Origin of the sequence: Leucobacter sp. BZR 635 (assembly GCF_048061935.2) — a bacterium.
GTDB lineage: Bacteria > Actinomycetota > Actinomycetes > Actinomycetales > Microbacteriaceae > Leucobacter.
On record NZ_JBLUNZ020000028.1, the window covers coordinates 1 to 56,395 of the forward strand.

The 56,395-nt window shown below is 66.7% G+C and carries 53 protein-coding genes, 1 tRNA gene and 1 pseudogene (1 of these 55 cut by a window edge); 19 read left to right on the forward strand and 36 right to left on the reverse strand.

Annotated elements, in window-relative coordinates; genetic code table 11:
- From ACI1US_RS05140 to ACI1US_RS05165, 6 genes and pseudogenes are all read right to left on the reverse strand, one after another.
- Positions 1-306, reverse strand: a pseudogene (locus ACI1US_RS05140) (hypothetical protein); the annotation flags it as partial.
- Positions 307-310: 4 nt separating this feature from the next.
- Positions 311-1,612, reverse strand: a complete 1,302-nt coding sequence (locus ACI1US_RS05145; RefSeq protein WP_461638702.1) for a hypothetical protein — start codon at positions 1,610-1,612, stop codon at positions 311-313.
- 157 nt (positions 1,613-1,769) lie between these two features.
- Positions 1,770-2,183, reverse strand: coding sequence for a hypothetical protein (locus tag ACI1US_RS05150; RefSeq protein ID WP_461638704.1), 414 nt, complete (start codon positions 2,181-2,183; stop codon positions 1,770-1,772).
- Between the two features lie 166 nt (positions 2,184-2,349).
- Positions 2,350-2,616: an HNH endonuclease gene (locus ACI1US_RS05155; RefSeq protein WP_461638706.1), complete on the reverse strand. Its 267-nt coding sequence runs from the start codon at positions 2,614-2,616 to the stop codon at positions 2,350-2,352.
- Positions 2,617-2,890: 274 nt separating this feature from the next.
- Entirely contained in the window at positions 2,891-3,238 is a 348-nt protein-coding gene (locus tag ACI1US_RS05160) for a hypothetical protein (RefSeq protein ID WP_461638708.1), read from the reverse strand.
- Between the two features lie 644 nt (positions 3,239-3,882).
- The gene (locus ACI1US_RS05165) at positions 3,883-4,155 is read right to left on the reverse strand and encodes a hypothetical protein (RefSeq protein ID WP_461638710.1); all 273 of its coding nucleotides are present in this window, start codon (positions 4,153-4,155) and stop codon (positions 3,883-3,885) included.
- Between the two features lie 842 nt (positions 4,156-4,997).
- On the opposite strand from ACI1US_RS05165, the gene ACI1US_RS05170 reads away from it, so the two are divergent.
- Together ACI1US_RS05170 and ACI1US_RS05175 are read left to right on the forward strand one after the other, a co-directional pair.
- On the forward strand, positions 4,998-5,186 hold the full coding sequence (locus tag ACI1US_RS05170) for a hypothetical protein (RefSeq protein WP_461638712.1): 189 nt from the start codon (positions 4,998-5,000) through the stop codon (positions 5,184-5,186).
- Entirely contained in the window at positions 5,183-5,395 is a 213-nt protein-coding gene (locus ACI1US_RS05175) for a DUF378 domain-containing protein (RefSeq protein ID WP_461638714.1), read from the forward strand. The genes ACI1US_RS05170 and ACI1US_RS05175 overlap by 4 nt, the downstream gene beginning before the upstream one ends.
- 192 nt (positions 5,396-5,587) lie before the next feature.
- Here ACI1US_RS05175 and ACI1US_RS05180 read toward each other — a convergent pair.
- From ACI1US_RS05180 to ACI1US_RS05205, 6 genes are all read right to left on the reverse strand, one after another.
- Positions 5,588-5,658: transfer RNA gene (locus tag ACI1US_RS05180), tRNA-Gln, on the reverse strand.
- A gap of 162 nt (positions 5,659-5,820) precedes the next feature.
- Entirely contained in the window at positions 5,821-6,030 is a 210-nt protein-coding gene (locus tag ACI1US_RS05185; RefSeq protein ID WP_461638716.1) for a hypothetical protein, read from the reverse strand.
- Positions 6,011-6,550: a hypothetical protein gene (locus tag ACI1US_RS05190; RefSeq protein WP_461638718.1), complete on the reverse strand. Its 540-nt coding sequence runs from the start codon at positions 6,548-6,550 to the stop codon at positions 6,011-6,013. The genes ACI1US_RS05185 and ACI1US_RS05190 overlap by 20 nt, the downstream gene beginning before the upstream one ends.
- A 130-nt stretch (positions 6,551-6,680) precedes the next feature.
- Positions 6,681-6,986, reverse strand: coding sequence for a hypothetical protein (locus tag ACI1US_RS05195; RefSeq protein WP_461638720.1), 306 nt, complete (start codon positions 6,984-6,986; stop codon positions 6,681-6,683).
- Positions 6,987-7,104: 118 nt separating this feature from the next.
- On the reverse strand, positions 7,105-7,578 hold the full coding sequence (locus ACI1US_RS05200) for an ImmA/IrrE family metallo-endopeptidase (RefSeq protein WP_461638722.1): 474 nt from the start codon (positions 7,576-7,578) through the stop codon (positions 7,105-7,107).
- Between the two features lie 501 nt (positions 7,579-8,079).
- Positions 8,080-8,343 carry a GlsB/YeaQ/YmgE family stress response membrane protein gene (locus tag ACI1US_RS05205; RefSeq protein ID WP_461638724.1) on the reverse strand — a complete coding sequence of 88 codons (264 nt, stop codon included), beginning with the start codon at positions 8,341-8,343 and terminating at the stop codon, positions 8,080-8,082.
- A gap of 196 nt (positions 8,344-8,539) precedes the next feature.
- Between ACI1US_RS05205 and ACI1US_RS05210 the strand changes: the two genes are divergently transcribed.
- Both ACI1US_RS05210 and ACI1US_RS05215 read left to right on the forward strand, forming a co-directional pair.
- A complete protein-coding gene (locus ACI1US_RS05210) occupies positions 8,540-9,091 on the forward strand; it encodes an HdeD family acid-resistance protein (RefSeq protein ID WP_461638726.1) in 552 nt (183 codons plus the stop codon).
- A gap of 13 nt (positions 9,092-9,104) precedes the next feature.
- Positions 9,105-9,734: a hypothetical protein gene (locus tag ACI1US_RS05215; RefSeq protein WP_461638728.1), complete on the forward strand. Its 630-nt coding sequence runs from the start codon at positions 9,105-9,107 to the stop codon at positions 9,732-9,734.
- 491 nt (positions 9,735-10,225) lie between these two features.
- On the opposite strand, the gene pstB is transcribed toward ACI1US_RS05215, so the two are convergent.
- The 9 genes from pstB to ACI1US_RS05260 all read right to left on the reverse strand — a co-directional run bounded on the left by pstB (position 10,226) and on the right by ACI1US_RS05260 (position 20,171).
- Entirely contained in the window at positions 10,226-11,005 is a 780-nt protein-coding gene (pstB, locus tag ACI1US_RS05220; RefSeq protein ID WP_416549885.1) for a phosphate ABC transporter ATP-binding protein PstB, read from the reverse strand.
- A 26-nt stretch (positions 11,006-11,031) separates the two neighbouring features.
- A complete protein-coding gene (pstA, locus tag ACI1US_RS05225; protein ID WP_416549884.1) occupies positions 11,032-11,916 on the reverse strand; it encodes a phosphate ABC transporter permease PstA in 885 nt (294 codons plus the stop codon).
- 2 nt (positions 11,917-11,918) lie between these two features.
- Positions 11,919-12,854, reverse strand: a complete 936-nt coding sequence (pstC, locus tag ACI1US_RS05230; RefSeq protein WP_416549883.1) for a phosphate ABC transporter permease subunit PstC — start codon at positions 12,852-12,854, stop codon at positions 11,919-11,921.
- Positions 12,855-12,953: 99 nt separating this feature from the next.
- Positions 12,954-14,054, reverse strand: a complete 1,101-nt coding sequence (pstS, locus tag ACI1US_RS05235) for a phosphate ABC transporter substrate-binding protein PstS (protein ID WP_416549886.1) — start codon at positions 14,052-14,054, stop codon at positions 12,954-12,956.
- Between the two features lie 306 nt (positions 14,055-14,360).
- Entirely contained in the window at positions 14,361-15,227 is an 867-nt protein-coding gene (locus ACI1US_RS05240; protein WP_416549882.1) for a diacylglycerol/lipid kinase family protein, read from the reverse strand.
- Positions 15,228-15,284: 57 nt separating this feature from the next.
- Positions 15,285-16,238, reverse strand: a complete 954-nt coding sequence (locus ACI1US_RS05245; RefSeq protein WP_416549881.1) for an NUDIX hydrolase — start codon at positions 16,236-16,238, stop codon at positions 15,285-15,287.
- 4 nt (positions 16,239-16,242) lie between these two features.
- The gene (locus ACI1US_RS05250; RefSeq protein ID WP_416549880.1) at positions 16,243-18,366 is read right to left on the reverse strand and encodes an RNA degradosome polyphosphate kinase; all 2,124 of its coding nucleotides are present in this window, start codon (positions 18,364-18,366) and stop codon (positions 16,243-16,245) included.
- Positions 18,367-18,370: 4 nt separating this feature from the next.
- Positions 18,371-19,333, reverse strand: a complete 963-nt coding sequence (gene mshD, locus ACI1US_RS05255) for a mycothiol synthase (RefSeq protein ID WP_461638732.1) — start codon at positions 19,331-19,333, stop codon at positions 18,371-18,373.
- 88 nt (positions 19,334-19,421) lie between these two features.
- Positions 19,422-20,171, reverse strand: a complete 750-nt coding sequence (locus tag ACI1US_RS05260; protein ID WP_461638734.1) for a winged helix-turn-helix domain-containing protein — start codon at positions 20,169-20,171, stop codon at positions 19,422-19,424.
- Between the two features lie 77 nt (positions 20,172-20,248).
- Here ACI1US_RS05260 and ACI1US_RS05265 point away from each other — a divergent pair, with 77 nt between their 5' ends.
- From ACI1US_RS05265 to ACI1US_RS05275, 3 genes are all read left to right on the forward strand, one after another.
- A complete protein-coding gene (locus tag ACI1US_RS05265) occupies positions 20,249-20,536 on the forward strand; it encodes a hypothetical protein (RefSeq protein WP_416549878.1) in 288 nt (95 codons plus the stop codon).
- Between the two features lie 154 nt (positions 20,537-20,690).
- Complete coding sequence (ygfZ, locus tag ACI1US_RS05270) at positions 20,691-21,803, forward strand: CAF17-like 4Fe-4S cluster assembly/insertion protein YgfZ (protein ID WP_416549877.1); 1,113 nt, start codon at positions 20,691-20,693, stop codon at positions 21,801-21,803.
- 63 nt (positions 21,804-21,866) lie between these two features.
- On the forward strand, positions 21,867-22,607 hold the full coding sequence (locus ACI1US_RS05275; protein ID WP_416549876.1) for a phosphoglyceromutase: 741 nt from the start codon (positions 21,867-21,869) through the stop codon (positions 22,605-22,607).
- A gap of 74 nt (positions 22,608-22,681) precedes the next feature.
- Here the strand turns inward: ACI1US_RS05275 and ACI1US_RS05280 are convergent, their stop codons facing one another.
- Positions 22,682-22,873, reverse strand: a complete 192-nt coding sequence (locus ACI1US_RS05280; RefSeq protein ID WP_416549875.1) for a DUF3073 domain-containing protein — start codon at positions 22,871-22,873, stop codon at positions 22,682-22,684.
- A gap of 128 nt (positions 22,874-23,001) precedes the next feature.
- Here ACI1US_RS05280 and ACI1US_RS05285 point away from each other — a divergent pair, with 128 nt between their 5' ends.
- Entirely contained in the window at positions 23,002-23,649 is a 648-nt protein-coding gene (locus ACI1US_RS05285; RefSeq protein ID WP_461638738.1) for a hypothetical protein, read from the forward strand.
- 202 nt (positions 23,650-23,851) lie between these two features.
- Here ACI1US_RS05285 and ACI1US_RS05290 read toward each other — a convergent pair whose 3' ends face one another.
- From ACI1US_RS05290 to ACI1US_RS05315, 6 genes are all read right to left on the reverse strand, one after another.
- Positions 23,852-25,069, reverse strand: coding sequence for a glycerate kinase family protein (locus ACI1US_RS05290; protein WP_461638740.1), 1,218 nt, complete (start codon positions 25,067-25,069; stop codon positions 23,852-23,854).
- A 73-nt stretch (positions 25,070-25,142) separates the two neighbouring features.
- Positions 25,143-26,810: an SLC13 family permease gene (locus ACI1US_RS05295; protein WP_461638742.1), complete on the reverse strand. Its 1,668-nt coding sequence runs from the start codon at positions 26,808-26,810 to the stop codon at positions 25,143-25,145.
- Positions 26,807-27,466 (reverse strand): response regulator transcription factor, encoded by a 660-nt coding sequence (locus tag ACI1US_RS05300; RefSeq protein ID WP_461638744.1) that lies wholly within the window; start codon positions 27,464-27,466, stop codon positions 26,807-26,809. Before ACI1US_RS05300 ends, ACI1US_RS05295 begins: the two co-directional genes overlap by 4 nt.
- Entirely contained in the window at positions 27,467-29,104 is a 1,638-nt protein-coding gene (locus tag ACI1US_RS05305) for a sensor histidine kinase (protein ID WP_461638746.1), read from the reverse strand.
- Positions 29,070-29,399, reverse strand: a complete 330-nt coding sequence (locus tag ACI1US_RS05310; RefSeq protein WP_461638748.1) for a hypothetical protein — start codon at positions 29,397-29,399, stop codon at positions 29,070-29,072. The genes ACI1US_RS05305 and ACI1US_RS05310 overlap by 35 nt, the downstream gene beginning before the upstream one ends.
- A 139-nt stretch (positions 29,400-29,538) precedes the next feature.
- Positions 29,539-30,762, reverse strand: a complete 1,224-nt coding sequence (locus ACI1US_RS05315; protein WP_416549873.1) for a DUF445 domain-containing protein — start codon at positions 30,760-30,762, stop codon at positions 29,539-29,541.
- Between the two features lie 139 nt (positions 30,763-30,901).
- Between ACI1US_RS05315 and ACI1US_RS05320 the strand changes: the two genes are divergently transcribed.
- From ACI1US_RS05320 to ypfJ, 5 genes are all read left to right on the forward strand, one after another.
- Positions 30,902-34,435, forward strand: a complete 3,534-nt coding sequence (locus ACI1US_RS05320) for an efflux RND transporter permease subunit (protein ID WP_461638750.1) — start codon at positions 30,902-30,904, stop codon at positions 34,433-34,435.
- Positions 34,436-34,438: 3 nt separating this feature from the next.
- On the forward strand, positions 34,439-36,070 hold the full coding sequence (locus ACI1US_RS05325; protein ID WP_461638751.1) for a DEAD/DEAH box helicase: 1,632 nt from the start codon (positions 34,439-34,441) through the stop codon (positions 36,068-36,070).
- Between the two features lie 216 nt (positions 36,071-36,286).
- The gene (locus ACI1US_RS05330; RefSeq protein WP_461638753.1) at positions 36,287-38,362 is read left to right on the forward strand and encodes an acyl-CoA dehydrogenase family protein; all 2,076 of its coding nucleotides are present in this window, start codon (positions 36,287-36,289) and stop codon (positions 38,360-38,362) included.
- 191 nt (positions 38,363-38,553) lie between these two features.
- Entirely contained in the window at positions 38,554-39,525 is a 972-nt protein-coding gene (pip, locus tag ACI1US_RS05335; protein ID WP_461638755.1) for a prolyl aminopeptidase, read from the forward strand.
- A gap of 56 nt (positions 39,526-39,581) precedes the next feature.
- Complete coding sequence (gene ypfJ, locus ACI1US_RS05340; RefSeq protein ID WP_461638757.1) at positions 39,582-40,478, forward strand: KPN_02809 family neutral zinc metallopeptidase; 897 nt, start codon at positions 39,582-39,584, stop codon at positions 40,476-40,478.
- Positions 40,479-40,509: 31 nt separating this feature from the next.
- Here the strand turns inward: ypfJ and ACI1US_RS05345 are convergent, their stop codons facing one another.
- Positions 40,510-41,433, reverse strand: a complete 924-nt coding sequence (locus tag ACI1US_RS05345) for a LysR family transcriptional regulator (RefSeq protein ID WP_461638759.1) — start codon at positions 41,431-41,433, stop codon at positions 40,510-40,512.
- Positions 41,434-41,521: 88 nt separating this feature from the next.
- Here ACI1US_RS05345 and tdh point away from each other — a divergent pair, with 88 nt between their 5' ends.
- Together tdh and ACI1US_RS05355 are read left to right on the forward strand one after the other, a co-directional pair.
- Positions 41,522-42,565 (forward strand): L-threonine 3-dehydrogenase, encoded by a 1,044-nt coding sequence (gene tdh / locus ACI1US_RS05350; protein WP_461638761.1) that lies wholly within the window; start codon positions 41,522-41,524, stop codon positions 42,563-42,565.
- A complete protein-coding gene (locus ACI1US_RS05355; protein WP_461638762.1) occupies positions 42,565-43,734 on the forward strand; it encodes a glycine C-acetyltransferase in 1,170 nt (389 codons plus the stop codon). The genes tdh and ACI1US_RS05355 overlap by 1 nt, the downstream gene beginning before the upstream one ends.
- A 101-nt stretch (positions 43,735-43,835) precedes the next feature.
- Here ACI1US_RS05355 and ACI1US_RS05360 read toward each other — a convergent pair whose 3' ends face one another.
- The 4 genes from ACI1US_RS05360 to ACI1US_RS05375 form a co-directional block, all read right to left on the reverse strand.
- A complete protein-coding gene (locus ACI1US_RS05360) occupies positions 43,836-44,690 on the reverse strand; it encodes a LysR substrate-binding domain-containing protein (protein ID WP_461638764.1) in 855 nt (284 codons plus the stop codon).
- 11 nt (positions 44,691-44,701) lie between these two features.
- The gene (locus ACI1US_RS05365) at positions 44,702-45,040 is read right to left on the reverse strand and encodes an MGMT family protein (RefSeq protein ID WP_461638766.1); all 339 of its coding nucleotides are present in this window, start codon (positions 45,038-45,040) and stop codon (positions 44,702-44,704) included.
- A 158-nt stretch (positions 45,041-45,198) separates the two neighbouring features.
- Positions 45,199-45,930, reverse strand: coding sequence for a VIT1/CCC1 transporter family protein (locus tag ACI1US_RS05370; protein ID WP_461638768.1), 732 nt, complete (start codon positions 45,928-45,930; stop codon positions 45,199-45,201).
- A 180-nt stretch (positions 45,931-46,110) separates the two neighbouring features.
- Positions 46,111-46,677, reverse strand: a complete 567-nt coding sequence (locus ACI1US_RS05375) for an Rv3235 family protein (protein WP_461638770.1) — start codon at positions 46,675-46,677, stop codon at positions 46,111-46,113.
- A 183-nt stretch (positions 46,678-46,860) separates the two neighbouring features.
- Here ACI1US_RS05375 and ACI1US_RS05380 point away from each other — a divergent pair, with 183 nt between their 5' ends.
- Positions 46,861-48,369, forward strand: a complete 1,509-nt coding sequence (locus ACI1US_RS05380; RefSeq protein ID WP_461638772.1) for a sensor histidine kinase — start codon at positions 46,861-46,863, stop codon at positions 48,367-48,369.
- Between the two features lie 390 nt (positions 48,370-48,759).
- Here ACI1US_RS05380 and ACI1US_RS05385 read toward each other — a convergent pair whose 3' ends face one another.
- Together ACI1US_RS05385 and ACI1US_RS05390 are read right to left on the reverse strand one after the other, a co-directional pair.
- Positions 48,760-49,299 carry a hypothetical protein gene (locus tag ACI1US_RS05385; RefSeq protein WP_461638774.1) on the reverse strand — a complete coding sequence of 180 codons (540 nt, stop codon included), beginning with the start codon at positions 49,297-49,299 and terminating at the stop codon, positions 48,760-48,762.
- Positions 49,296-51,155 carry a PspC domain-containing protein gene (locus tag ACI1US_RS05390; protein WP_461638776.1) on the reverse strand — a complete coding sequence of 620 codons (1,860 nt, stop codon included), beginning with the start codon at positions 51,153-51,155 and terminating at the stop codon, positions 49,296-49,298. Before ACI1US_RS05390 ends, ACI1US_RS05385 begins: the two co-directional genes overlap by 4 nt.
- Before the next feature lie 114 nt (positions 51,156-51,269).
- Here ACI1US_RS05390 and ACI1US_RS05395 point away from each other — a divergent pair, with 114 nt between their 5' ends.
- A complete protein-coding gene (locus tag ACI1US_RS05395; RefSeq protein ID WP_461638778.1) occupies positions 51,270-52,904 on the forward strand; it encodes an ATP-binding protein in 1,635 nt (544 codons plus the stop codon).
- Positions 52,901-53,563 (forward strand): LuxR C-terminal-related transcriptional regulator, encoded by a 663-nt coding sequence (locus ACI1US_RS05400; protein WP_461638780.1) that lies wholly within the window; start codon positions 52,901-52,903, stop codon positions 53,561-53,563. Before ACI1US_RS05395 ends, ACI1US_RS05400 begins: the two co-directional genes overlap by 4 nt.
- Positions 53,564-53,576: 13 nt before the next feature.
- On the opposite strand, the gene ACI1US_RS05405 is transcribed toward ACI1US_RS05400, so the two are convergent.
- Positions 53,577-55,097 (reverse strand): phospholipid carrier-dependent glycosyltransferase, encoded by a 1,521-nt coding sequence (locus ACI1US_RS05405; RefSeq protein WP_461638782.1) that lies wholly within the window; start codon positions 55,095-55,097, stop codon positions 53,577-53,579.
- Positions 55,098-55,125: 28 nt separating this feature from the next.
- On the opposite strand from ACI1US_RS05405, the gene ACI1US_RS05410 reads away from it, so the two are divergent.
- On the forward strand, positions 55,126-56,395 hold the 5' portion of the coding sequence (locus tag ACI1US_RS05410) for a proline--tRNA ligase (protein WP_416549870.1). 494 nt of this gene lie beyond the right edge of the window; 1,270 of the gene's 1,764 nt are visible here — the first part of the coding sequence; the start codon lies at positions 55,126-55,128; the stop codon falls past the right edge of the window.

Sequence of the window (56,395 nt, forward strand, 5' to 3'; positions counted from 1 at the left end):
CAGCTGCACGTCAGAAGACCCGAAGTGAGTGTTCACGTCTTCCAGCAGCGATGACTCCCCAGCGACAGCGAACAGGCGCGGACGCAGCCGACGCGTGAGGACACCGCAGGACTTATCCGGCCAGCCCAGCACCGCCTGAAACGATGCCATGTGCGGCGGGATGGAGAACCCAACCTGGTCAAGAGTCTTCTTGCTGTCACCGTAACGGTCACGCAGCTTGTTGCGCCGCTTATGCTGGTTCAGCTGATGCAGCAGCTTGTTGAACGTCTTCAGCTCATCATCTGTGAGGTCACGACCATCAGCCACAGGATCACCTGCCCATCACGATTAGTTGCCGTTGCCCACCCTCAGGTGACTTCCCGGACCGTCGATGCAGGCCAGCGAATGCCAGCGTCGCTGCAACCAACGGAGAAATATCTACAGACGAAGACGCCGCCCACTTCCAGAGCGTCGACTCCCCGTCCTTACGGCCAGCACCAGCCACCGCGTCGTTCAACTCCTGCTGCGAGGTGTGAGCGATCTTCAGCTGCGAGATCGCATCAAACAGGGCACCGCAGGCTCGCATGTACTCCCGGTACTTCACCGGCCACACACGGATCCGCAACCGGCGAAGCTCACCCAAGAGCGTGCCCGTCGCCGCGAGCTCATCGATGACGATCGCCACCGGGCCGTACTGCGCTTTGAGCCCCGAGAGTCGCTCAGCAACCCAGTCAGTCCCAACACGGCGATCAATCAGCACGATCGACGTGCGTCCGTCTGGGAGCTCGCCGGCCATGACAATCGATGCCGAGTCACGCGACCGAGGAATATCGACCGCGAACGCGACCCGACCTTGCTCGCGAGTATCCGTCTCAATGGCGAGCGCGTCCCCGGCAGACTCAGCCCACGGCTTCTGCGGGATGATCCCGCCGCCGCCGAGCTTCGCCCAGATCCCGAGCCTCTCCCGCTTGAAGCCTTCATCGTTCCCGGTCTCGCCAACGAGGGTGTCGTACTCGTCCTGGACGAACTCCTCCGAGATCCGATAACCAAGACTCGGGTTCGCCTCGTACCAGCCGTCACGATCGAGCGGATCCACGTCATCCTCAGTCGACCACTCGTAGTACGCCAGCCGGCCAGGGGACTCCTTCTGCGCCTGCGCACGAAGCGACGCCAACAAATCCGAATCGAGCATCCCTGCCGACGACGTGAACCACACCTGCGGGTTGCCCTCGATCGACTTCGCCGCCATCGTCGGCAACAGTGCATCCATCTCGGCAGACTTCAGCGCATAAGCCTCGTCCAGCACCACCAGATCGCCAGTGAATCCACGCCCAGACCCGCCTGACCGTGCCGCAAACTGCAGCTTGTTCCCGTTCTTCATCGTGATGGCAGGATTGTTGCCAGTACGAAACCCGTCGATCTCTCGCAAATCGTCATCGACACTCATGCCGGCACCACCTTTGACCTCAGCCAGCAGCGGCGAGGCCTTGATGCGATTCATCAACGCGATCATGGAGTTGTTTGCAGTCTTGAACTCGTGCGCCGTGTGAATAATCACGCCTTCGTTGAACAGCAACAGCCCCGCAAGCTCTCGAGCTTCAAGCACCGCGTTCTTGCCGTTCTGGCGCGGCACCACAAGACACGTTCGGAACGCTGACCAGCGGCCATCCACACGTTCACCAAGCGAGCCACGCAGTACGTGTTCCTGCCAGGGGTACAAGCCAAGGCCAGCGACTGCGGCAAGGTCTACCGCATCATCCGCCGCCGACGTATGAAACAGCGGGTACGACTCAATTCGAGGAAGCTGCGAGCCTTTCCGCACGCTTTCGAGCGATCTCGTCAAGAGCACTCACCTCCGGCTTACTCGCACTCTCGAGACGCTTAATCAACGCCACAAGCTCCATACGCTGCTTTGCCAACGCCGCCGCGCCTTGGGCAACACCGGAATCCATCTGAGCCTTAATCCACGTCAACGTGGCGTAAGCCTCATCCAGCTCGTCGATCGCCCGGGCCGGCTCCACCAGATCAGGAACGGCCGAAAGCTGCGCACGGACCGCTGCAGCCTGCCCAGCACGCCGCTCATCCGCCCGACGCTGCTTATCCGCAGCGACCTCCGCCAGACACTCAGCACACGCGGCCTCACCCTTGCGCAGATGCCGCCGATACGCCGCCAACGTGCCACAAGGCTTCAAGGGAGCAGCCACAGCAGCCTCCTGTCAGAGCGAACCCCGCCCATGTCAGACCGGACTACAGCCCTGTGTAAAAAGTCACTATGCCGCGGGTCTGGCGAGGAGGCCCCGGGGGAGGGGGTGCCCCCTGGGGTCGTGTGTCAGTGTGCGGGCTGGTCGGTTGTTGGCGCTGTCGCTTGGTTCACCACTTCAGTGCGGTGGTTGGTGGCTGGGTGATGGTTGTGACGCGGTTTGATCGGCTGCTGTTGCATGATCGGTGTGCTGCTCGGATGTCACCGTAGAGGTGTCCGCCTTTGGAGCGTGGTTGTACGTGATCTGCGGTGAATGCCATCTTGTGGCTCCATGGGAGTGTGTAGTCGATGGGTTTGCGGCAGAGCCAGCAGTCGTTGCGTTGGGCTTTGAGTGCGGCTGTGCGTTTGCGGTATGTGCGGTCGTCGAGTCCTCGCATGGGTCACTCCTTTGTGTCCTGTGCTGGGGATGCTTGTGAGGCGGGTAGCCGTGGTGGCGGTGGCCTGGGGTGCTGGTCCTGGGCGGGGGCGTAGGGGAAGCCGGGGTCTGGGCGGGGCCGGTCGGGGGAGCCCCGTCTGGCCCATGCCCCGGTCCGCGGGGTGTGGGCTACTGGGGGGCGCTGGGCCGGGAGTCAGGGCCCTTGTGTTGCGAGGGCCAGGGGCCACCACAGGGCCACCTCTGGGCTAGGGGCCCTGTGATGCGGCACCCCGGGGTTAGGTCGTGAGGGGACGGGGGATGAATGTCCACTCGTAGAGGTGTTCGATGCCGCCCTGGTATTTGTCTGCGGTGACGTACTCCTGGACGCGTGCAAGGGCGAGTGGCTGTGTAGGGCCTTGCTCGAGCGCGAGGGTGACGGCCCTGTCGTAGAGCCACTCGTCCCGCTCAGGGTTGCTGACGCGTGCCTTGCTGGTCGTGGTGACAGTGATAGCGGTGATGGCCCTTGGCGCTCCCTTGATCGAATCCCATTCGTCTCCGGTGAGGATGGGCTCTGGCTTGCTTGATTTGTTCTCAACGAGGTGGATGTTGGCTTCTGCGAGCGCCGCCTTGGTCACTGCTGCCATTGCCTCGGTCTTGCATCTGCCGCAGAGCCTCACACCGCCGCAACGGGCAACACGGCTGGGTCTTGGCCCGGCGAGAGTCACGCCGGGGATCGGATGCCCGTGGGCGGTCCATTCACTGCTTGATGGGTTGCTCATCGGTTCTCCTCGGTGTATAGGTCGCCCCGGTATTCCTCAGGACAGCAGAGCATCACTGCACGTACGGACGGGTAACGAGGGCCGCAGTCTTCACAGGCCGATTGCTGGGTCATGAGGCTCGCTTCCTGTGAACTGTGCTGATCATGGTGTTCCTTGTATGAGGACGCTACGATCGGTCTATGGATCAGCGATTGACACCAAAAGAGCTAGCTAAGGAACTCGGACATGGGCCAGAAGGCCGCCCGGGGGTTCAGGTGAGGCGGTACCTGCGCGAGAGCCACCCTCGCCCGGAGTCGGAAAAGGGGTCGCCATGGACCCTCACTGAGGAGCAGGCTGACGCGGTTCGAGAACACTTCCGCAGCAAGCGCGCTTGACCGGTTCAAAGGGTTCCTCCGCGCTCGTACCCGGTTCGGTAAGGGTGTTGTCAGCGGTACGGCGCGGAGGAAGTGGGGGAACGACAAAACCCCCGGCGGGGAGCCGGGGGTTTTGGTGTGAGGCCTTGCGCCGCTCTAGGAAACGAGGATCTGCTTGGCGATTTCTAGCCCCGCTGGGCCGTCCAGTTCAGGAAGGTTTGCCCATCGCCCGCCCGACACCGTTACTTCGACGCCTGGCACCCAAATTGTTGTTCCAATGACGGCAGAGATGCCGATGTCGACTGTCATCGTGAACGCGTCACCGTTGTTCGCAGCGACCCATTCGTCGCTGACGCGCTCGAAGCTTGCCATGCCCTCTAGCGGGCTGTAGTCGGGCTGCTCTGAGATCGCTGCGAATCTAACTTCCACCGACCGAGCATTGTCTGGTGTGACGTCCTCAGGTGGCGTCTCCCAGCCGCAGTGGATGTCAGTCTCGGAAACGCTGTTCCAGTCGTAAGGGTTGAGTCCTTCAACCCAAGTCGCCACGAACGGTTGTACGTCATCGCAGGACTTGATGTGGGTGAAGGTGAAGTTGCCGTTAGCGCTAGCCTGCTCGGCTGGGGCCTTCGAGGTTTCCTCGGCTGGGGCGGGGGTATCGTGCGGATCAGCCGGGGCTGAGCATCCAAGAAGTGAAAAAGCGAGAGTGGTCGTTGCGCACACTAGAAAGGTCATTCTCATAGCTACAGCATAGGCCAGTAGATGCACTGAGTGGCAAAGCAATCCAGGCTCACAACGTGTAGCGAGCGCGAGTTTGTGCCCGGTTCTGTAAGTGTGTTGTCAGCGGTACGGCGCGGAGGAAGAGTGACCGTCAGGGGGGCCGTTCACTGGTGATGTTCGTGAACATCTCTCTTGAACAGCCGCTTGACGAGAAGAGTGTGTGCGTGCAGTAAGGGATCCCTTGCAGTGTGATTCCCCGGTACGGTCAGCAGTCGCAGGTCCGTAGCGGTATTGCCCGATAGCTCACTGTTCACTGAGTGTTGGCTCAAAGTCCTTGCAGTGTGGGCGACGGGCGCGTTGACTGAATCAAGGCGGCTCAACGATAAGCCACTCGCTCATTGCGGAGCCGACCGATTCTCACCAACAAGTTCAGGCTTTGCCGGAGCTGACGATGCAGGACGGAGCGAACAATGAGTGTTAACGCGAAAAAGGAAGTCCGGAAAGCTGCCGAGAAGACCGCCTGGAATCCCATGCGTTTCGTTAGCAGCTGGGGTGTGCGTAGCAGCCACGCCTATACGGCAGGGCTAGTCTCGGTTGGTATCTCGCTTGCCACGTGGCTGGTATCCCGGGGCAAGGACGACAGCAAAGCTCAGTCGGATCGGTGGGGAATCTTTATTGGCCAGTGGGCACCCACGTTCTTTGCTCTTGGTGTTGGCCTGAAGCTTGAGGAGGACGAGTCGTGAACGTGCTGCTTGGAATCTCGAGAGTCCTCGTCATTATCGGGGGACTGAACTGGGGCCTCGTAGGCCTCTTCGACTTCAACCTTGTCGATTCCATCTTTGGTGCCGGCTCGGCGGCGTCCAAGGTCGTGTACATCATCGTGGGCGTCGCTGCCCTGGTGCTGATCCTGGACTTCATTCCGCGCGAAAGCAGGGGCCGGACACAGGTCTAGCGCCTTCTGTAGACCTCAACTAGCTGTACCCTCGGCGACACAGACGTTTTGCTGGGGGTGCAGCTGCGTGTGGTGCCGGCCTGGCACCGGAGTGACGTAATCGGAGGACGGCGCTGTGCGTCATCCCGTCACGCCGGGGGAGAGTAAGCCCTGGTATTCGCCCGCCAGGTCGGTATGGGTTGCCCCGTGTCGTTCCCACTCAAGGATTCGAACCTCGATTGCCCGGTCCAGAGCCGAGCGTCTTGCCGTTAGACGAAATGGGAGCGTGCCCGCACCGGTGTGCGAGCTATTCAGTTATGGGCGATGAAACACCAAAGCCCCCAACGCGTCTGCGTCAGGGGCCTGGTGAGTGGGTATAGAACTCCACCATCTACGATCAGTTTTGCACGAGTTGCACGAAAGTGCAAGTAGCCGCGCACGAATGCTCAGCGACGGGTCGCGAACTCGGCTGCCAACAGGTCGGGCACGGACAGCCACTTCACGCCATCGATGCGCATGACCTTGATGCGGCCCTCTCGGATCCACCGGTACACGGTGTGCTTGGACTTCCCGACTCTGGGGCCGGCATCCTCGATCTTCACGAAGTGGTCTTCAAGCTTCGTTGTGCGCGGCACTCTATGCGCTGGCGTCTGCATAGTGACCTTCCTCTACGTCGGACAGGATGATGTGCTGAACGAGCGCGTACTCGCCTGGGGTGAGGGTGTAGCCGCAATAGCAGCTGATCACGATCTCATCGCCCGGGAAGCGTGGGGGCCGGTGGGCGAGGGTGAGTTTGTCGCAGCCGCCACAGGTCATGAACGTGATTCTGCGGGGCTTGTCTACTTGGGGCCAGCGTCGGTCAGCCGATGCGACAAGACGCCCGAGTTCGAGCGCGTGGTATTGGCCGACCTTGTCGTTCGCGGCGGCATGCTCGTCTGCGAAGCGGTTGAGCGCGACACAGTGGCTGTTGATCTCGTCGGCGGCGAGCCATGTTGCGGCTAGGGGTGTTGCTGGCTCCGTGGAGCTGGACACGCGCACGTCTTCCTGTGCGCTCTTAATATCACCGGCTGAGCGCAGCCACGCGATGATCTTGCCTGCGCTCTCCCACGCCCACACGAACCGGTTGTATTCGCGCTGCTCGAGATACCCGACACCATCCACGGGGTGATCATTCATGCCTGCTCCTCCAAAACGAAAAGGCCCGTCACAAGGTCGATGCCCCATTCGCTGAGGGATCTAGTTGTGACGGGCCTTAAAGCACCTGTTGAGGGATAGTCTACGCGCAATTCTCAGATTGCGCGAAGGGTTACTTCTTCTTGCGTTTCGGGGGAACACCTGGAAACAAATATTGGGCAATGATGTAGATGATCCCAAGTATCTCGACAACAGTGGAGCTGATCCATGCCACGATCACGTACGGCTCTATTGCTGCTTTAGCGTGCCATGCGTACCAGCCAACGAGGATAAAGTTCCCAATGATCACACTCCACGCGAGTGCTGCAGCGAGCTTAAAAAACTTGGGCCGCATCTCGTTTTGCTGATGGAGCCGATTGATTTCCGCGCTCTGCATCGTCTTTTGGTGTCGCGTGAAGCGCTGGCGCAGATCGCGCATCGTTCGCAATACGTCACCCCTGGTGCCTTCTGGGGCGAGGACTATGTGGGAAACCGATTCGCTTCGTGGGACATCCTGTTTGAGGTCGTCTACTGAAGCTGAGTCGAGATCAGGGCCGTCAGATTCCAAGGCGTCTCTTGCGATGTGCTGCGGCCGAGGGACTTACACCAAAGTGGCTTGCAATCATGTACTCGGACTCGTAGATTCCCCAAACTCGACGGAATTCATCTTCCGGCATCAGCAAATTGCCTGCAAACTCATCTGCGTAGAATTCGTGGAGGTCGTACTCGTTTGTCCGACGTTCGACGAAGGAGTACTCGTTATCCCCCTTGTCTCTACGCTCAATGAAATGACCTAGCTCATGTGCCGCTGTGAACATCTGCCGACCGAAGTTCTCATTCTCCTCAATGAGGATTTTGACGTCGCCCGGCTTTGCGACAATCGCGCCGGATATGCCCGGGAGAAGGCTTTCGAAGCTAACTTCAATACCGTACGCTGCGGCGATCGCGATTGGGTCCACAGGGAAGGAATCGTCCCACCGATCTTTAAGGACTCGTCGGGCAGCCAACTGTGCTGCTTCTTTAACTAACATGCTGGTCGCCTCCTAGGGTTTCCACAGGTTATCCACTGATCTATCCACAGGATCGATCTACTATGAGTGTACTACTTTACCGGCCAAATGGGCCGATTTTCGCTCACTGCGGACCGTGTCTGCTTGCGGGGGCTCATCTGGCGTGGTATCGTCCGGCGCGCAATTCTCAGATTGCGCGAGCCAACGTGGAGGACTCCTTATGAGGTGGCCCGTGGCCAACATTTGGCCAACATGGCGGATTCTGTTCGCTCATTCGATTGTCTTAGTTTGTCGGGTTGAGGAGCTTTGTTTCGCTCTGAAACCCCCGATCAGCGCAAATAAGGATCGGTGTTTGTCGGCGAATGTGTTTTCGTGTCGGCCTGTGCCGAAAATGGCTCGTTCAATCCGCAGGTCGTAGGTTCGATCCCTACTGGGGGCACCACCATTCACGCGGAAGAGGCCCGGCGAAGTTGTGAAACTTGGCCGGGCCTCTTCTGTTGCGCAACTCGTAGTGCAGCCGCGCTATTCCTTCCGGCGCCCAGTGATTGCGCCCCAGATGAGCAGAACAACGAGCGCGCCGCCAATCGCGAGTGCCCAGGTCTGGATCGACCAGAACTCCTGCAGCGGCGCGTTGAAGAGCAGTGAGCCGAGCCAGCCGCCGACGACGGCACCTATGACGCCCAGGATGAGCGTCGCGAACCAGCCACCGCCGCTCTTGCCTGGCATGATGGCCTTTGCAATTGCGCCGGCAATGAGCCCGAGCAGAATGAAAGCTAAGAATCCCATGAGTTTCCCCTTTCGCTTGGGTCACCAATTATTCTCTGTTTGCAATGCGAGTCAAGGGAGTTTGCATTTCTCACAGTCTTTACTCGAAGTGGATTCAGCCGAAAGCGCACCGCCCGCCAATACACAGCAGAGAACACTTACAGTGAATGGAGAACCGTGCAGAGCGGCACTCGCAGCGCACAAGAGAGGACACGCGATGAGCTGGGAACTGATCCCCGACGGCTCGCAGCCGGGTGGGCGTATGCCGCGGCGCTTCCCGTGGGGCGTTCCGTTGACCGTCGGCGTCGTCACGCTGTTGGTCGGCCTCAGCCTGCTCGTCTGGCCGTTTTTCGCGGCGAGTAGAATCCTCGCGCTCCTCATCGGCGCAGCCTTCATCGGCGGCGGACTCGCGACAATCGTTGGATCGCGTGCTCGCGGCTTCGGCACTCCCGCGGGGGTGCTGTTTATCGTGCTCGGCGTCATCGCGATCGCGTTTCCGGAGCTCACGGTGAGCATGCTCGTTGGCTTCGTCGCAGCGACAATGCTGCTGATTGGAACCGTGTGGCTCGCGATTGCGGTGCGCATGCGAGAAGCGATCCACTGGGTGTTTGTCGCGATCCCCGCCGCGCTGATCGCACTCGGTATCGTTGCGCTCATCTGGCCGTCGCTCGCACTCATCGTCGCTGCGTTTGTTGCAGGCCTCCTCACCACACTCGTCGGCGGTTCGCTGATCTGGGCGGCACTCGCGCTACGCCGCGGAAACGCGTAGCCTAGCTCCTCGTATGACACGAGAACATCAGCGCCCCATTCTGCAGCCGTCAGCAGCCTTCGACGGCATCATCGGATCTGACGATCCCGAAGCCGCCCACCGCCTCGCCCAAGAAACCTCCTGGGCGCTGCTGCACCGGGTCCGCCAGGTGGCCGATCCCGAGATCGTGCAGCGCGTCGTCGAGGTCGCCTCGGGCGACGGCATCAACGACATCGCAGAGCTGTGGGCGCGCGAAAGCCCAAACTCGCTCGCGGGCGTACTCTGGCGGCTCTATCTGCTGCGCCGCATCACCGTTGCCGACCCCGTGGGTACAGCCGACCTCTTCAGCCGCGGCTCGCGGCGGATCGGCACGATCGACCCGATTGTGGTCGGGGCCGTCGAACCCGCCACGCCCGAAACGATCGCTGAGCTGTGTGACAGGATCCTCCGCGGAGCCTTCGTCGGCGACCTCGGAGTGACGCTCGACCGGGCCGCTGCCTACGCGCGGGTCATGGCTGCCGGGGCGGCGGAACTCGCCGATGACCGGGATCCTCACGACGAAGCGCACGGCAGCGAGCTCACCACCCGGGCGCTGCGCTACGCGACGATTGGCCGCGAGTTGGACGGTGCCGCGCGCCGCTGGCGTGACGGGACGCTCGGCTAACGCACAGCGAGTTCAGCAACTCGGAGTACAATTGGTGTTGCCGGGCCGCAGTTCCCCGGGCTCCAAAAATTGCCGCTTCGAGCGGCCTTCCGCCGAGAGGCGTTCTGCGGCTCGGTCTTACACTTCCGCACTGGCGTGGGGCGCAGCGCGGCCCTCTTCTCGCTAGGGCCCGCACATTCTCAGGGCGGAGCGCGCCCAGCCTGAACCGTTCACCAGCCATGACTTCAGCGAAGTCAGGAGTGATTTGCAGTACAAAGCCCACGACCTCGCTGAGGTCATGGGTGGTGAGCGTTCCTGCTCGCTGAGGTCTGCACCTTCAATCGTTGAAGAGCCGCCGATGCTGCCGCGGGCAGCTCGCACCCCCGCCACGTCGGGGAGATGCCGCGCGTCCGGCGGATCTGCCGGCACGCGAAAGCCCCCGCCAGCACCGGCACGCGAAAGCGCCCGCCCGCAGCAGCGGACGGGCGCGAACCCGGAAACAGCAGTAGGACTTAGCCGAAGCGGCCCGACACGTAGTCCTCGGTCGCCTGCACCGTGGGCGAGCCGAAGATCGTCGCGGTGTCGTTGTACTCGATGAGCTTGCCCGGTTTGCCGGTGCCCGCGATGTTGAAGAACGCGGTCTTATCGGAGACGCGCGAGGCCTGCTGCATGTTGTGGGTCACGATGACGATCGTGTACTCCTGCTTGAGCTCCGCGATGAGATCCTCGATCGCGAGCGTCGAGATCGGGTCGAGGGCCGAGCAGGGCTCGTCCATGAGGAGCACCTCAGGGGAGACGGCGATCGCACGCGCGATACACAGGCGCTGCTGTTGCCCGCCGGAGAGGCCGGCACCCGGCTTCTCGAGGCGATCCTTGACCTCGTTCCACAGGTTTGCGCCGCGCAGCGACTTCTCGACGAGGGCGTCTGCGTCGCCCTTCGAGATGCGCTTGTTATTCAGCTTGACGCCAGCGAGCACGTTGTCGCGGATCGACATCGTCGGGAACGGGTTCGGACGCTGGAACACCATGCCGACCTGGCGGCGCACGAGCACGGGATCGATGCCCGGAGCGTAGAGGTCTTCTCCGTTGAGCAGCACCTGCCCCTCGACGCGTGCGCCGGGGATGGTCTCATGCATGCGGTTCAGCGTGCGGAGGAAGGTTGACTTGCCGCAGCCCGAGGGGCCGATGAACGCGGTGACCGAGCGGGGCTCGATGGCGAGCGAGACATCCTCGACCGCCAGGAACTTCGAGTAGTAGACGTTGAGGTCTTCAACTTCGATGCGCTTCGACATGTGCTGCTTTCTGTGGGGGTGGTAGATCAGCGGGCGACGGCGGAGAACCGACGCGCGACGAACCGGGCGATCAGGTTGAGCGCCATCACGATGAGAATGAGGAGGAGCGCCGCCGCCCACGCGCGCTCAATGAACGCTGAGGCGGGGTTGCCCTGGTTGGCGAACTGCGTGTACACGTACACGGGGAGCGACTGCATGCGGTCGCTGAACAGGCTGTAGTTCATGCTCGCGGTGAAGCCGGCGGTGATGAGTAGCGGCGCGGTTTCGCCGATGACGCGTGCGATCGCGAGCATCACGCCCGTCATGATGCCTGCCATCGAGGTGGGGAGGACGACCTTGAGGATCGTGCGCCACTTCGGCACGCCGAGCGCGTAGGAGGCCTCGCGCAGCTCGCCCGGAACCAGCCTGAGCATTTCCTCGCTCGAGCGCACGACCACCGGGATCATGAGCACCGCGAGCGCGACCGCGCCGATGATGCCCATGCGAGCGCCGGGGCCGAGGATCAGCACGAAGGCCGCGTAGGCGAACAGGCCCGCGACGATCGAGGGGATGCCGGTCATGACGTCCACGAGGAAGGTGATGATCTTGGCGAGCCGGCCGCGGCCGTACTCGACGAGGTAGATCGAGGTCATGAGACCGAGCGGTACTGCGATGACGGTTGCTGCGAGTGTGATGAGCAGCGTGCCGATCATCGCGTGCAGCGCGCCGCCGCCCTCGCCCGTGACGTTGCGCATCGACGAGGTGAAGAACTCGAGATCGAAGCGGGCGATACCGTTCGAGACGACCGTGATCGCGAGCGAGATGAGCGGGATGAGCGCGACGAGGAAGGCTGCCGTGACGAGCACGGTGACGAGCCGGTCGGTGAGCTTGCGGCGCATGGTTGCGCCGTTTGCGGCTGCGGTGAGCGACATGGTTAGGCTCCGATCCGGGCGTTCTGACGGCTGACGATCCACCGCGCGACCGCGTTCACGAGGAAGGTGACGATGAAGAGGATGAGGCCCGTGGCGATGAGCACGTTCACGTTCTCGCCGTACGCCTCAGGGAAGGTGAGGGCGATGTTCGCGGCGATGGTTGAGGGGTTATCGGCGGTGAGGAGCTTGAACGAGACGACGCCGCTCGCGGAGAGCACCATGGCGACGGCCATGGTTTCGCCGAGCGCGCGGCCGAGGCCGAGCATCGCACCCGAGATGATGCCGGGCTTCGCGAACGGGAGCACCGAGAGACGGATCATCTCCCACCTCGTCGCGCCGAGCGCGAGCGCGGCCTCCTCGTTGAGCTTGGGAGCCTGGAGGAAGACCTCGCGGGAGATCGCGGTCATGACGGGGAGGATCATCACGGCGAGCACGATGGCCGCGGTGAGGATCGTGCGGCCGGTGCCGCTCGCGGTGCCGCTAAAGAGCGGGATCCAGCCCATGTGCTCGTTGAGCCAGACGTAGAGAGGGCGCACGGCAGGGGCGAGCACGAGGATGCCCCAGAGGCCGTAGACAACGCTCGGAACCGCAGACAGCAGGTCGATGAGGTAGCCGAGCAGCTGCGAGAGCTTGCGGGGGGCGTAGTGGGAGATGAACAGCGCGATCCCGATCGAGAGGGGGAGCGCGATGATAAGCGCGAGCACCGCTGCCCAGACGGTGCCGAACACGAGCGGGCCCACGTAGGCCCAGAAGTTGGTGGTGAGCACCGATGCGGTCTCGCCCGTGGCGACGAACGCGGGGATGCTCTGAACGATGAGGAAGACCGCGACGGCGGCGAGGATGACCAGAATCATGCTGCCTGAGGCGATGGCCGTGCGCGAGAACACTCGGTCGCCGCGGCTGAGAACCTGCCGTGGCGCGGTCGTGGGAGCAGTCACTTCGGGAGTGCCTTCCGGTGGGGGAGTAGAAGCGGTAACGCGGGGTGCTGCCCGGGTGGATTGGCTGCCGAGGGCGAGGCCGATCCACCCGGGAGCGGGTTAGCTGATCGCTGCGACTGCCGCAGAAGCCTTCTCACGGAGCGAATCCGAGATCGGGGCGGAGCCGGCAGCCTTTGCAGCCACTTCCTGGCCCTCAGGGCTGACGATGTACTCGAAGTAGTTCTTCACGAGCTCGGCGTTTGCCGGATCCTCGTACTTCTCGCAACCGACGAGGTAGCTCACGAGCACGAGCGGGTAGACGCCGTCTGCGGTGCTGGTGCGGTCGAGCTCGATCGCGAGGTCGTTTGCGGTGCGACCCTCTTCGAGCGGCGACGCGTCGACGATTGCCGCCGCTGCCTCGGGGGTGAACGGAACGTACTTGTCGCCGACCTTCACCGAGACGGTGCCGAGGTCGCCGGCCTTCGAAGCGTCGGCGTAGCCGATGGTGCCGACGCCGCCCTTCACTGCCTCGACGAGGCCCGAGGTGCCCTGGGCTGCCTCGCCGCCGGTGATGTCGGTCGGCCACTCCTCAACCGAGCCTGCGGTCCACGCCTCGGGGGCAGCGGCTGCGAGGTACTCGGTGAAGTTGCCGGTGGTGCCCGACTTGTCCGAGCGGTGCACGGGCACGATCGCCTGGTCGGGGAGCGTTGCATCCGGGTTGGCGTCGGCGATTGCCGCGTCGTTCCAATTGCTGATCTCGCCGGTGAAGATCTTTGCGATCGTTGCTGCGTCGAGGTTCAGGTTGTCGACACCGTCGACGTTGAACACGAGGGCGATCGGGGAAATGTAGGCGGGGATCTCGACGATGTCGCTCGTTGTGCAGGCGTCAAACGGGCCTGCGGTGATCTCTTCTGCCTTGAATGCGCGGTCCGAGCCAGCGAACGCGACAGCGCCCTTCTGGAACGACTCGCGGCCGGCACCCGAGCCCGAGGGGTCATAGTTGATGGTGACGTCGGCGTTCGCAGTCTGGAAGCCGGCGATCCACCCCTGCTGCTGGGCTGCGTCCTGCGACGAAGCGCCAGCGCCCGAGAGGGTACCGGTCAGCGACGAAGCGGTCTCGTCGCCGGTTTCGGGTGCGGATTCGTTAGCAGCGCAACCGGTGAGGATAAGCAGGGCGGCGCCGCCTGCAGCGGCTGCCTTCATCGTGGATGAGAACTTCACGAGTGTCGTGTCCATTCTGATGTGGTGTGATCCTGATTGCCTGGCGATTACCTGGCGATATCCACGCTAAGGATCGGGTGTGACTGGGATCCGACCGGAAGGTAAACATGAGGTGAACTCGCGGTGATGCTCGGGGGACGACACTTTGCCCCTCCCCCCCCCACACCCCGATTAATCCGTTCCGACCCTTGCACAGGGCGTGGAAGGGTCGGAATGGATTAATCGGGGTGTCGAGGGTGTCGAGGGTGGCCGGGGCCGGGGCCGGGGCAGGGGCAGGAGCCGAGCCAAGGCCAGGGCCAGGCCGGGCTAGGCCAGGAGCGTCAGCGCGCCCGGCGCGACCCGCACCTCGAAGGGACCTGTCCCGACCTCCTCGCCGTCAGAAAAGGCGATCTCATCGCTCGCGTCGATGTGGATCGTGGTTGCCCGGGTAATGGTGACCTCGGGTAGAGGCTCGTGCTTCGCGCGTGCGAGCAGCCCGAGCACGCTGAGCAGGCGCAGTTTCGAGGCCGAAGCCACTTCGACGAGGTCGAGGTGGCCGTCGTGCACGCTCGCCTGCGGTGCGAGCGGAATCCCTCCGCCGATCGCCCGCGTGTTCATCACGGTGCAGAGCACCCCCATGAACGAGCGCTCGGAACCGTTGAGCGAAACCGTGAAACGGCGCGGCCGCAACGCAAAGATCTCCGCGACGAGGGCAATGTGGTAGCGCAGAGGCCCCAGCGGAAGGCGGATCGCATTCGCGCGGCGGTTGATTGCCGCATCGAAGCCGATCGACAGCCCGCCCGCAAACCAGTGATCGGGGGCACCAGCCCGCGAGACGACGCCGAGGTCGACCGAGAGCGGGGCTCCCTCCGACGCGAGTACGCGGGCGACCGCTGCAGACGGGAGGCGGGGCAGCGCGAACTGGCGCGCGAAGTCGTTGCCGCTACCTGCGGGAACCACCCCGATGGGGAGATCCCGCGCCTCGGCGACCTGCAGCACGAGCCCGATGAGGCCGTCGCCGCCGACGAGCACGAGGCCCCGGAGACCGCGTGTGCAGGCCTCTCGAACTCGGGCTTGGCAGTCGGCTCCGTTGACGCCGGTGATCTCGATCGCGTGGAGCCCCGCGCGCTCGAACTCCGCGAGCACGAGCTTCGCAACGCGAGCGCCGCGCCCGAGCGCAGAGCTCGGATTCACCACCACACCGTAAGGCGCATCATCGCGCATGGACAACCCCTGACAAGTAAAGACTGACTAGTGCTTGAGCGGATATGTTTCAACACCGAGGATCCCGGCACCCGGGCGGGAGCGGGAGAAATGAAAGACTGAGAACCCTGCCGGTGGCAGCCGAGCCGCGTCCTCGACGTACTCGCCCGGCAGGCTACCACTTGCGAGCATGAGCTCGCGAGCGAGGTCGGGGAGTACGGGCAGGTGGCTGCAGATCACCGCCGACTTTCCTCGTTTGACGATCTTGCCGACGAGCCTGCGGGTGGCGGTGAGGTCGCCCTCATCCCAGAAGTCTTGGCTTAGGCACTCACGCTCGCGCACCTCTGTCTTGAGGCGTTCGGCGAGGGGTGCGACTGTCGAGAGACATCTCGTCGCGGTCGAGGAGAAGACGCGCTTCGGGGCGAAGGTGCGGAGGATCGGTGCGAGCGTGTGCGCCTGCCGCTCTCCCGTCTCGGTGAGCGGGCGCAGGTGATCCTCCGGGAATTCCTCGCCTCGCGGTGCGGCCTTGGCGTGCCGCAGCAGCGTGATCGAGAACGTGTCGAGCAGTCCGGGCTCTGCGAGCCTGAGGAAGACGTCGAAGAGTTCGCGGTCAGCTTCGTAGCTCAGGAGGTCGCGGGCGGCGGATGCGGGCACCCACTCGAGTGCCTGCACCTCTGAGTTCGGCTTGAACGTCGAGGCGAGCGCTGCCTTCGCGGTGACCTCGGCTGCCCAGTACTGCACGATCTTTGCGTTGCCGCCGGGCATCTCGTAGTGGATCGTGCCGAGGGTCGCCCCGAGCGTCACGCGCAGCCCGGTCTCCTCGCGGGTCTCGCGCACCGCGGCCTCAGGCATGCTCTCGCCGGGGTCGAGTTTGCCCTTCGGGAACGATACGTCGCGCTGCTTCCGGCGGTGGATGAGCAGCACCATGAGTTCCTCGACATCAGCCGGGGTGCGCACGCGCCGCCAGGGGATCGTGCCCGCGGCAAAGACCTGTTTCGCCACTGCGCTACCTTGCCCGCCTGGCCTGGGTGCGGTCGATCATGACGAGGTCTTGGAGGTCGGGGAGCGGTTCGCCCTCCTCGCTCACGACGCGACGCTGCCAGGTTCCGTCGGGGAGCATCCGCCACGACGATACGTCGTCGCTGAACGCGAAGCCGAAGAACCGGTCGACGCGGGCGAGGTGGTCGCGCTCGACGAGGCTCACGAGCACCTCGATGCGGCGGTCGAGGTTGCGGTGCATGAGGTCGGCGCTGCCGATAAACACGTCGCGCTCGCCGCCGTTTTCGAACCAGTAGATGCGCGAGTGCTCGAGGTAGCGGCCGAGCACCGAACGCACGCGGATGTTTTCTGACAGGCCAGGGACGCCGGCGCGAATCGAGCAGATGCCGCGCACCCACACGTCGACGGGCACGCCGGCCTGGCTGGCGCGGTAGAGCGCGTCGATGATGGCCTCGTCGACCATCGAGTTCGCCTTGAGTCGGATGCCGCTCGGGAGTCCGGCGCGCGCGTTCTCGGCCTCGCGTTCGATGCGCTCGAGGAGGCCGGTGCGCAGCTGCAGCGGTGCGACGAGGAGCCGATCGTAGTCGGTTTCGATCGCGTAGCCCGAGAGCACGTTGAAGAGCTTGGTTGCGTCGCGGCCGATCGCGGGCGAGGTGGTGAAGAGCCCGAAGTCTTCGTAGATGCGGCTCGTCTTCGGGTTGTAGTTGCCGGTGCCGATGTGGCAGTAGTGGACGAGCTTGCCGCCCTCTTCACGGATCACCTGCACGAGCTTGCAGTGCGTCTTCAGCCCGACGATGCCGTACACGACGTGCACGCCGGCCTGTTCGAGCTTGCGCGCCCAGGTGATGTTGGCTTCTTCGTCAAAGCGGGCCTTCACCTCGACGAGGGCGAGCACCTGCTTGCCGGCCTCGGCCGCCTTGATGAGCGAGGCGACGATGGGGCTGTCACCCGAGGTGCGGTACAGCGTCTGCTTGATCGCGAGCACGTCGGGGTCGGTCGCTGCCTGCTCGATGAACGCCTGCACACTGGTGGCGAACGACTCGTACGGGTGGTGTACGAGCACCTCGCGCCGGGCGATTGCCGCAAACATGTCGACCTTGTCGCTCGGCGAGCTCGTACGGAACGATGGGTGCGTGACCGGGATGTGCGGCTGGAACTTCAGGTCTGGCCGGCGCAGGCTGCCGAGCGCGAACAGCCCGGAGAGGTCGAGCGGCGCGGGCAGCGTGTATACCTGCTCCTCGTCGATATCGAACTCGCGCACGAGCAGGTCGAGGGTCGCCTCGTCCATATCGTCGGAGATCTCGAGGCGAATCGGCGGGCCGAAGCGCCTGCGCAGCAGCTCCTTTTCGAGCGCCTGGATGAGGTTCTCGGTCTCGTCTTCCTCGATCTCGACGTCTTCGTTCCGGGTGACGCGGAAGACGTGGTCGTCGATGACCTCCATCCCAGGGAACAGGCCGTCGAGCTGGTTCGCGATGAGCTCCTCGAGCGCGATGAAGCGCACGTTGTCGTCGGATTCCCGGCGGTCCACGCGCACGTAGCGGGGGATCATCTGCGGTACCTTCAGACGCGCGAACTCGATCTTGTCGGTGTTCGGGTTGTGCACCCTGATCGACAGGTTGAGCGCGCGGCCGGAGATGTAGGGGAATGGGTGCGCGGGATCGACCGCGAGCGGCATGAGCACCGGGTAGATTCGCTGCTCGTAGTATTCCTTGAGGATCTCGCGATCTGCATCGTCGAGCGCCTCCCATTCGACGATGTGCACGCCGGCGTCTGCGAGCTGCGGCTTCACCTGCTCAGCGAAGCAGCGGGCATGGCGCAGCTGCAGTTCAGAAGCGGTGCGGTTGATCTCGGCGAGCACCTCGGTGGGTGCGCGACCGACGTTTGTGGGAACCGCGAGCCCCGTGAGAATACGGCGCTTCAGGCCCGCGACGCGCACCATGAAGAACTCGTCGAGGTTGGTCGCGAAGATCGCAAGGAAGTTTGCCCGCTCGAGCAGCGGCACGGTCTCGTCCTCGGCCAGTTCGAGCACGCGCTGGTTGAACGCGAGCCAGCTGAGCTCACGATCGATGTACCGGTCGGCGGGCAGAGCCCCGTCGTCGACGATGGTGATCTCGCGGGTCTCTTCGCTCATAGCTCTATTCTGACACCTGCGGGCCGGCTGGGCCGCGCCATTGTGTGCTTCGTGAATCGATGGTGAATCCTGCGGCCTCATACATGTGCACTGCGCGCTCATTCTCGCCGTCGACGTAGAGCGTCACGCGCTCGGGGTGGTGCTGCGCCATCCGCGCGAGCGTGACGCCGAGGAGCGCGCGACCGAGCCCCGTACCCGCGTGGTCAGGATCGACCCCGACCACGTATAGCTCCACCTCTGTCCGGTCGCCGTCGCGCAGCGTCTTCACCCAGGTGAACCCTGCAAGAACGGATTCGCCGGGCGCGGCGAGTAGAAACAGATCGTCCGGGTCAAACCACGCCTCCTCGCGCATGAGCGCAAAGTCTGCGAGCGTTACCCGGCCCTGCTCTGGATGGCTCGCAAAGGCACGGGCGTTCACCGAGACCCACGCGGCGGCATCGCCCGGTTGATCAGCGGCGAACGTGCGCAGCGTGAAGCCCTCGGGTAGCGCGACCGCGAATGGATCGGCGCTCGCCGCGGGCAACAGGGCGGGATCGAGCGCCATTCTGAACAGTGAGCGCACTGCGGTGAAGCCCGCGCCCGACAGCAGCGCGGTTGCAGCGGGGTTCTCGCCGTGCGCCCAGGCGAGCAGCCCCGGAACGCCGTCGGGTCCCGCGACCGCAGCCTGCGGATGCGCGAGCAGCTCGCGCAGCGCCGCCGTGCCGATGCCCTGGCCGCGCGCGGGCGGATCGACGACGAGGTCAAGCTCGCCCTGGCCGATCACGCCGACTGCCACGGGGGTTGAGGGAGAGTCTGAGGCGTCCGATCCGGCGCGCGCGAAGAGCAGCAGTTCGCGTTGCCCCTGCCGGGCAGCGAGCAGCGCCTGATCCGAGAGCGGGGAGGAACCATCGGCGTGCTCGGCCCGCTCAATGATGGGCGACGCGAGATCGAGCGATCCTGCCACCGTGACGATTGTCTCTGCGTGCATGCGCTTCTCCTGTATCTCCGGATCCCTGGCGATCTCTGTAGCCCTGACGGCTTACTCTGACAGTAGCCCTGGCGGCTGACTCTGGCAGCTAACCCCGGCGGTCGCGAGCGAAGCCGTACCCGACACCGCGCACGGTGCTGATGAGCCACTCGTGTTCTCCGAGCTTGGCCCGAAGCCTGCGAACATGCACGTCGACGGTGCGCGCGCCGCCGAAATAGTCCATGCCCCACACCTCGGCAAGTAGCTGCTCGCGCGTGAACACCCGTGCCGGGTGGAGCGCGAGAAAGTTCAGCAGTTCAAATTCTTTATAGGTGAGGTCGAGCGTGCGCCCGTGCACCGTCGCGACGAAGTTGGAGTCGTCGATCTCAACGCCCGAGATCTGCACTCCCGGCCCGGGCGCGCTCTCTGACTGTTCCTGCGTTGCGGCTCCGAGCAGCCGTAGCCGCGCGTCGATCTCTGCGGGGCTTGCGTCGGGCGTGAGGAAGTCGGCGACATCCCACTCCGGCGTGAGCGCCGCGAGCGAGGCATCACCGAGCAGCGCAATGCGGGGGATCCGGGTGCGGCCGGCGAGCGCAATGGCTGCGGCGCGGGCTCCCCGCGGGTCCTCTGTGCCGTCGAGCAGGATCGCGGCGATCTTGTGCGGCGGGTTCTCGTAGGCGAGCGCAGCCTGCAGCGGGGATGCGATGTTCGCAACCGCGACGCTGTGCGGCAGGACATCGAGCGACGGCAGCGGGGTCACGGCCCGAGCCTGCTCGAGCCGCGCGTGCGGTGCGCGGGCAGCGGGCGAAGCAGCCGCAGAAGTAGCCGCAGCAGCCGCGGTGAAGAGGAGCAGCTCCATGACTGACCTCCCTGCGGTTTCGACTACCCAAATATCCTACTCGGACACGTTCTTCGGCAGTGTGGGAGGATTAGCGAATGAACGAAACCGAAACCGAGACGACCGAACGCGTGTCTTGGCATCTGCCGCGACTCATCATCGCGTGGGTTGTCGCCGCGGTCTTCGGGGTGCTCATCACCGTGCTCGTGGACGAGGCCCGCTTCCAGTGGCTGGCGCTCGCCGTCGGTGTCTCCACGCTCGTGACGTTTGCGCTGCAGCTGGGCACCGCGCAGCGCGAAGGATTCATCAGCAGGCTCGCGTTTAGCATCTCTGGCTCTGTTGTGATTATCGCCGTGATTGACGTGATTGGCACACTGATCGGGTAGCACCCCGATCCTCTTGCTAGACTGAGGCCATGCTCATGGCTCTTGAACTCTTCTTCCTCGGACTCCTCGGTCTCGCGGGTGTCGCGATCGCTTGGGTATCCGGAACGGTTATCTACAATCTCTTTAAGGGTCAGCGCTAGTCGCGAGCTCCCTGATGACGAGTCCGTACCTCTCACTTCCCGGGGCGGTCGGAGACTCCGTCGCCCTCCACTACGGCTCGCCCGTCGCTGAACAGCGCGCGCTCGACGCCGGAAACGCAGCGGTCGATCTCTCGCACCGCGGCATCATTACTGTCGCTGGCGCGGATCGGCTGAGCTGGCTGAACTCGATGACGAGTCAGCACCTCCTGGGTCTCGCGCCCGGAGTCGCAACCGAAACGCTGCTGCTCGATCCCAACGGGCGAATCCAGCACGCGATCCGCCTCGTTGATGACGGCGAGACAGCGTGGCTGCTCGTCGATGAAGGATCAGCGGCGGCTCTCACCGCCTACCTCTTGAAGATGCGCTTTGCGTTGCGCGTCGAGATATCCGACGTCTCCGACGAATTCGCTGCCGTGCTCGCCTTCGAGGGTGGCACCGCGACCGCAGCTCTCCGTGAGCTCGCGCCGGTCGTTGAGTGGGCCGACCCGTGGGCCGAGGTCACGCGCGGCGGGACCCAGTACGCACACGGCGACCATGCCGGGGCCGACTGGAGTGCCGTACAGTTCGTGTTCGCGAGGGGAGACCTGCGCAGGGTGTCGCGCGCGGTCTCACCGGCCGGGCTCATGGCGCTCGACGCCCTCGAGATCCGCGCCTGGCGGCCGTCGCGCGTCGGCGACGTCGACGAACGGGCGATCCCACACGAATTTGATTGGCTGCGCAGCGCGGTGCACCTCACGAAGGGGTGCTACCGCGGCCAGGAAACGGTTGCGAAGGTGCACAACCTGGGGCACCCGCCCCGGCGGCTCGTGCTGCTGCACCTCGACGGCTCCGAGGGCGAACTCCCGATCGCTGGCGCGCTCGTCTTCAAGGAGGGCGAGGCGAGCGACCCCGAGGCGCGGCCTGTCGGGCGCATCACGCGTTCGGCGCTGCACCACGAGTGGGGCGGGATCGCGCTCGCGCTGCTCAAGCGCTCGGTCGCGGGCGACATCACCCTTGCCGTGCGCGGCGGGGCAGACGCGGCTGACCCGAAGGCCCCGGTGACCGGGGTGATCGCCGCGGCGCAGGAAATGATTGTCCCGACTGACGCTGGCGCTACGCGCAGCGTCCCGAAGCTCAAGCGGCTGTAGGGCACTGCCGGATCCCTCGGATTCGCCGTGCGCCCGCGGAACGAACCTCGCTAAGCTGGAGATATGACCAACACGTTGATCCTGCTCCGTCACGGCCAAAGCGAGTGGAACGAAAAGAACCTGTTCACCGGATGGGTCGATGTTCGACTCACAGAGCGCGGACGGGGCGAAGCGGCAGCGGCCGGCAAGCTCCTCGCGGAGAGCGGCATGCTCCCAGACGTGCTGTTCACGTCGCTGCTCAGCCGCGCGATCCAGACCTCGAACCTCGCGCTCGAGAGCGCGGACCGGATGTGGATTCCCGTCGAGCGCTCGTGGCGTCTCAACGAGCGCCACTACGGTGCGCTCCAGGGGCTCGACAAGGCAGAAACCCTCCAGCAGTACGGTGAAGAGCAGTTCATGGAGTGGCGACGCTCCTACGACACCCCGCCACCCGCACTCGACGACGCGAGCGAGTGGTCGCAGGCGAACGACGAGCGTTACGCGAACATCGACGGCGAAGCTCCCCGCACCGAGTGCCTGAGCGACGTTGTCGCGCGGATGGTGCCGTACTGGGAGGGCAACATCCTCCCCGAGCTGAACTCCGGCAAGACCGTGCTCGTCACCGCGCACGGCAACTCGCTGCGCGCGCTCGTGAAGCACCTCGAGGGCATCTCCGACGCCGACATCGCCGCGCTGAACATCCCGACGGGCATGCCGCTCGTCTACGAGATCAACGAAGACGGCACGCCGACGGCTGCCGGTCGTTACCTCGACCCCGAGGCCGCTGCCGCAGGCGCTGCCGCGGTTGCTGCTCAGGGCAAGTAGTTCCCAAGTGAAAGGTTCTGGCCGCCTCACTCAGTGAGGCGGCCAGAACCTTTCGCTGTGAGAGCGGCAGACGACTACTTGTCGTCGTCCTCCGCATCATCGTCTTCTACGTTGTACTTGTCGGCGAGATCAGCCCAACGTTCCTCGTCGGAGACGTGCCCCGAAGCGAGCTCTCGCTCAAGCTCCGAGTAGTTGGTTGCTGGGCTGAAATACTTCAGCTCCCGAGCGACTTTAGTGTGTTTTGCCTTCTGACGGCCGCGCCCCATGCGTGACCCCCTTACACATTTCGGGCCTCGGAGGATTTGCTCCCACGAGGCAGTACTCAATCAACATGGACGTATGGGCATGATCTTAGCACGTTGGGGAGAGGGCTTCGCGGCGCTAACATGAGGTTATGACCTCGCCCGCACCTCGCCGTCCGGTAAAGCGCATTGTTCTCATCAGTGTGCTCGTGCTTTCGCTCGCAATAGTTGGCGTAGTCGCTGCGATTGTTGTCCCGATCCTGACGCACTCAAACACCGGCAGTTCGGGACAAACGATCCCCACCGACTTCGAGTCTTCATCAACGGCCAAGGGTGCCGACGACCGTACCCGGACGATTGCCGTCAAGACAACCGACGGGAAACCGGCCGAACTCGCCGAGCTTTCCCCCGGCGACGAGGTCGTCGTGACGGGCGAGGGCTTCGATGCCGGTCTCGGCATATATGTAGGTTTCTGTGCGATCCCACCCTCCCCAGACGTGAAGCCCGGCCCCTGCCTTGGCGGCATTCCTGAGGGAGCCGAGCAGGGAGCCGCCGCCGCGCAGGAGGCGCTCTCAAGTGCTTGGATCACGAATGATTGGGCATGGAAATCATTTGCCACGCAGGGATACGACGATCGGGATCTCGGGAGTTTCTCGGTGCGCCTGACGGTGCCAGAGCCGACCGTTGAGGGCCTCGACTGCACGCAGTCGCGCTGCGCGATCTCGACCCGCACCGACCACACCGCCATGAAGGAGCGCGTGCAGGACATGCTGCTCCCGTTCGCGTACCGCGCGAACTAGGGGCGGCCGAGGGCGTGACTGTTCGTTCGCGGCAAATCGGCGGCTGAGCCCGACGGTGCCTGGGCCCGACGGCCTCGTCGGGCCCGGAGCCAACAGGGACCGCCGCGCTTGAACCCTGACCCCCCGGTGTTATCTATTCTGACCCCGTTTTGGCCTGCGCAAGGGTCGGTATGAATTAATCGGATCAGAGAGGACGCAAGGGCTACGCCGCGAGCGGCAGGGCGCTGCGCGACGAGAGCGCTGAGCCGAGCAGGATCATCCGCATGCAGCGCTCGGCCGCGTCGCGCAGCAGCTCTTCTCCCTGCTCGACTGCCTGTGCGAGTTCCATGGGAACGGTGAGGATTGAGGCGATCGCGTCGATCCCAATGTCGTGCACGTCGGGCGCGCCAGATCCGAGCGAGCCCGCGATCCCGAGCACCGGAACCCCGGCCGCCCGCGCCCGCAGCGCGATCTCCGCGGGCACCTTCCCGCGCGGCGTCTGAAAGTCGATCGCTCCCTCGGCGGTGATAACCAGATCTGCCGCGGCGATGAGCCCGTCGAGGTCGACCGGTGCGACGCTCGGCGCGAGCAGCACCTCGAAGCGGGGCGCGAGCCTGGCGCCGAGCACGGCGGCAAGCCCCGCCCCGAGCCCGCCCGACGCACCCGTGCCGGGGCCGGTGCGCAGGTCGAGCGGTGCCCCGAGCACTGCCACGCGCTCAAGTAGCCCGGCCCAGTGATCAAGCGCCGTCGAAAGCTGCTCAACCTGCTCTGGACTTGCGCCCTTCTGCGGCCCGAACACGCGGGCGACTCCGCGCGGCCCGCAGAGCACGTTGTGCACGTTGCAGGCGAGCACGATCTCAACCTCGTGCGCCCGCGGATGCAGGCCAGACAGGTCGATACTTGCAGCCCGGCCCAGTTCCGCCCCGCCCTCGGGCAGCTCAGCGCCCGTGGCATCGAGGATCCGCGCCCCGAGCCCGCGCAGTGCGCCCGCGCCGCCGTCGCTCGTGCCCGAGTCACCGCAGCCGACGATGATACGCTCCGCGCCATCGTCGAGCGCGGCCGCGATGAGCTCCCCGACCCCGCGGGTGGTGGTCGATCCGGGGTCGCGGCGGTCGCGCGGCACAAGCCGCAGCCCGGCAGCCGCTGCCATCTCTACGACAGCGGTGCCTCGCGACGTGCCTCCGAGGCGCGCCCAGTGGGCGAGCACCGGCTGGCCTACGGGGCCGGTGACCCGAGCCGGAACGAGCTCGCCGCCCGTTGTTGCGGCGAGCACCTCTGCAGTGCCCTCGCCGCCGTCGGGAACCGGGTATTCGTCGACCTGGACGCCGGGAATGACGCGGCGGATGCCGGCCGCGATAGCCGCCGCAACCGCGTCGGCTCCGAGGCTCTCCTTGAAACCTGAGGGGGCGACGAGGATGCGCGCTGGAATCTGCATGGACATGATGAACCTCCGAGTGGGGTCGACAAAACACCGGGGTGTCCCGGGCAGTGTGCGTGAAGTGTGAGAAGAAGCGTTAGATGAAGAGGGGGAGCCCGAGCGCTGGCCACAGCCAGAGCGAGCAGCTGACAATGAGTAAGAACATGAGCGGCGCGAGCCACGTCGAGAGCCGGAGAAGGTCGACTGGGTCGATCCCGCCGCCTGACTCTTCGTCACTGAACATCGCGACGGGCTTCGCCGAACTCGGCAGCGTGTGGCAGAACCCGGCGGCCGCGGTCGATGCGAAGGCCGCAGCCGCGGGATCGACGCCGAGCCCCGGGGCAATCGCGATGATGACCGGGATCAGCGCCGCTGACCTCGCCGAACGCGACTGAATCACGAGGTGCGCCGCGAGCGACAGCGCAACGACGAGGAGCAGGAACGCGAGCCCGGCTCCCTGTCCGAGGCCGCGGACGGGCGTGAGCAGTGTCTCGCCGAGCCAGGTGGCCGCCCCGGTGTCGGTGAGGGCTGAGCCGAGGGCGAGCGTCGCCGCGAGGAAGAGCAGCAGCTGCCAGGGCACGCGCTTCACCGCGGGGCCGAGCCCGATGATCCCGACGCCGGGGAGCGTCGCCGCGATCGCGCCGAGTAGCGCGACGACCGCGGGGGAGAGTCCGTGCACGGGCTCCGTGCACCACAGCGCGACCACCGTACCGAGGAGCAGCAGCGCGCGCTGTTCCACACGCGTGAGCGGCCCCGAGACGGGGGTGGCCGCGTCGCGCGCGAGGTCGTTGAGGGTCACCCGCACCCGGGTACGGCGCTCGGCGCGCGTCGTGAACCGCAGCAGCACGAGCTCGCAGGCCAGGTGTGAAGAGACGACGGCGAGCGGCAGGCCGAGCACGAGCCAGCGGAGAAACCCGATGCCCTCGCCCGTCGCCTCGGTGAGGAGCTGGCTGGTGATGAGGTGCGCCCCGGCACCGAGGAGGGAGCCGACAGCGGAGAGCAGGATCACGGTCGGAAAGATCAGCCCGAGCGCGCGCAGCAGCGCGGGTCGGCCCGGGAGCGCCCCCGCAATGGCACGGTAGACGGGCAGTGAGAGGGCCGCCCGCCCGCTCGTCGCGGGGATCGCGAACGCCGAGACGATGAGCGCCGCGGTGCTCGCGTGGGCGAGGGTGCGCGGCCGGCGAGCTCGGGCGACGAGCTGTGCGGCACCCCGGAGCGCGAGGCCCGAGGCTGCGACGCCAGCGGCGATGATGCACGCGCAGATGAGCAGCCAGATCGTGCTGTCACCGAGGCTCGCGAAGAATGCGTCTGCGGGCAGCGCGCCGACGACGAGGAGGCAGGCCGCCGCGAGAAACGCGACGAGCGTGTCGTCGAGGCGCGTGAACACCCATCCCCAGACTGCGGCGAGGAACACGGCGATCGTGGCGGCGGCCGGCAGGCTCAGCGCTGCGGTGTCGGGAGTGGCTGCCGCGGTCGATGTCACGTCGGTCACGCCGCCGGCGGCGCGGATCGCCGCTGGCACGACGAGCCAGGCAGCGAGGAGGATCACGACGGCGGCGGCGATCCAACGCCTGGTGAAGCGCGTGCCGGTGCACCTCGGAGGGCGCGTGCCGGTTCGCGCGGTGGCGCGGCTCTTGGCTCCGGGCCAGCCGGAACCGCCGCGCCGCGGCTGCTCAGCTGCCGCCGCGTGGGCTTCTGGGCGCGTGCGGGGTCGCTGCGGGCCGCGACCTGCCGGTGGCTCGGTCGCGTAACGGACGGTACTCATCGCAGTCGGTATCCCGCCCCGCGCACGGTCTCGATGCGGTCGGCCCCGATCTTTGCGCGCAGCGCCCGCACGTAGACGTCGACAACGTTCGACGCCGGATCGAAATCCATGCCCCAGACGTGCCCGATGAGCTGGTCGCGGGTGAGCACCTGGCCCGGGTGCTGCAGCAGCACCTCGAGCAGATCGAACTCGCGGGCGGTGAGCTCGGCGGCCTCGTCGCCGACGGTGACGCGGCGGGCGCGTACGTCGAGCGTGAGGTCGTCGTGGCTGAGCACGGGTCCGACCTGCCGCTGCTCGCCGTCGCCGATGCGGATCCGCACGCGCGCGAGCAGCTCAGCGAACTGGAACGGCTTGGTCACGTAGTCGTTCGCGCCGCCCTCGAGGCCGCGCACCGTGTCGATGACGGAGTCGCGGGCGGTGAGGACGATCACGGGGACGGTGACGCCCTCGCCGCGGAGCTGACTGAGCACGGTAAAGCCGTCGATGCCGGGCAGGCCGATGTCGAGTAGTACGAGGTCGAAGGAGCCGGAGCGCGCGAGAATGAGCGCGGTCTCGCCGTCGGGTGCGGCGGTCGTGTCGTAGCCAGCTGCGCGGAGGCCGCGCGTGACGAAGGAGGTGATGTGTGGATCATCTTCCGCGATCAGTATGTGCCGCATTTAGCGCTCCTCGAGTTCGGGTGACGTAAGTTCTGGGGCCGCTGTGGGAGCGGGAAGGTCGATGCCGAAGGTTGCGCCCTCGCCGAGGGTGCTCTCCACCCATGCGGAGCCGCCGTGACCGTCGGTGATGGCGCGCACGATCGCGAGGCCGAGGCCTGAGCCGTGCCGGGGTGAGGAACCGGCGGTGTCGCTGCGCGCGGTGACGTGGCCGCCGTGCACGAAGCGGTCGAAGATGCGCTTCGCGGCTTCTTCGGAGACCCCGGGGCCCTCGTCGGCGACCCAGACGCTCAGTCGGCGATCCGCGCCCGCGCCCTCGAAGCGCGAGCCGATGCGGATCCGGTCGCCCGAGTCGGTCACCTGCACCGCGTTCGCGGCGAGCTGGAGCACGGCCTGCGTGACCCGCTGGGCGTCGATCGCTGCCTCACCCTCTGCGACCTCCATGAGCTGCCAGCGGCGGTCGCCGAGCGCCTGCGCCTTCGCTTCGATGTCGAGCGTGAGGGCCGCGACGTCGTGGTCGGCGAGCCGCACGAAGTCGTGCTGCTGGGCCCGCGCGAGCACGAGCAGGTCGGACACGATCCGGCTCATTCTGGCGAGCTCGTCGGTGACCAGGCGGATCGTGGCCTGCCGCTCCTCTGGATCCTCGCTGAGGAGCTCGAGGTGGCCCCGCACGATCGTGATCGGGGTGCGCAGCTCGTGGCCGGCGTCGTCGACGAACTGCTGCTGGGTGCGGTGCGCGTCTTCGAGCCGGTCGAGCATCTCGTTGAACGTCTCGGCGACCTGGGCGATGTCGTCGCTGCCGTCGACCGGCACGCGTTCGGTGAGGTCGTGCTCGGTGATGCCGCGCGCGACCCGGTAGACCTCGCGCACGGGGGCGAGGATCTGGCCGGCGACGAGCCAGGCGACGCCCGAGCAGAGCAGCAGCCCCGCGAGCGCGACCCAGGCGAGCGTGCCGACGGCGCGGTCAACCGCTGCGCGATCCGCCGCCGTGAACTGCGCGACGAGCAGCGAGCCGGTCTGCTCCCCGACAACGAAGTCGACGCGGCCCCAGCGCACGGGCTCGCCGTCGCTGAGTGTCGTCGCGCCCGAGCGGTGCTCGGGGTCGGTCATCGTCTTGAGAATGGAGGCGTCGGGCGCGGTACTGGGGGCAGTACCGGCGGCCGTGCTCGGCTCATATCCGGTGACCCCCGAGAGCGAACCGACGGGGGCGCCGTCTGCGATCCCGATGATGAGCTCGCCCTTATCGACTGACTGCCGGGCGAGGTACACCTCGAGCAGGCGTTCCGGGGTTGCAAAGGGCTTCGTCGTCTCGGGGTCGACGCCCTCAGTGACGAAGCGCACGAACTCCTCGCCCTCCTGAGTGATCTGCGCGTTCGCCTCGACCTCGACGGTGGCGAGCGAGAGACTGCGGCCGATGAGCCCGATCGCGCAGAGCGTGAACAGGGTGCTGAGCACGATCCACACGGTGATGCGCCAGCGCGCGGGCAGCGTGCGGCGGCGGAGGGTGCGCAGCGTCTGCGGGGCTGCTGGCTGCAGGGCAGCAGCGTCGATCGGCTCGAGTGCCACTGTCGGAAGTGCCGCAGTTGGCAGTGCCTGTGTGGGCGGGTTAGTCATCGTCGCCCCAGTCGTCGGCGTCGTCATCCCAGTCATCGTCAACCGGTGCCGGTGCCGGTGCCGGTGCCGGAACGGGAGTCGGGGCAGGGGCCGGAGCTGGAGCCGGAGCTGGAGCCGGAGCGGGAGCGGGTGCCGGTGCCGGTGCCGGTGCGGGCTCTGGCTTCGGAGCAGGCTCCTCGACCACCGGGGCCGGCGCGACGATGGGCGCTTTCGGGAGCTCTGGCGGCCCGGGAACCTGGATGAGGGCCAGGCTGCCCACAGCGATCGCCGCCGGAATGACGATGAGGGCTCCCGGCAGGAGGAAGCGTCGTGCGAAGGTCATGGAACTATCGTCGCGGATCAATGTGAAGCGTAGATGAGTTCAAGATGAGGGATCCTTCATCTAGCCCTCAGCAGGCTCAGCGAAGCCCGTGCATCAGCGGGCTCGGCCTGGGTGACAGGCCCCACGCAACCCGCGAGACTCAGCCAGCGAACGCGAGCGGAGCGATGACGAGCTCGGCGATCGTGTAAATCGCGAGCCCCGCGAGCGCACCGATGACGGTGCCGTTGATGCGGATGAACTGCAGATCCTTCCCGACCTGCAGCTCGATCTTCTCGGCGGCCTCCCGCGCATCCCAGCGCTGCACCGTCTCAGAGACCACGTTCGCGAGATCGTGCCGGTAGGTGTGCACGAGGTACTCGACGACCTTCATCACCCAGACGTCGATCTTGTACTGCAGCGTCGCGTCGCTCTCAAGCTTGCGGCCGAAGTCGGTGACGGCCGCGGTGACGCGCGCCCGCAGCTCGCTTTCCGGATCTTCGAGCATCTCGACGATCGCAGCGCGCGCGGTCTGCCAGGTGCTCGCGGCGAGCGAGCGGATGCGGGGGCTGTCGAAGACCTCGCGCTTGAACGACTCGAGCTGCTGCTGCAGCGCCTCCTGCTCCTGCAGATCGCGGGCAAGGTCGTGGAGAAACTTCGTGATCGCGATGCGGGCCGGGTGCTCAGAGTCAGCCGAGACGTTCTCCAAGAACTTCACGGCCTCGGTGTGCAGCCGCTGGTCGACGAATTTCTCGACGATGCTCGGCATCCACTGCGGCAGTCGCGACGAGATGACCTTGTCGAAGGCCTGCGGGTGCTGCACGAGCCACAGTCGCAGCCGGTTCGCCGCGAGATCAACGAGCGACTCGTGGTGACCGCCCGAGATGAACGATTCGGTTGCGCGGCCGAGTAGTGGCCCCCACTCGGGGTCAATGACGTGCCGCCTCGCAAGCGACTCGATGAGATCCTGCACATCGCGATCGTCAAGCACGGTGAGCGCCCCGAGGCCAACGCCCGCGGCCATGTCGCTCACGCGTTGCGCGTTGCCGGGCTTCCGCAGCCATGATCCCGCCATGCGAGCGCCGCTGATCTGGGAGAGCTTGTCGTGCACGACGTCGTCGGCGAGGAAGTTCTCCTCGATGAACGACCCGAGCCCCTCGCCGATCTCGTCCTTCTTGTTCGCAATGAGATTGGTGTGCGGGATCGGCACGCCGAGCGGGTGCCGGAACAGCGCGGTGACGGCGAACCAGTCGGCGAGCGCGCCGACCATGCCGCCCTCGGCCGCGGCGCGAACATAGCCGAACCAGGGGATGCGTTCCTGCAGAATAAAGGCCACGACAAAGAGCACGGCCATGAAGATGAGGAGTCCGACAGCGATCCCCTGCATGCGCCTGAGCGCGCGCAGCCTGTCGAAATCGGCGGGAGTGATGGCTCCGAGCGTTCGTCGGGTAAACAATGGCACTCCTCCATTATGCGACCTCGTGTATTCCGTGACGCTATCAGTGAGCCATGGGATACTTCACCTCATGCAGTTTCTTACAGTGCTCAGTCTCAAAAACCGGGCACTCATTGCGCTCGTCACGGTTGTTGCTGCCGTGTTTGGCTTCCTGGGAATGTCCTCGCTCAAGCAGGAACTCATGCCCTCGGTGGAGTTTCCAGCCATAGCGGTCATCACGACCTACCCCGGGGCATCGCCCGACGTCGTGAACAACGACGTCTCGGGGCCTGTCGAAACCGCGCTGCGCGGAGTACCGAGCCTGGAGAGCACCACGGCCACCTCGAGCACCGGCATGTCCGTCGTGCTCGCACAGTTCACCTACGGTGTCGACATCGCGGCGACCGAACAAAAGGTCGAGCGAGCGGTCAGTCGAGTCTCGCAGATGCTGCCCGACACCGTGGAGAGCCAGGTCGTGGCCGGCAGCGTTGACGACCTGCCAGTGATCCAGATCGCCGTCACCCCGCCGAGCGGGGAGGATCCCGAAGACACAGCGAAGCTCATCGAGCGCGTCGCCGTCCCCGAGATTGGCGACCTCGACGGCGTTCGCGAGGCGCAGCTCTCGGGAGCGCGCGGCGACCGCGTCACGATCGTGCCGAACGAAGACAAGCTTGCCGACACCGGTATCAGCCAGCAGCGAATCACCGACGCGCTGCAGCAGAGCGGCGTGCTCATCGCGGGCGGCACCGTCGACGACGGCAAGAACACGCTCGCCGTGCAGCTCGGATCCGAGATCCACTCCGCCGAAGACATCGCGGCGCTGCCGATCCCGCTGAGCGCCGACGAGTTCATGGCCTACCAGCAGGCGCTGCAGGCGCAGCAGCAGCTCGCCGAGCAGGCCGCCGCCGGCGCGGCCGCGGGTGCCCAGCTCCCACAGACGCTCCCGCCGGGCCTGCCCGGTGCTGAACCGGGTGCCGAGCCGGGCGCGGAGCCGGGCGCGGAGCCCGGTGCCGAAGCCGAGACTCCGGCACCGCCCAGCGTCGTCACGATCGGTGACGTCGCAGGCGTCTCGCTCGACGCGAACCCCGTGACGAGCATCTCGCGCATCAACGGGGAGCCCGCCCTCACCATAGCCGTGACGAAGATGTCGCAGGCGAACACCGTCGAGGTGTCACATGTCGTGCAGGAGAAGATCAAGGAACTGTCGAAGCAGCTCGGCGGCGTCAGCCTCACCGTCATCTTCGACCAGGCACCCTACGTCGAGCAGTCGATCGAGTCCCTCACGACCGAGGGCCTGCTCGGCCTGTTGTTCGCGGTGCTCGTGATTCTCGTGTTCCTCATGAGTGTCAGGGCGACGCTCGTGACCGCGATCTCGATCCCGACCTCCGTGCTGCTCGCGTTCGTCGGCCTGAACTTCGCCGACTACACGCTGAACATGCTTACCCTCGGCGCGCTCACGATCTCGATCGGCCGAGTCGTCGACGACTCGATCGTGGTGATTGAGAACATCAAGCGGCATCTCGTAGAGGGGGAGGAGCGGGGCACTGCGATCCTCCGCGCCGTCCGCGAGGTTGCCGGAGCGATTACCGCCGCGACCATTACGACCGTCGCGGTCTTCCTGCCGATGGCGTTTGTCAGTGGCATGGTCGGCGAACTGTTCAGGCCGTTCGCATTCACCGTGACCATCGCGCTCGCCGCATCGCTGCTCGTCTCGCTCACCATCGTGCCGGTGCTCGCGTACTGGTTCTTGAAGCCTGACGCGCAGCCGAAGCGAGCCGAGGGCGACGCTGCCGACGCCTCGACCCGCGGCAACTGGTTGGCGCGCGGCTACCGACCCATCATCGAGTGGACGCTCGGCAAGCCGGGCATCACGCTCATGCTGTCGGTGCTTGTACTCGCAGGAACCGTGCTCGCGACGCCGCTCATGAAGACCAACTTCATGAGCGAGGACGAGCAGAACTCCGTCGGCCTCACCCAGACGCTCACGCCCGGGGTGAGCCTCGACGAGCAGCTCGCGCAGGCCGAACGCGTCGAGGGCGCGCTCTCAGACATCGACGAGGTTGAGACCGTGCAGGTCACGATCGGCTCTGGCGACGGTATGGCAGCGATGTTTGGCGGGGGCGGCGAAGGCGCGATCAGTTACTCGCTCACCCTCGACCCTGACGCCGACCAGGCGAAGGCGAAAGACACGATTCGCGCCGCGGTCGAGGATCTCGGCGACGCCGGTGAGTTCGCGATCGGCCAATCCGGCGGTGGCATGACGATGTCGAGCGCGATCCAGGTGAACGTCACCGCGCCCGACCAAGACACCCTCGCCGAGGCGAGCGACAGCATCGTCACCGCGCTCAAGGACCAGCCGGGCCTGCACCAGATTGAGAGCGATCTCGCGATGTCGCGGCCGTTCGTGCGCGTCACGGTGGATCGCCAAAAGGCCGCCGAAGCGGGCCTGAGTGAGGCGGCCGTCGGCGGCATGGCAGCGAAGAGCATGCAGCCCAGCCAGGTTGGACGCATCACGATCGATGACTCGGCAGTGAGCGTCTATCTCGATCTCGGAACCGCGCCCGAAGATATTGACGGCGTGAAGGCGCTTGCGCTGCAGACCGCGACCGGCGAAAAGCGGCTCGACGAGCTCGCAACCGTCGAGGTCGCTGATGGCCCCGTGACCGTGCGCACCGAGAATAACGTGCGCATGGTGACGGTCTCGGCGCTGTCGAAGGGCGACGACCTCGGGGCAGCCGGAACCGAGGTCTCCGCGGCGCTCGCCAAGGTCGACCTCCCCGCGGGTGCGTCGGCGAGTATCGGCGGCGTGATCTCGCAGCAGGAGGAGGCCTTCGAACAGCTGGGGCTGGCGCTGCTCGCGGCGATCCTTATCGTCTACGTCGTGATGGTGGCGACGTTCCGCAGCCTGCTGCAGCCGCTGCTGCTGCTCGTGTCGGTGCCGTTCGCCGCGACCGGCGCGCTGCTGCTGCTCATCGCGACCGGGATCCCGCTCGGTGTCGCCTCGCTCATCGGCGTGCTCATGCTCGTCGGCATCGTTGTGACGAACGCGATCGTGCTCATCGACCTCGTGAACCAGTATCGAGAACGCGGGGACGCGCTGCGCGACGCCGTGCTGCACGGCTCCCTGCAACGTCTGCGACCGATCGTGATGACGGCGCTCGCGACGATCCTCGCCCTCACCCCGATGGCGCTCGGCGTGACCGGCAAGGGCGGCTTCATCTCGCAGCCCCTCGCCGTCGTTGTGATCGGCGGCCTGCTGTCGTCGACCGTGCTCACCCTCGTGGTGCTGCCGACGCTCTACTACCTCGTCGAGCGCAAGCGCGAGCAGGGCCGTGACCGCAGGCGCACGCGCGCCGCTGCGAAACGAGCGGGTACGCTGGTTCCTGTGGGCGCGAGCGAGGCGGCCGTCGGCGAGACCGGCGCGCTGCACGCGGGAGCGCCCGAGATGTGGCCGGGGGAGACGCCCGCGGCCGACCACGATCCCGAGCACGGGGCTCCCTCCAGGGGCGAGACTCTTGCGGGCGGCGCGGCCGCTCCCGAGAGCGACCAGGCAGCGGATCCCGGCATCGAATCACGCGAGAACGACACCGAAGGTGACGTGGGGCCAGCGCCCCGAGGACTGTAACCCATGGCCCAGAAGAAGCGGCGGGGCTTCAAAGCTCCCGCGAACTACGACCCGAACCGCAATCGTGCGCCCAAGCGCAAGTTTGGGGGCGCGCGGTCGGAGGGCGCTGCGCCCCGCGCTGAGCGCGGCGAGCGTACTGAGCGCGGCGATCGATCGGAGCGCGGCGATCGGCTCGTGCGCGGCGAAGGCCTCGAGCGCGGCCCGCGCGGCGAACGTGCAGCACGGGGCGACCGCGGCGAGCGTGCGACGCGTGGCGAGCGCGCGGACCGTGTAGAGCGCACTGAGCGCACTGAGCGCACCGAGCGGCCCGAGCGGCCCGCGGGCGCTGAGCGCGGGGCCCAGCGGATCAGGCCAGTGGACGGCGAGAAGCCGCAGAAGTTCCAGGCGAAGCTGTGGACGGCTGACGACGCCGCCGGAAAGACATTCAAGGAGCTCGGCCTCGGCGGCAACATCGTGCGGACCCTGGGCGAGCTGGGAGCCGACTCGCCGTTTCCGATCCAGGTCGCGACGATTCCCGATGGGATCGCGGGCCGCGATGTTCTCGGGCGCGCGGAGACCGGCTCGGGCAAGACCATCGCGTTCGGCGCGGCGCTCGTCGAGCGACTCCTCGTGCTCAAAGCGCAGGGCAAGCTTGGTGAAAGTACCTCGAAGAAGTTCAAGCAGCCCAAGCGTGGCGAGCGCTCAGCCCGCGGAGAGCGGCAGCCGACGCGCAACCCGAAGGCGCTGATCCTCGCCCCGACGCGCGAGCTTGCGCTCCAGATCGACCGCACGGTGCAGCCGCTCGCGCGCGCGGTGGGTTTCTACACCGCGCAGATCGTCGGTGGCGTGCCGAGCGAGCCCCAGGTGCACGCGCTCGAGCGCGGCATTGACATCGTCATCGGTACCCCGGGGCGCATCCGCGATCTCGTCGAGCGCCGCAAGCTCGACCTGCGCGAGGTGCAGGTGTCGATCGTCGACGAGGCAGACCACCTCTGCGAGCTCGGCTTCTTGGAAGCAACCCAGTGGACGCTGCGGCAGACCGAGCGCGACGGGCAGCGGATGCTGTTCTCGGCGACGCTGGATCGCGACGTCGAAGAGCTCGTGGCCGAGTTCCTCACGGATCCCGCGGCCCATGAGATTGAGCACGCGAAGTCGACCGTGCCGCACCGCGTCTACATGGTCATGCGTGAGGACCGGGACGCGGCAATTCTCGAGTTCGCGAAGACCCCCGGCCGCGTGATGCTGTTTAGCCGCACGCGTGCCGCAGCCGAGAGCATCACCGAGATGCTGCGGGCGGAGGGGATCTCCGCGACCTCGCTCCACGGAAATCTCAGCCAGGCCCGCCGCGAGATCAACCTCAAGGAGTTCTCGACGGGGAAGGCGCGCGTGCTCGTGGCAACAGATGTCGCCGCGCGCGGCATCCACATCGACGATGTCGACGCGGTCGTGCAGCTCGATCCGCCGCAGGAGGCGAAGACCTTCGTGCACCGCTCGGGCCGCACCGGCCGTGCGGGCCGCGGTGGGCAGGTTGTGACGCTGATCCCGCGGACGTGGCAGAAGCGCACCCGCGAGATGCTCGACGAGGCCGGCATCGAGCCGCTCGTGTTTGAGGCATACGAGCCGAAGAAGCGCCCCTCGGGAGCGCGCCGCAAGTAGAGATAAGTGCCAGAGAACCCGCACTCAAACTGTATGGTTCTCACAAAACTTCGGGAGCGTGCTCGGAGCGTCTTGTTGACTGCCCCGCGCTCCCTTGAAGCATGCCCGTAGTCGACATACTCTGGCTCCATATCCAGGGCACAGGAGTGAGCGGTCTCGCCGCGCGGTGAGCCGCTCGCTTCTGCCTCCGCCGTCAAGATCGAATTGGAGATATCGATGGCCGACAACACCCCCCGCATGAACATCCAGCAGGTGAGCGACGCGCTCCTCGGCAAGTGGAAGGCCGAGCGCCTCGAGTCGCGCGAGCTCGTGCGCAGCAACCCGAGCCTGCACACGATCCCCGGCCAGCCGATGGACGAGCACCGCATCCGCGTGCTCAACCAGCTGCACGAGCTCGTCAAGGCGGGCGCGATCCAGCGCGCATTCCCCGCCTCGCTTGGCGGCGCAGACAACCACGGTGGCAACGTCGCCGCGTTCCAGGAGCTCGTGCTTGCAGACCCCTCGATGCAGATCAAGGGCGGTGTGCAGTGGGGCCTGTTCGGTTCCGCGATTCTCCACCTCGGCAATCAGTCGCACCACGAGAAGTGGCTGCCTGACGTGATGAACCTCAACCTTCCCGGCGCGTTCGCGATGACCGAGATCGGGCACGGTTCCGACGTCGCCTCGATCGGCACCACGGCGACCTACGACGTCGACACCGAAGAGTTCGAGATTCACACCCCGTTCAAGGGTGCGTGGAAGGAGTTCCTCGGCAACGCGGCGCTCCACGGCCAGGCTGCGGTGGTCTTCGCACAGCTCATCACGCTCGGCGTCAATCACGGCGTGCACGCCTTCTTCGTGCCGATCCGCACTCCTGACGGCAAGCTCCTGCCCGGCGTCGGCAGCGAGGACGACGGCGTGAAGGGGGGCCTGAACGGCATCGACAACGGGCGGCTCCACTTTACGAACGTGCGTATCCCGCGCGAGAACCTGCTCAACCGCTACGGCGACGTCGCGGCAGACGGCAGCTACACCTCCGACATCGAGAGCCCCGGCCGTCGCTTCTTCACCATGATCGGCACACTCGTGCAGGGTCGCGTCTCGCTCGACGGTGCCGCAGTGCGTGCGATGCAGGCCGCGCTCACCATCGCGATCAAGTACGGCAACGAGCGCCGCCAGTTCCCGGGTGCCTCGGGCCGAGAGACCGTACTCATGGACTACGGTCAGCACCAGCGCAGGCTGCTGCCGCGCCTCGCCGAGACCTACGCGATGGCGTTCGCCCACGAGCGCCTGCTCACCGTGTTCGACGAGGTGTTCTCGGGCGCGAAGGATACGGACGAGAACCGCGAGGATCTCGAGACGCTCGCGGCCGGCCTGAAGTCGCTCTCGACCTGGGCCGCCCTCGACACGCTCCAGGAGGCGCGCGAGGCATGCGGCGGAGCCGGCTTCATCGCGAAGAACCGGCTCACCGGACTCCGCGCAGACCTCGATATCTACGTCACCTTCGAGGGCGACAACACGGTGCTGCTCCAGCTCGTCGGCAAGCGCCTGCTCACCGACTACGCGGCGCAGTTCAAGGATGGCGACAAGGCCGCGCTCGCGCGTGCCGCAGCCAGCCAGATCGGCGACCGCGTGAGCCGCTTCGGGCTCCGCCAGCTCGGCCAGTCGATCGCCGACCTCGGCCAGACCGCGCGCTCGGTTGAGAGCTTCCGCACCGCAGAGGCGCAGCGCGAGCTGCTCACCGACAGGGTCGAGACCATGGTCGCGGAGGTCGCGAGCGTGCTCCGCGACGCCGCGAAGGACGCCCCGAAGGAGGAGCGCGCGCTCCGCAACGAGGAAGCCTTCAACGCCCAGCAGCACAAGCTCATCGAGGCTGCGCGCGCGCACGCCGAACTGTTGCAGTGGGAGGCCTTCACGGAGGAGCTCGAGAAGCTCACCGACCCGGACACGAAGCAGGTGATGACCTGGCTGCGTGACCTCTTCGGCCTCACCGTCATCGAGCGGAACATGACCTGGTACCTCGTCCACGGCCGCATGTCGGGCAAGCGCGCAGAGTCGGTCACCGCCTACGTCGACCGGCTGCTCGGCCGCATCCGCGAGCACGCGATCGACCTCGTTGACGCCTTCGGCCTCGACGACGGCCTGCTCCGCGCCGAGATCGCGACCGGCATCGAGGAGGAGCGCCAGGAAGAGGCGCAGAATTACGTCGACGCGCAGCGCGCCGCTGGCCTCTGGCCGGTGCACGAGAAGGAACTGCGGGCGAAGGCCAAGGCCGCCGAGAAGGCCGCGGCGAAGGCGGCTGCTCGGGCGTAGGCCTGTCGCTTGCGGCGGCGGGGTGTGGTCTGTGTGGATCGCGCCCCGCCGCACTTGCATCTTGTAGCCCCCGAGTAATTCATTCAGCCCCGTTTTCGGGCCTCGCAAGAGTCGGTCTGAATGAAAAGGGTCGGAGAGGATGCTGGGGTGAGGCCGAGCGCGCCGGGCCACCCACCGCCTAGGCTTGCAGCATGACCGAGCTGCGCACCCTGTACCCCGAGATTGAGCCATACGACCACGGGATGCTGCCCGTGGGCGACGGACACGAGATCTACTGGGAGGTGTGCGGCAACCCGGACGGGAAGCCCGCCGTGTTCCTGCACGGCGGCCCGGGCGGCGGCCTCGCGCCAGACTACCGGCGCTACTTCGACCCCGAGGTCTACCGGGTGGTGCTGTTCGAGCAGCGCGGCTGCGGCCGCTCGACGCCGCACGCGAGCGATCCCGCCGCCGACATGTCGACGAACACGACCTGGCACCTCGTCGCTGACATTGAGCGACTGCGCGAGCACCTCGGCATCGACAAGTGGCTCGTGTTTGGCGGATCGTGGGGGTCGACACTCTCACTGGCGTACGCCCAGACCCACACCGAGCGGGTCACCGAGCTCGTGCTTCGCGGCATTTTCACCCTGCGCAAGAGCGAGATCGACTGGTTCTATCAGGATGGCGCATCGCACATCTTCCCCGACGTCTGGGAGGAATACCTCTCGGTAATTCCCGAGGAAGAGCGCGGGGACCTCGTGGCGGCGTATAACCGCAGGCTCAGCGATCCAGATCCCGCGGTGCACGTGCCGGCCGGCGTCGCCTGGACGGTGTGGGAGAACTCGACGGTTCGACTCATCCCCAACGAGGAAGTCATCGCGGAGGCGCGTGCAGACGTCGCCTCGGCGGTCGCGTTCGCCCGCATCGAGAACCACTTCTTCTCGCACGGCGGCTGGTTCGAAGACGGCCAGCTCATCGCTGACGCGGGCAAGCTCTCTGAGATTCCGGGCGTTATCGTGCAGGGCCGTTACGATGTCTGCACCCCGGCGCGCTCGGCGTGGGATCTCCACCGCACCTGGCCCGAGGCCAGCCTCGAGCTGATCGGCGATGCGGGCCACGCCTCGAGCGAGCCCGGCATCGTCGACGCGCTCGTGCGCGCGACCGACCGCTTCGCTGGAAAGTGACATCCGCTGTCTTCACGCTGCACACTGAAGCCACAGAGACGGGATAGCATTCCAGCATGACCTTCAACGAGAACGTTCGCATCGACACGAGTCAGGTGCAGAAGCGCACCGGCGGTGGCCGGCGTACCGGCATGGCCGTGGGCGGCGGCGGCATCGGGCTCATGCTCGTGTTGTTTCTCGGCTCCCAGCTCCTCGGCGTTGACCTCACCGGCCTCGCGCCCGCGCTGAGCTCGGGTGGGGGCGGATCGAGTTCGTCGAGCGAGCAGGTCGTTGAAGTCGACAACTGCGAGACCGGTGCTGACGCGAACGCAAACGTTGAGTGCCGCATGACGGCGACGAGCGACTCGCTCAACCGCTACTGGAACACGCAGGTCGGCAACTACCGCGGCCCGCAGCCCGTCGCGCTCTTTAGCGGCCAGACGCAGTCGCAGTGCGGCACCGCCTCGGCGGCGACCGGCCCGTTCTACTGCCCGCCGGAGGAGCGCATCTACGTCGACACCGCGTTCTTCAACACGCTGCGCGCCGACTACGGTGCCTCGGGCGGCCCGCTCGCCGAGATGTACGTGCTCGCACACGAGTGGGGCCACCACATTTCGAACATCACCGGCTCGCTCAACCAGGCTGGGCGAGAGTCGGGAGCGACTTCTGGTTCGGTGCGCCTCGAACTCCAGGCAGACTGCTTCGCCGGAGCCTGGGTGGGGGCCGCACAGACCGTCACCGACGACAGCGGTGTGCCGTTCCTGAAGCCCGTCACGCAGGCCGAGATCAACGACGCGCTGAGCGCCGCTGCGGCGGTCGGCGATGATCACATCATGGAATCATCGGGCATGCGGGTGGATCCGGAGCGCTTCACGCACGGCACCTCCGAGCAGCGCCAGCGCTGGTTCATGACCGGCTACGAGCAGGGGCCGACGTCGTGCGGCACCTTCCAGGTGCCTGCGAACCAGCTGTAGCTCGGGTGCACCGGGCTGGCTCAGCGCGGAACTACCGCCGCGCCTCCCCGGCACGCACGAGCCGCCCCATCGCCGTGCGGAGCGCCTGCACTGTCGTCTGCACTGAGCGGCGGTGCATCGTTTCGGGGCGCGTCAGGAGGTCGATGGTTCTGGTCGCGTTCACGCCGGTGAGCGGGCGCAGCACGAGGCCCGCGAGCGCCGATCCGACCGTGTAGCGCGGCACCATGCCGATCGCGTCGCCGGTCGCGACGATCGCTGCAACCGACCCGTAGTCGTTGATCCGGTGCACGACCTTCACGGGCCGATCCGCCACCGCGGCAATCGCCCCGAGCAGATCGTCGGGGGAGTATCCCGCGCGGCTCGTCACCCAGGGCTCGCCGGCGACATCTGCGGCGGTGAGTGACTCGCGGGCGGCGAGGGGATGATCCTCTGGGAGCGCGACGTCGAGCGGCTCCTGCGCGAGCCTGATCACGCGCAGGCCCGACTCCGGCCACGGCGGGCTGTGCTCGAGCCGGTGTGCGAGCACGAGGTCATAGTGCGCGGTGAGCTGCGGAAAGTCCTCTTGCGAGACGTCCTCGTCTGAGAGGCGGAGGGCCGGGGGAGAGTCTGCGCTGCGGAGCTCTGCGAGCAGCGCCCCAAAGATCGCCTGCGAGGCGCTGTGGAAGCCGCACACCCGCACGATCCCCGCGGGCTCCTGCTCGAAGGCTTCGACCGCGCCCGCCGCCGCCGCGAGGGCCTCGATGACCGCGGAGCCGGCGTGGGCGAGCGCGTGGCCGGCCTCTGTGAGTACCAGCGTGCGGCCGTCGCGCCGGGTCAGCGGGGCCTGAAACTCGCGCTGCAGCGCAGTGATCTGCTGCGACACCGCAGACGGGGTCACGTGCAGGCTCTCGGCTACCGCGGTCACGCTGCCGAGCGTGCCGAGCTCGCGGAGGATCTCGAGCTGATAGATTTCCACACCGCCCACCTTTCTTTAGCTAAAGCTTAAAGGAATCTAAAGAAAGAGGCCATTGTTCTGAACTGTCTGGAGTGGCGAACATAGCTGTATGCGAGCACTCTTTAAGCCGGAACCCGGCCCCGGGTTCACCCTCTCAGAGGTCCCCGATCCACACTGCGCAGCCGACGAGGTCATCATTCGGGTGATGCGCACCGGCATCTGCGGCACCGACCTCCACATCCTCGACTGGGACGCCTGGGCGGCAGCAAACGTCGACGCGCCGCTCATCGCGGGCCACGAGTTCTACGGCGAGGTCGTCGAGATCGGCGAGCAGGTGCGCGACGTGCGCGTGGGGGATCGCGTCTCCGGCGAGGGCCACATCGTCTGCGGCACCTGTCGCAACTGCCGAGCCGGCCGCCGGCAGATGTGCATCCGCACGAAGGGCCTCGGTCTGCACCGCAACGGCGCCTTCGCCGAGTACCTCTCGCTGCCCGCGAGCAACGTGTGGGTACACTCCGACACCATCTCGCCCGAGCTCGGAGCGATCTTCGATCCACTGGGCAACGCGGTGCACACGGCGCTCGCCTTCCCGCTCGTCGGCGAAGACGTGCTCGTGAGCGGCTGCGGCCCGATCGGCCTGATGTCGGTCGCCGTCGCCCGGCACGTCGGCGCCCGCTATGTCGTCGCCACCGACGTCAGCGAGGCTCGCCTCGAACTCGCCCGCGGCCTCGGCGCGCACGAGACCGTCAACGTCGCCCACGAATCGATCAGGGACACCCAGAAGACGCTCGGCATGCGCGAGGGCTTCGACATCGGCTTCGAGATGAGCGGCGCGGGCACGGCGCTCCCGGGCATGCTCGAAAACATGAACCACGGCGGCAGGATCGCAATGCTCGGCCTCCCGACCGAGCAGTTCGCGATCGACTGGGCGAAGGTCGTCACGCACATGATCACGCTCAAGGGCATCTACGGGCGAGAGATGTTCGAGACCTGGAATGCGATGGCTGCGATGCTCGAGACGAACGAGCAGCTGCGTGAGCGCATCACCTCGGTCATCGCCGACGTGCTTCCCGCGCGCGACTGGGAACAGGGCTTTCAGGCGGCGAAGTCCGCCACCACCGGAAAAATCATCCTCGACTGGACGGAACTGTAATGTACGGCGCATTTAAGCAACACCTCAGCTCAGAACTCACAGCGATCGAAGACGCGGGGCTCTTCAAACGCGAGCGCGGCATCGCCGGCCCCCAGGGCCCCGAGATCACCGTGAACGATGCGCCCGTCTTGAACTTCTGCGCGAATAACTACCTCGGGCTCGCCGACCACCCGAGCATCGTCAAGGCCGCGCACACCGCCCTCGATGAGTGGGGCTACGGGCTCGCGAGCGTGCGCTTCATCTGTGGCACCCAGGATCAGCATCTCGAGCTCGAGTCCAGGCTGTCTTCGTTCTTGGGGACTGAGGAGACGATCCTCTTCGCCTCGTGCTTCGACGCGAACGGCGGCGTCTTCGAGACGCTGTTCGCTGCGGAAGACGCGATCATCTCTGACGCCCTGAACCACGCCTCGCTCATCGACGGCATCAGGCTCTCGAAGGCCCGCCGCTACCGCTACGCGAACTGCGACATGGAAGAGCTCGAGGCTCGTCTGCAGGAGGCATCGGACGCGCGCTTCCGCGTCATCGTCACCGACGGTGTCTTCTCGATGGACGGCTTCGTCGCCCCGCTCGAAGCGATCTGCGATCTCGCTGACAAGTACGACGCGCTCGTGCTCGTCGACGACTCTCACGCCGTCGGCTTTATGGGCGAGACCGGGGCCGGTACGCCGGAGCTCTGCGGTGTGGCCGACCGCGTCGACATCCTCACCGGCACCCTCGGGAAGGCACTCGGCGGCGCCTCAGGCGGCTACGTCTCGGGTCACAGCGAGATCATCCAGCTGCTGCGGCAGCGCGCTCGCCCGTACCTGTTCTCGAACACGCTCGCGCCGACAATCGTCGCGGGCTCGCTCGCCGCGCTCGACCTCGTCGAGCAGGCTGGTGGCGAGCGCGTGCGGTTGCAGGAGAACGCGGCGCTGTTCCGCTCGCTCATGACCGAGGCGGGCTTCGAGCTGCTGCCGGGCAACCACCCGATCGTGCCCGTGATGTTTGGGGACGCGGCCCGCACCGCCGAGGTCGCGGCCGAGCTGCAGCGCCGGGGCGTCTTCGTGACCGCCTTCAGCTTCCCGGTCGTGCCGCGGGGCGAGGCGCGCATTCGCGTGCAGTTGTCGGCCGCGCACACGGAGGAGCAGATCCGCACCTGCGTGGCGGCGTTCGTCGCCGCGACCAGCTAGAGCGCAACTGCTGGTCACTTCGCGCCACGGAACCCGCGGTTTCGCGAGTTCCGTGGCGCGAAGTGACCACTAGATGGTGTCCCGGAGCGCGGGCGGGTGCCCTAGCGGCGCTTCGCCTTGCGGCGCTCCGCCTTCTCGCGCTCCCGCTTCTCCTTCGCAGCCTGCAACTGGGCGCCGCGCGAGTTCGGGTTGAGCTTCGGCTTCTTCTTCTGCGCGGGTTGCGTCCGCTTCTGCGGATCGCCGCTCCCGGATCCAGCGCCGCCGCCCGCAGCCCCGGCGCGAGCGCCCCCTGCGCCATCACCCGCTGCGTCGACGGTCCGCGACGACCTGGCCGTGCGGCCGCGCATGACGCCCGCGAGATGCTGCATGTCGGGAGCATCGCGTTCAACAGGCCAGCTCGCCCACACGGTTCCGCCGACCACCGGGTCGGAGATGCGGATCGTGAGGTGCTGGTGCTTATCGGTGATGTGCCGGGCCAGGGGTGCAGGCATGAGGATCCCGCCGAGGCCAGTCGCAACGACGTCGAGGGCGGCCGTGATATTCGCGGGCATCCATGCTGGGTCTGCCCACGGCTCCGGGGCCGGCCACGCCGGAGAGTGATTGGGGTGATCGAGAATGCGTACGTCCGCGAGCTCGGCGAGCGAGATTGTCTCGACTCCGGTGAGCTCGTGCCCCTTCGGCAGCACAATCGCGAGGGCCTCGTCGTACAGGCGGAGTGCGTGGTGGGTGCGCGTGGCGTGATCCTCGGTTCCGACCGGAACCTGCCCGGGAGCCGTGCGCTCAAGCAACATGTCGAAGTCGGAGGCGTTCCCCGGGCGCCCGTAGGGTCGCGGGAACGGCACGATGCTGAGCGGCTGGGGAGACACCGCCCGCCAGCGCTTCCCCCACTTGCTCGGCGCGACGCCTCGGGTGAAGCCGAGCAGGATCTCGGGAATTGCGGGTGCTTCTTCGTTCATGGTTGCCTCGTTCACAGCATCACGTCTGCGTAGATTTCGTGGGTGTAGGGGAGCCTCGCCGCTGACAGCGCAATGCGGTAGTCCTCGGCAGACGCCACCCGTCGGAGGGGTGTTCCCTCTTCGCGGTAGTGGGGCAGCGCCGGCCGCTCGTGCCCCTGCGGTGGCAGCCCGCTGGCGGGCACCACTCGCCACCAGGGCACCGCGTGGCCGTACAAAGCCATGACTCGGCCGACCGCGCGCGGGGCCTCCGAACCGATCGCGAGGCCGACATCACCGTACGTCATGACGCGGCCGGCGGGGATGCGCTCGACAACCGCGAGTACGGCTTCGGTGAAATCAGGATCTGGCACAGCAGTAAGCCTACGCCCGCCGCTGGCCGTTCACTGCCGAACCGGCCAGGGTTGGGCGGCGTCGGCAAAGCACGGCAGAACGCAGAGCGCCTCGAGCCTCCGGCTGGGACCGGTGGATCGAGGCGCTCTGGGTAGGTGGGCGGGTGCGTGCGCGCGAGCTAGATTCCTGAAACGCCCAGGAGCTTGCCGATCGTGTACGTTGCGGCGACGGCGATCCCGCCGAAGAGCAGCTGCCTGCCCGCGCCAGCGAGCCAATTGCGCTTCGTGGTGGTCGCGGCGAGTGCGCCTGCGAGCAGCAGACCCGCGCCGCCGAAGGCGAGTCCGACCCAGAGGTTTCCGAACCCGAAGACGAACGGGATGATCGGAATAAACGCGCCGACCGCGAACGACAACAGCGATGAGAAAGCCGCAACCCAGGGCGAGGGGCGGTCGTCGAGGCTGAGGCCGAGCTCGTGGGCCAGGTGGACACGGACGGCGCTTTCGGTGTTCGCGTGGACCTGGGAGGCCGCAATGTCAGCGGTGTCTTCGTGCATGCCGAGGCGTGCGAAGAGCGCGGAGAGCTCGGCTTCCTCACCGACAGGATTGCGGGAGTGGGCCTCCCGCTCGATGCGGACCTCGGCGTCGAGCTGCTCGTTTGCCGTACGCACCGAGGTGTATTCGCCAAGGGCCATTGAGATCGCGCCGGCGATGAGGCCGGAGATTCCGGTGATCGCGACGATCGTGGTGGATGCTCCTGCCGCGGCAATACCGGCGATGAGGCCGATATTCGACACCAGGCCGTCCATCGCGCCGAAAACGGTTGCGCGGAGCCAGCCTGACGAGACATCGGCATGGCGATGGTCGTACTCGTGTGGGCGGGAGATATCTCGCTGCGGGGGCGGGGCGTTCACGCGGGCCTCTCTGTTGGATCGTAGCTGGCACACAGATCGGGATCGTGATGTGCGGCCGAACTGTTGCGCAAAGGGCTACGCTAACAGGGAATTTGCGTGAGGGAATAGCCCGAATGCGACCTCGGATATGCGAGCTTTCGGAGTTCGGAGGGGCGAACTCGATGGGCGTCGGAACCGTTCTTACAACACGGTGATGGAGGTTGCCTGCCACCTCCCTCGGAAGACCTCGAAGCGGAGCGCGACCGCTCGTGCGCGGCTCGGGGTCATGAGCACCACTGAAGCTTCAATCACCCTGAGTGCGGGGGCGGTGGCCCGCACTCGCACAACTGAGGGGACGACGCGACGGTGATCCCGAAAGAGCGTGCGCCGCTCGACGTTCAACGAGCGCAGTCCCGCAAGCTCATCGGCGACTTTGGCCGTGATCCACTTCCCGAGCTGTCCCACCTGGCGCGTTCCCTCGACTACCTCGAATGCAAACACCGCGATCCTCCCGATGATGCTTGAATCGAGCACGGGGCGGAGCCGCGCCGCCGGCGAGGCCGCGTCAGGTGGTGCGGGGGCTGGGAGCGGGGCAGGGGCTGGGATCGCATCGCGAGCCTGTTCATGGTCCACTCCGTGTGCGTCGACCGCCTGCAGCCGTCTGTACGGCTCATTGCGTGGTGCATTGCGCGGCTCACTGCGGGGATGCTCGTGCGGCTGCTCGTGCGGCGTGGCGAGTTGGGCGGAGGAGGCAAGCGGAGAACTCATAGGCTGACTTTCTCTGTGGGGTTGCGCACACGCGGCCCCCAGCCGCGACTGAGTAGTGGTTAGTCAGATTACGCGCGTGCCATAATCGAAGGTCAAGTGTTGCATGCGTCGTGGTGGTCTGCTTGCTGCTTTTCTGTCGCCTGGCGCGGTCAGATGAGCGGCCCCGTGCCCTAGGCTTAGAGCGTGGCAACCCTTCGTAATCTTGCAACCAAGTACTCGGATCTCACCCAAGACGAGCTCGAGTGGCTTGAGCTGCTCGCGCTCGATTTGCCGCTGCTCGCCGACGTGGCGCTCAGCGACGTTGTGCTGTGGGTCCCGTCAGAAAACGGAGACTATCTCGCCGTCGCGCATAGCCGCCCCGCTGGCTACATCACGCTGTTCTACCGCGACGTCATCGGCGACTTCCTGCGGCCAGAATGGCGTGAGGTCGTCGACCAGGCGCTCGAGACGGGCAAGCCTGCCGCCTCCACATCTCCCGCGTGGTACGAAGAGAACCCGATGCGGCTTACGGCCTACTCGATCAGCCGCCGCGACGGCCAGGGCAATGTCTACGGCCCCTTCGCGGTCGCGACTGTTCACACCAGCGCGAATGACGCACAGCATGCTTCGCGCATCGCGGCTTCCTTCCGCGAGGTCGGGTCTGATCTGCTCGGCATGATCCAGACCGGCGCATTCCCGAACCCCGGCGGCATGGGCGGCCAGCAGGGTGCCCCGCGCGCGACCGACGGCCTCGTACGCGTGAACCTCGAGGGCATCGCGACGTTTGTGAGCCCGAACACGCAGACCACCTTCACGATGCTTGGCTACCGTGACGAGATCGAGGATCAGAACTTCTCCGAGGTACTCTCCGAGGTACTCAAGGGGCAGTTCGACACGAACGAGTCGCTCCCGCTCATCAGCCAGGGCAAGGTCGCCAAGCGCACCGAGATCTTCGCACGCGGGCTCTCGGTCGCGATGCGCTCGATCCCCGTCTACCGCGACGGCGAGCGGATCGGCGGCGTGATCCTCACCCGCGATGTGAGTGAACTGCGGCAGCAGGCACAGGAGCTCATCACCAAGGACGCGACGATCCGCGAGATCCACCACCGCGTGAAGAACAACCTGCAGACCGTGGCGTCGCTGCTGCGTGTGCAGGCTCGGCGTGCGCGCAGTGAGGAAGCGAAGCAGGTGCTCGGGCAGGCGATGCGCCGGGTCGCGGCGATCGCCGTCGTGCACGACACGCTCTCGACGGGCCTCGCGCAGATCGTTGACTTCGATGTGGTCTTCGAGCGCGTGCTCGGGCTCGCCGCCGAGGTTGCGAGCCTGCACGGCACCACCGTGCACCCGCGCAAGGAGGGCTCGTTCGGTGAGCTGCCCTCTGAGTATGCGACGCCGCTTGCTTTGGCGCTCACCGAGATCGTGACGAACGCGGTTGAGCACGGGCTCGCGGGGCGCGAGGGCGAGGTGTTCATCCGGGCGGATCGGACCCCTGAACGTCTCACCGTCGAGGTCATCGACACCGGCACGGGCCTGCCTGGCGGGACCGTCGGTGACGGGCTCGGAACGCAGATCGTGCGCACGCTCATCGAAGGTGAGCTGGGCGGCTCGATCCACTGGGGCGCCGACGTTGCCGGCGGCACCCGGGTGGCGATCGATATCCCGCTGCACTGGCTCGCGGCTCAGACGCGGCCGATTCCGAAGGTCGAGCGCTAGCGGGGCGCTGCCCCGGCCCTGACTTCGCCCCGCCCCATCCCGTCCCGTCCGGCCCCGTCCGCATCCATCCTGACCCTTGTTTTCCTAGGTGAGGCTTTTCGTGCCTGTGCAAGGGTCGGAATAGATTAAACGGGTGGTGAAGGATCGCCTGGGTGCCTGGGTGCCTGGGTGCCTGGGTGCATCGTGCTGTTGCTGGGCATGGGCCAAGAAGCGGGGCATGCGGGGCTGCCGCGCGGCTGTCTAACTCGCGGGTTGCGCTGCCTGGAGAGGGGCTTCGCCCGCATCTATTCCGACCCTTGTGTTCTTGGATGAGGCTTTTCTTGCCTCTGCAAGGGCCGGAATAGATAACTCGGGGGCGTGGGGATGGGGACGGGGCGCTGCGTGCGAGAGTCAGCGGCGTTCGCGGGAGCTCCGCACGAGCACAGCGACGCCGACGCCGAGCAGGAGCACGCCAAGGCCGAGGATCGTGGTGATGAGCCAGGCGATTGGATCGACCGAACCGCCGGTGGCCTGCACCGCGACATAGGCGCAGAACACCAGAATCAGCGCGCCCCACACAATCGGCCCCGTGCGTGGGCTGGGCTTTGCCTGTCGCTGCTGTGCCTGGAGAGGCTGCTGCGCGCCAGGCGGTGTTGGCTGCGGCGTTGGCTGCGGCTGCGCCTGCGCGGAGTGCGGGGGAACCGGTGCCGATGGGGCCTGCGGAATGTACGCAGACGTTTCGGGGAACCCCGCAGCGTGAGGCACGGGAGGAACACTCAACGGAGTGGTAGCGCCAATAGCGTCAGTGGGCGTGGGCGTGGGGGCGGGTGAGGGCACGACAGCGCCAAAGTGGTCAGCTGCGCTCGCCGCATCACCCGGCTCGGCAGGCTCGGCAGCGCCAGCAGCCGCGGTGTCGCGTGGCAGCTCGTCGGGGTTGTGCTCGGTACTCATCGTGCGAGCTCCTTCTCTAGCTTCGCGATCTCGTCGCGGGTGAAGTCAAGCGTATTCTCGAGACGCTCCTCGCGCACGTCACTCAGGCCGCCTTCGCCGAGCTCGGCGCGGATATCTCCTGCCTCCTCGCGGAGTTCTGCGAGTTCAGCGCGAAGCTCGGCCCGCCTCTCAGCCTCAGACCCCGCGCCATCATTCGAGATCGCGCCGGTGTTCGACCCGCCAGAGCTCACCCGTGAACCTGAAGCGTCTTCGATTCGAACGCTTCCAGCGAGCATGTGAACGGTGACGCGGGTTGCGACCTCAGACGGGTCCTCGCGGGTATCGATCGTGCGTGAGAGCAGAGGGCCCGCGACTGAAGAGGGTGTCTGCTCAACCTTCGAAGCGTCCACCGAACCGGCGAGAAGCCTCACGGTCACCACGACCGGCGCGGACTCGGGGAGCGTCACCACGGACCTGCCCGCCAGGTGCCACACATCGAGATCGTGGGTTCCCGCGGTGCCGTCGAGTTCGGTGAGGTCGAGCTCGCTCGTTCCCGCAAGAAGCACGCTGGCTGGCGCCGTCATACCGACCTCGATGACGCCGAAGGGTTGGAACTTGCTGCCCGGGGGGAGTACCGAAGTGAAGAGCAGCGCGACCACTCCACAGGCGGCAAGAAAGCCGACCCATCCGGTGCGCCGCCCACGAACCCCCGCGATGATGAGCGAGGTCGCGAGAACAGCCGTCGCCGCAATGAGCGCCGCAGTGAGCACGAGCTGCGAGTTCAGCGCGAGGTCGAAGGCGATGAATGCTGCGCCTCCAGCCGCGAGCAGCGCGAGGGCGAGCGTGATCACGACGTGTGCCGCGCCGAGCTTGGTGAGCTCGTGCTGAGCGGCGTACTTGGCGCTCCAGTCGTCGGCTTGTTTGCTCACGTCTTCGCCCCAACGTGCCGCCTGTTCGCTCACGCGTTCAGCTCCTGCAGTGAGCCGTTCGGTCCACTCCTGGGGAGGTTGCGGGGAAGACGGGGCTGACGTCCAGCTGGCATCGCTCTGCGCGGGCTGTGGTGCAGATGATCCAAAGGAACCGGGCGCAGTCGCCTGGGCGAACGCGGCGGGCGGAACGGTCGCCTGAGGGCCAGTGGGTAGAGGATCGGTCACCGGCGGAGCCGACGCTCGAGGAGCCTCGGCGTGAGGATCCGCCCACTGCGGGCCCGTCGTTGGAACACCCGTCGTCGGCACCCCCGCCATGGGCACACCACCCGGCATCGGAGTCCCCGGCATCGGAGTCCCCGGCATCGGAGCCCCGGGCATAGGAGCCCCCGGGGCTGCGCCGCTAGCGGCCTCTTCGCGGACCCGCTGGCCGCGCTGCATGATCGCACGGCTCACCAGGTAGCCGACGCCGGCGATGACCGCGATCCAAGCGAAGACAGCGATGGTGGTCGACATCCAGTCAGGAACGCCGATCGCGTTCCATAGGCTCCAGCCACCGAACACGGTGAAGCCGAGCAGCCGGAAGAACACCGGAAGGACTACGAAGATTCCGACCGCGACAGTAGCTACTACCGCCGCGGTCCCCGCTCGCCCCCGGAATACCTCCTCCAGGTGGATGCGCCCGCCCTGATCGGGCAGCAGCAGCCAGCCTGCGAGGTAGAGCACGATGCCCGGCCCGCCAAGAACTGCGAGCACCACGAAGATGCCGCGCACGATGATCGGGTCGATCCCGGCACGCATCGCAATGCCGCCGGCAACGCCGGCGAACCAGCGGTCACCGCCGCGGCCAATGCCGAGGCCGCGGATCCAGCGGAAGAAGCCCGCACCGAAGGGCGCATTCTGAGGTGCGCCGCCGGGGGCGGCACCTGAGGGAGGAGGTGTCTGGTTCATGCTTCGAGTCTGCCGTGGGTGTGTGGTCTGGGGCTATGAGGGTTCACCCTGATCGAACCCTGGTTCGTCCCCCTGAGTGAGAGATATCAGGGCTTGGGGTGATTTGATGGACACATGATCAGCACGAATCCGCCGCAGCGCACGCTCACGCGCTCACCCTCGGAGCGCCTGCTGGGCGGAGTGTGCGGCGGGCTCGCGGAGCACCTGCGGATGCCAGTGACAGCGGTGCGAGTCACCATGCTGCTGCTCACCCTCGCGGGCGGCGCAGGCGCGATGCTGTATCTCTGGCTGTGGGGCACGGTGCCGCTGGGCGACAGCTCCGGTGGGGTTGCGCCGCTTCGGAGCGCGCTCACCAAACCGGCGGGCTCACGACCCGCCCCGCGCACGGCGTCGCAGACGACGCGGACATCTCCAACGGCTTATACAGCGCATACAGCCCAGACGTCCCAGGCGACTCAGCCATCGCAGGCAACTCAGGCAACTCAGGCAACTCGGGCATCCCAGGCAGCCCAGGCGCCTCAGGGGCCAGTGACGGCGGCGCCATCTAGCCAAGCGACGGGGGATCCGGCGGCGCTCGCCGCAGTCCCGGGTACCGCAGTCCCCGGTACCGCACTCCCCGGTTCCGCATTCCCAGGGCCAGCGGTCGCAGCAACCCCCGTTTCTGCGATCCCCAAGCCAGCGACGCCCAAGCCCGCGTTCGCCGAGCCCGCGTTCGCCGAGCCGGCGGCCTCCGGGTCGCCTGCGGCCGCCGCGAGGCCGGTCGGGATCGGCCGCTGGCCCGTCGCCGAGCTCCTCTTCGGGGCCTGTCTGCTGCTCGTCGGGGTGCTCCTCGTGCTGCAGCAGTTCGGGGTGCAGCTCAGGTTGACCGTGGTGTTGCCGGGGCTCGCGGTGCTCGTCGGGGTTGGGTTGACGTGGTGGCAGATCGCCGACCGGAATCGACCGGATGCGAACCAGGTGCCGCGCGTGCTCGGGGCGCTCGCGCTCGTCGCGGTCGGGGTGCTGATGTTCTTTGTGACGGCGGAGAACCCGAGCGTGTGGACGGTGATTGCTGCCGCGCTCGCATCGCTCGCGGGCGTCGCCCTCGCGATTGCGCCGTGGCTGCTCCGGCTGAACCGGGAACTCGTGGCCGAGCGTGCTGGCCGCGCGCGGGAGGCCGAGCGGTCGGAGATCGCCGCGCACCTGCATGACTCAGTGCTGCAGACGCTCGCGCTGATCCAACAGCGATCGGAGCCGGGCAGCGAGGTCGCCCGCATCGCGCGCGGTCAGGAGCGGGAGCTGCGCGAGTGGCTGTTCCGGGCAGCCGACGGGGGATCCGCTGCGCCTCGCGAGACCGCGCTCGAAGAGCTGCGCGCGCATGCCGCCGCGCTCGAAGAAGCCCACCCGGTGAGGTTTGAGACGGTCGGCGTCGGGGCCGAAGTCGCCGTCCCCGAGCCGATTGTCGCCGCCGCGAAAGAGGCCATGCTCAACGCCGCGCAGCACGCCGGTGGTGAGGTCACGGTGTTCGCGGAGGTAACTGCCGCCCGTGTGTCGATCGACGTGACGGACCGCGGCCCCGGCCTCGACCCCGAACACCTGCCGGAGGGCCGCATGGGGGTTCGCGACTCGATCCTGGGCCGCATGGCGCACGCAGGCGGAACTGCGAGGATTGTGCCGGGGCCGGGCGGCAACGGGACCTCGGTGCGGCTTGCGATGCCGCGTGAACAGAAGCACGATCCTGCGCCAGGCGCAGAGACAGGGGCGACCGCGTGAGCGAGATAACGAGCGAGCGGATCCGCGTGGTGATCGTCGACGACCACCAGATTTTCCGCACGGGGCTCCGAGCTGAGCTTGGCCCTGAGATCGAGGTGGTCGGCGAGGCCGCGACGGTCGACGAGGCTGTCGCGGTGATCCCCGGGCTCGCGCCCGATGTGGTGCTGCTCGACGTGCACCTGCCCGGTGGGGCTGGCGGCGGCGGGGCAGAGGTGCTGCAGCGCCTCGCGGGGTCGGCCACGCGCTTCCTCGCGCTCAGTGTCTCGGACGCGGCGGACGACGTCGTCAGCGTGATCCGTGCCGGTGCGCGCGGCTACCTCACGAAGACCGCGTCTGGCGCGGAGGTGACGGCCGCAGCGCTTCGCGTGCGCGGCGGCGACGCCGTGTTCTCGCCGCGGCTCGCGGGCTTCGTGCTCGACGCGTTCGGCACGGGCCTCGGCGAGACCGCTGCCGCGGACGACGAGCTGGATCGGCTCACCGCCCGCGAGCAGGAGGTCATGCGAATGATCGCGCGCGGATACGCCTACAAGGAGGTCGCGGCGGAGCTGTTCCTCTCGGTGAAGACCGTCGAGACGCATGTCTCGAGCGTGCTGCGCAAGCTGCAGCTGTCGAACCGCCACGAGCTCACCGCCTGGGCCCTGTCGAAGCGGCTGCTGTAGCGCTCAGGGCGCACTAGGCCCAGCCCGGCACCCACAGGTGCCAGCGCCAGAACCCCTCGCTCACCGGGGTCCCTGACCAGACCGGGAAGAACAGCAGCGACACGATGATGGCGGCCGCGATAAAGATCCAGATCGCGATCCTGCGCCCCGCGACCGTCTCCCGGTCGCCCCGCCGCCGGTACAGGAACCCGATGACGAGCGCGAGCGCGAGCGCCGAGAACGGGGTGAGGACGACGGCGTAGAACTGGAAGACCGCGGATCGCGAGAACGTGAGCACCCACGGTAGCCAGCCCGAGAGGTAGCCGGTGAGCACGAACGCCGCAGCGTAGGCGCCTGCCCCGAGGAGCCGTCTGCTGCGCACCAGCTGCCGCGGGCGCCTTAGCGCGCGCACGAGCCACCACCCGAGTACGAGGAGCGCGAGCACCCCGCCCCAGGTGACGAGCAGGTTCGGCAGGGGAGAGATCACCGAGACGAGGCCGTCGTCGAGTTTCTCGTGAAACATGGCGGTCGGCTTGAGCCCGAGCGGCCACGTGAGCGGGTGCGCCTGGTAGGGATGCGGGGCAGACAGCGTCGCGTGCCACGCGAGCATGTCGGCGTGGTACTTCCCGAGGCCCGCGATCCACGTCCCGTCGCCGCGGCCCCAGCCGCCCGAGGTTGCGATCCACCCCGCCCAGCTCGCGACGTAGAACGCCCCCGCGGTCGGGAGCGCGACGAGCCCGGTCGCGAGGGCCTGCCGCGCCGCGCGACCCCACGCCCGCGCCGGGCTCGCGTGCCGGTGCACGGCGAGGTCAGCGGTGAGGCCGAGCGACCTCCTGGCCTCGTTCGCCGCGACCACGCGCACGAGCGTATCCCGCGCCGCCGTGAGCAGCAGGAAGAACGCGAGCGGGTAGAGCCCCGACCACTTCACAGCGGCCGCGCCCCCGAACGCCACCGCCGCGGCGAACAGCCACGGCCGCGCCCACAGCACATTCACGCCGAGCCGAGTGAAACGGGTGCGGGCAACGACCCACTCGTGATCGCGCCACATGCAGAGCGCGCCGAGTACCACGAAGAAGGTGAGCACACCGTCGAGCAGGCCGACGCGCGTGAGTACCACGTGCACGCCGTCGAGGGCGAGCAGCAGCCCGGCGAGGATCGCGACGCCGCCGGAGCGACTGATCCACTTCGCGAGCAGCATCGTCAGCCCGACCGTCGCAACGCCCGTGAGCGCCACCCCTGCGCGCCAGCCCCACCCGGAGTCGTCGCCGAAGACGAGCAGGCCGAGGGCAATGATCCACTTGCCGAGCGGCGGGTGCACCTCGAACGACGCCTCCCCGGTGGCAGCCGCCCCCATGAGCGGATCATCGTCCGGCCAGACGGTCGGGAAGCCGTGCGCGAGCTGCGTGATCGCGTCGCGCACGTAGTAGATCTCGTCGAACACGAGCGTGCCCGGGCGGCCGAGCGCCCAAAAGCGGAGGATCCCAGCCAGCGCAAGCACAGCGAAGACACCGACGGCGGCGAATACGCGGGAACGCCTGTGCAATCTGACGGGCATGTGCCCAGCCTACGGCTAGCATGGGAGTGTGATCACACGGCTCAGCTCATACTTTCTCAAGACTCTGCGCGAAGACCCCTCTGACGAGGAGGCCCGTAGCCACAAACTGCTGCTGCGCGCCGGCTACATCCGGCGCCAGTCGCCAGGCGTGTTCGCGTGGCTGCCACTCGGCCTGCGGGTGAAGGCGAAGATCGAGCAGATCGTGCGCGAGGAGATGGCGGCGGCGGGTGCCCACGAGGTGCACTTCCCCGCAATGCTGCCGCGCGAGCCGTATGAGGCGACCGGTCGTTGGGAAGAGTACGGCGACGATATGTTCCGCCTGAAGGATCGGCACGGCGCCGACCACCTCCTCGCCCCCACGCACGAGGAAGCATTCACGGTGCTCGTGAAAGACATCGTCACCTCGTACAAGGATCTGCCGCTGCAGCTCTTCCAGATCCAGGACAAGTACCGCGACGAGGTGCGGCCCCGCGCGGGCCTGCTGCGCGGGCGCGAGTTCACGATGAAAGACGCGTACTCGTTTGACACCACCGACGAGGGCCTGAACGAGAGCTACCAGAAGCAGCGCGACGCCTACGAGCGCATCTTCACTCGCCTCGGTCTCGACTACGTGATCGTCTCGGCTGACGCCGGTGCGATGGGCGGGTCGCGCTCCGAGGAGTTCCTGCTGCCGATCGCGATCGGCGAGGACACCTTCGTGCGCTCGGCCGGCGGCTACGCGGCAAACGTCGAGGCGTATGCGACCCCCGTGCCCGAGGCGCTCCCCATCGAGGGGCTGCCCGCGGCCGAGGTCTTCGACTCGCCCAATACTCCGACGATCGAGACGCTCGTCGCCCACGCGAACGCGGTCATGCCCCGCGCTGACGGCCGCGCCTGGGCCGCCGCAGATACGCTGAAGAACGTCGTCCTTGCGGTGACCGATCTCGAGGGCGAGCGCTCGCTCGTCGTCATCGGCATCCCGGGCGACCGCGACGCGGATATGAAGCGCGTCGAGGTTGCCTTCCCGAACTGCGAGGTCGAGCCCGCAAGTGCCGCAGACTTCGCGAAGCACCCGGGCCTCGTCAAGGGCTACATCGGGCCGGGAACCGCAGATGCCTCCGTGCTCGGGCTTGAGGGCTCGAGCGGCGTGCGTTACCTGCTCGATCCCCGCGTGGTGCCCGGCACCGAGTGGGTGACCGGCGCGAACGAGCACGAGAAGCACGTCGCGTTCCTCGTCGCTGGCCGCGACTTCACCGCAGACGGCGTCGCAGACATCGCGACGGTGCGCGAGGGCGACCCCGCGCCCGACGGCTCGGGCC

Coding starts and splice junctions, on each gene's coding strand:
- ACI1US_RS05285 (WP_461638738.1), top strand. CDS start 23,002: ATGACCTCGCCCGCACCTCGCCGTCCGGTAAAGCGCATTGTTCTCATC.
- ACI1US_RS05155 (WP_461638706.1), bottom strand. CDS start 2,616: ATGCGAGGACTCGACGACCGCACATACCGCAAACGCACAGCCGCACTC.
- ACI1US_RS05315 (WP_416549873.1), bottom strand. CDS start 30,762: ATGCAGGGGATCGCTGTCGGACTCCTCATCTTCATGGCCGTGCTCTTT.
- ACI1US_RS05305 (WP_461638746.1), bottom strand. CDS start 29,104: ATGACGACGCCGACGACTGGGGCGACGATGACTAACCCGCCCACACAG.
- ACI1US_RS05330 (WP_461638753.1), top strand. CDS start 36,287: ATGGCCGACAACACCCCCCGCATGAACATCCAGCAGGTGAGCGACGCG.
- ACI1US_RS05195 (WP_461638720.1), bottom strand. CDS start 6,986: ATGCGCGATCTGCGCCAGCGCTTCACGCGACACCAAAAGACGATGCAG.
- ygfZ (WP_416549877.1), top strand. CDS start 20,691: ATGACGAGTCCGTACCTCTCACTTCCCGGGGCGGTCGGAGACTCCGTC.
- ACI1US_RS05405 (WP_461638782.1), bottom strand. CDS start 55,097: ATGCCCGTCAGATTGCACAGGCGTTCCCGCGTATTCGCCGCCGTCGGT.
- ACI1US_RS05215 (WP_461638728.1), top strand. CDS start 9,105: ATGACACGAGAACATCAGCGCCCCATTCTGCAGCCGTCAGCAGCCTTC.
- ACI1US_RS05320 (WP_461638750.1), top strand. CDS start 30,902: ATGCAGTTTCTTACAGTGCTCAGTCTCAAAAACCGGGCACTCATTGCG.
- ypfJ (WP_461638757.1), top strand. CDS start 39,582: ATGACCTTCAACGAGAACGTTCGCATCGACACGAGTCAGGTGCAGAAG.
- ACI1US_RS05200 (WP_461638722.1), bottom strand. CDS start 7,578: ATGTTAGTTAAAGAAGCAGCACAGTTGGCTGCCCGACGAGTCCTTAAA.
- ACI1US_RS05280 (WP_416549875.1), bottom strand. CDS start 22,873: ATGGGGCGCGGCCGTCAGAAGGCAAAACACACTAAAGTCGCTCGGGAG.
- ACI1US_RS05205 (WP_461638724.1), bottom strand. CDS start 8,343: ATGGGATTCTTAGCTTTCATTCTGCTCGGGCTCATTGCCGGCGCAATT.
- ACI1US_RS05160 (WP_461638708.1), bottom strand. CDS start 3,238: ATGGCAGCAGTGACCAAGGCGGCGCTCGCAGAAGCCAACATCCACCTC.
- ACI1US_RS05375 (WP_461638770.1), bottom strand. CDS start 46,677: ATGAGTTCTCCGCTTGCCTCCTCCGCCCAACTCGCCACGCCGCACGAG.
- pip (WP_461638755.1), top strand. CDS start 38,554: ATGACCGAGCTGCGCACCCTGTACCCCGAGATTGAGCCATACGACCAC.
- ACI1US_RS05325 (WP_461638751.1), top strand. CDS start 34,439: ATGGCCCAGAAGAAGCGGCGGGGCTTCAAAGCTCCCGCGAACTACGAC.
- ACI1US_RS05275 (WP_416549876.1), top strand. CDS start 21,867: ATGACCAACACGTTGATCCTGCTCCGTCACGGCCAAAGCGAGTGGAAC.
- ACI1US_RS05300 (WP_461638744.1), bottom strand. CDS start 27,466: ATGCGGCACATACTGATCGCGGAAGATGATCCACACATCACCTCCTTC.
- ACI1US_RS05260 (WP_461638734.1), bottom strand. CDS start 20,171: ATGGAGCTGCTCCTCTTCACCGCGGCTGCTGCGGCTACTTCTGCGGCT.
- pstA (WP_416549884.1), bottom strand. CDS start 11,916: ATGTCGCTCACCGCAGCCGCAAACGGCGCAACCATGCGCCGCAAGCTC.
- ACI1US_RS05395 (WP_461638778.1), top strand. CDS start 51,270: ATGATCAGCACGAATCCGCCGCAGCGCACGCTCACGCGCTCACCCTCG.
- tdh (WP_461638761.1), top strand. CDS start 41,522: ATGCGAGCACTCTTTAAGCCGGAACCCGGCCCCGGGTTCACCCTCTCA.
- ACI1US_RS05355 (WP_461638762.1), top strand. CDS start 42,565: ATGTACGGCGCATTTAAGCAACACCTCAGCTCAGAACTCACAGCGATC.
- ACI1US_RS05265 (WP_416549878.1), top strand. CDS start 20,249: ATGAACGAAACCGAAACCGAGACGACCGAACGCGTGTCTTGGCATCTG.
- ACI1US_RS05250 (WP_416549880.1), bottom strand. CDS start 18,366: ATGAGCGAAGAGACCCGCGAGATCACCATCGTCGACGACGGGGCTCTG.
- ACI1US_RS05310 (WP_461638748.1), bottom strand. CDS start 29,399: ATGACCTTCGCACGACGCTTCCTCCTGCCGGGAGCCCTCATCGTCATT.
- mshD (WP_461638732.1), bottom strand. CDS start 19,333: ATGCACGCAGAGACAATCGTCACGGTGGCAGGATCGCTCGATCTCGCG.
- pstB (WP_416549885.1), bottom strand. CDS start 11,005: ATGTCGAAGCGCATCGAAGTTGAAGACCTCAACGTCTACTACTCGAAG.
- ACI1US_RS05360 (WP_461638764.1), bottom strand. CDS start 44,690: ATGAACGAAGAAGCACCCGCAATTCCCGAGATCCTGCTCGGCTTCACC.
- ACI1US_RS05290 (WP_461638740.1), bottom strand. CDS start 25,069: ATGTCCATGCAGATTCCAGCGCGCATCCTCGTCGCCCCCTCAGGTTTC.
- ACI1US_RS05385 (WP_461638774.1), bottom strand. CDS start 49,299: ATGAGTACCGAGCACAACCCCGACGAGCTGCCACGCGACACCGCGGCT.
- ACI1US_RS05190 (WP_461638718.1), bottom strand. CDS start 6,550: ATGAATGATCACCCCGTGGATGGTGTCGGGTATCTCGAGCAGCGCGAA.
- ACI1US_RS05185 (WP_461638716.1), bottom strand. CDS start 6,030: ATGCAGACGCCAGCGCATAGAGTGCCGCGCACAACGAAGCTTGAAGAC.
- ACI1US_RS05390 (WP_461638776.1), bottom strand. CDS start 51,155: ATGAACCAGACACCTCCTCCCTCAGGTGCCGCCCCCGGCGGCGCACCT.
- ACI1US_RS05210 (WP_461638726.1), top strand. CDS start 8,540: ATGAGCTGGGAACTGATCCCCGACGGCTCGCAGCCGGGTGGGCGTATG.
- ACI1US_RS05295 (WP_461638742.1), bottom strand. CDS start 26,810: ATGAGTACCGTCCGTTACGCGACCGAGCCACCGGCAGGTCGCGGCCCG.